The 55,875-nt window shown below is 73.0% G+C and carries 47 protein-coding genes, 3 tRNA genes and 1 pseudogene (2 of these 51 running past the window's edge); 22 read left to right on the plus strand and 29 right to left on the minus strand.

The genetic code is table 11. The features are described from left to right. A protein-coding gene (locus tag ACIQ5Y_RS16320) for an MFS transporter (RefSeq protein WP_403880213.1) crosses the window boundary here: on the minus strand, positions 1 to 165 show its beginning. Its footprint begins 1,284 nt before the window's first position; only the first 165 of its 1,449 coding nucleotides appear in the window; the start codon lies at positions 163 to 165; its stop codon lies off the left edge, out of view. 35 nt (positions 166 to 200) lie between these two features. On the opposite strand from ACIQ5Y_RS16320, the gene dusB reads away from it, so the two are divergent. The 3 genes from dusB to ACIQ5Y_RS16335 all read left to right on the plus strand — a co-directional run bounded on the left by dusB (position 201) and on the right by ACIQ5Y_RS16335 (position 5,853). Continuing rightward, positions 201 to 1,361 (plus strand): tRNA dihydrouridine synthase DusB, encoded by a 1,161-nt coding sequence (gene dusB, locus ACIQ5Y_RS16325; RefSeq protein WP_385133774.1) that lies wholly within the window; start codon positions 201 to 203, stop codon positions 1,359 to 1,361. Between the two features lie 364 nt (positions 1,362 to 1,725). Beyond that, entirely contained in the window at positions 1,726 to 4,434 is a 2,709-nt protein-coding gene (ppdK, locus tag ACIQ5Y_RS16330; protein WP_403880216.1) for a pyruvate, phosphate dikinase, read from the plus strand. Between the two features lie 387 nt (positions 4,435 to 4,821). Further along, positions 4,822 to 5,853, plus strand: a complete 1,032-nt coding sequence (locus ACIQ5Y_RS16335) for an ArsR/SmtB family transcription factor (RefSeq protein ID WP_403880218.1) — start codon at positions 4,822 to 4,824, stop codon at positions 5,851 to 5,853. A gap of 203 nt (positions 5,854 to 6,056) precedes the next feature. Here the strand turns inward: ACIQ5Y_RS16335 and ACIQ5Y_RS16340 are convergent, their stop codons facing one another. Continuing rightward, a complete protein-coding gene (locus tag ACIQ5Y_RS16340) occupies positions 6,057 to 7,217 on the minus strand; it encodes an alkaline phosphatase PhoX (protein ID WP_403880220.1) in 1,161 nt (386 codons plus the stop codon). Positions 7,218 to 7,441: 224 nt separating this feature from the next. Between ACIQ5Y_RS16340 and ACIQ5Y_RS16345 the strand changes: the two genes are divergently transcribed. Together ACIQ5Y_RS16345 and ACIQ5Y_RS16350 are read left to right on the plus strand one after the other, a co-directional pair. Continuing rightward, positions 7,442 to 7,909 (plus strand): group III truncated hemoglobin, encoded by a 468-nt coding sequence (locus ACIQ5Y_RS16345; protein WP_403880222.1) that lies wholly within the window; start codon positions 7,442 to 7,444, stop codon positions 7,907 to 7,909. A gap of 130 nt (positions 7,910 to 8,039) precedes the next feature. Next, complete coding sequence (locus tag ACIQ5Y_RS16350) at positions 8,040 to 8,450, plus strand: VOC family protein (RefSeq protein ID WP_403880224.1); 411 nt, start codon at positions 8,040 to 8,042, stop codon at positions 8,448 to 8,450. A gap of 9 nt (positions 8,451 to 8,459) precedes the next feature. On the opposite strand, the gene nirD is transcribed toward ACIQ5Y_RS16350, so the two are convergent. The 3 genes from nirD to ACIQ5Y_RS16365 are packed head-to-tail and all read right to left on the minus strand — an operon-like array spanning position 8,460 to position 12,713. Then, on the minus strand, positions 8,460 to 8,792 hold the full coding sequence (nirD, locus tag ACIQ5Y_RS16355) for a nitrite reductase small subunit NirD (RefSeq protein WP_403880226.1): 333 nt from the start codon (positions 8,790 to 8,792) through the stop codon (positions 8,460 to 8,462). After that, complete coding sequence (gene nirB, locus ACIQ5Y_RS16360; RefSeq protein WP_403880228.1) at positions 8,789 to 11,317, minus strand: nitrite reductase large subunit NirB; 2,529 nt, start codon at positions 11,315 to 11,317, stop codon at positions 8,789 to 8,791. The genes nirD and nirB overlap by 4 nt, the downstream gene beginning before the upstream one ends. A gap of 1 nt (position 11,318) precedes the next feature. Continuing rightward, a complete protein-coding gene (locus tag ACIQ5Y_RS16365; RefSeq protein WP_403880230.1) occupies positions 11,319 to 12,713 on the minus strand; it encodes an NAD(P)/FAD-dependent oxidoreductase in 1,395 nt (464 codons plus the stop codon). 157 nt (positions 12,714 to 12,870) lie between these two features. Here ACIQ5Y_RS16365 and ACIQ5Y_RS16370 point away from each other — a divergent pair, with 157 nt between their 5' ends. Together ACIQ5Y_RS16370 and ACIQ5Y_RS16375 are read left to right on the plus strand one after the other, a co-directional pair. Beyond that, entirely contained in the window at positions 12,871 to 14,166 is a 1,296-nt protein-coding gene (locus ACIQ5Y_RS16370; protein ID WP_403880231.1) for a ferric reductase-like transmembrane domain-containing protein, read from the plus strand. Between the two features lie 323 nt (positions 14,167 to 14,489). Beyond that, positions 14,490 to 15,266 carry a sulfite exporter TauE/SafE family protein gene (locus ACIQ5Y_RS16375; RefSeq protein ID WP_403880233.1) on the plus strand — a complete coding sequence of 259 codons (777 nt, stop codon included), beginning with the start codon at positions 14,490 to 14,492 and terminating at the stop codon, positions 15,264 to 15,266. Between the two features lie 38 nt (positions 15,267 to 15,304). Here ACIQ5Y_RS16375 and ACIQ5Y_RS16380 read toward each other — a convergent pair whose 3' ends face one another. The 4 genes from ACIQ5Y_RS16380 to ACIQ5Y_RS16395 form a co-directional block, all read right to left on the minus strand. Further along, a complete protein-coding gene (locus tag ACIQ5Y_RS16380; RefSeq protein ID WP_403880235.1) occupies positions 15,305 to 16,036 on the minus strand; it encodes a class F sortase in 732 nt (243 codons plus the stop codon). Between the two features lie 127 nt (positions 16,037 to 16,163). After that, positions 16,164 to 16,706: a hypothetical protein gene (locus tag ACIQ5Y_RS16385; protein ID WP_403880237.1), complete on the minus strand. Its 543-nt coding sequence runs from the start codon at positions 16,704 to 16,706 to the stop codon at positions 16,164 to 16,166. A 218-nt stretch (positions 16,707 to 16,924) separates the two neighbouring features. After that, positions 16,925 to 18,199 carry an ATP-binding protein gene (locus ACIQ5Y_RS16390; RefSeq protein ID WP_403880239.1) on the minus strand — a complete coding sequence of 425 codons (1,275 nt, stop codon included), beginning with the start codon at positions 18,197 to 18,199 and terminating at the stop codon, positions 16,925 to 16,927. Beyond that, the gene (locus ACIQ5Y_RS16395) at positions 18,196 to 18,876 is read right to left on the minus strand and encodes a hypothetical protein (RefSeq protein ID WP_403880241.1); all 681 of its coding nucleotides are present in this window, start codon (positions 18,874 to 18,876) and stop codon (positions 18,196 to 18,198) included. The genes ACIQ5Y_RS16390 and ACIQ5Y_RS16395 overlap by 4 nt, the downstream gene beginning before the upstream one ends. A 138-nt stretch (positions 18,877 to 19,014) precedes the next feature. Here ACIQ5Y_RS16395 and ACIQ5Y_RS16400 point away from each other — a divergent pair, with 138 nt between their 5' ends. Beyond that, positions 19,015 to 19,431 (plus strand): gamma-glutamylcyclotransferase family protein, encoded by a 417-nt coding sequence (locus ACIQ5Y_RS16400; RefSeq protein ID WP_403880243.1) that lies wholly within the window; start codon positions 19,015 to 19,017, stop codon positions 19,429 to 19,431. A gap of 515 nt (positions 19,432 to 19,946) precedes the next feature. Here the strand turns inward: ACIQ5Y_RS16400 and dnaG are convergent. The 4 genes and pseudogenes from dnaG to ACIQ5Y_RS16420 all read right to left on the minus strand — a co-directional run bounded on the left by dnaG (position 19,947) and on the right by ACIQ5Y_RS16420 (position 25,493). Next, a complete protein-coding gene (gene dnaG / locus ACIQ5Y_RS16405; protein WP_403880245.1) occupies positions 19,947 to 21,857 on the minus strand; it encodes a DNA primase in 1,911 nt (636 codons plus the stop codon). A gap of 34 nt (positions 21,858 to 21,891) precedes the next feature. Further along, positions 21,892 to 23,166, minus strand: coding sequence for an NAD(P)/FAD-dependent oxidoreductase (locus tag ACIQ5Y_RS16410; RefSeq protein ID WP_403880246.1), 1,275 nt, complete (start codon positions 23,164 to 23,166; stop codon positions 21,892 to 21,894). 93 nt (positions 23,167 to 23,259) lie between these two features. Continuing rightward, positions 23,260 to 24,585, minus strand: coding sequence for a deoxyguanosinetriphosphate triphosphohydrolase (locus ACIQ5Y_RS16415; protein ID WP_403880248.1), 1,326 nt, complete (start codon positions 24,583 to 24,585; stop codon positions 23,260 to 23,262). Between the two features lie 36 nt (positions 24,586 to 24,621). Then, a pseudogene (locus tag ACIQ5Y_RS16420) lies at positions 24,622 to 25,493 on the minus strand (sirohydrochlorin chelatase). Positions 25,494 to 25,684: 191 nt separating this feature from the next. Here ACIQ5Y_RS16420 and ACIQ5Y_RS16425 point away from each other — a divergent pair. The 3 genes from ACIQ5Y_RS16425 to ACIQ5Y_RS16435 all read left to right on the plus strand — a co-directional run bounded on the left by ACIQ5Y_RS16425 (position 25,685) and on the right by ACIQ5Y_RS16435 (position 29,433). Then, complete coding sequence (locus tag ACIQ5Y_RS16425; RefSeq protein ID WP_403880249.1) at positions 25,685 to 26,395, plus strand: vancomycin high temperature exclusion protein; 711 nt, start codon at positions 25,685 to 25,687, stop codon at positions 26,393 to 26,395. 64 nt (positions 26,396 to 26,459) lie between these two features. Next, a complete protein-coding gene (locus tag ACIQ5Y_RS16430) occupies positions 26,460 to 27,230 on the plus strand; it encodes a glucose 1-dehydrogenase (RefSeq protein WP_403880251.1) in 771 nt (256 codons plus the stop codon). Between the two features lie 121 nt (positions 27,231 to 27,351). Continuing rightward, on the plus strand, positions 27,352 to 29,433 hold the full coding sequence (locus ACIQ5Y_RS16435) for a molybdopterin oxidoreductase family protein (RefSeq protein ID WP_403880253.1): 2,082 nt from the start codon (positions 27,352 to 27,354) through the stop codon (positions 29,431 to 29,433). 6 nt (positions 29,434 to 29,439) lie between these two features. On the opposite strand, the gene ACIQ5Y_RS16440 is transcribed toward ACIQ5Y_RS16435, so the two are convergent. Further along, positions 29,440 to 30,414: a nucleotidyl transferase AbiEii/AbiGii toxin family protein gene (locus ACIQ5Y_RS16440; protein WP_403880255.1), complete on the minus strand. Its 975-nt coding sequence runs from the start codon at positions 30,412 to 30,414 to the stop codon at positions 29,440 to 29,442. After that, positions 30,414 to 31,013 (minus strand): hypothetical protein, encoded by a 600-nt coding sequence (locus ACIQ5Y_RS16445; RefSeq protein ID WP_403880257.1) that lies wholly within the window; start codon positions 31,011 to 31,013, stop codon positions 30,414 to 30,416. The genes ACIQ5Y_RS16440 and ACIQ5Y_RS16445 overlap by 1 nt, the downstream gene beginning before the upstream one ends. 92 nt (positions 31,014 to 31,105) lie before the next feature. Between ACIQ5Y_RS16445 and ACIQ5Y_RS16450 the strand changes: the two genes are divergently transcribed. Beyond that, entirely contained in the window at positions 31,106 to 32,281 is a 1,176-nt protein-coding gene (locus tag ACIQ5Y_RS16450; RefSeq protein WP_403880259.1) for an RNA polymerase sigma factor, read from the plus strand. A 63-nt stretch (positions 32,282 to 32,344) separates the two neighbouring features. Here ACIQ5Y_RS16450 and ACIQ5Y_RS16455 read toward each other — a convergent pair whose 3' ends face one another. The 4 genes from ACIQ5Y_RS16455 to ACIQ5Y_RS16470 all read right to left on the minus strand — a co-directional run bounded on the left by ACIQ5Y_RS16455 (position 32,345) and on the right by ACIQ5Y_RS16470 (position 38,010). Beyond that, positions 32,345 to 34,267, minus strand: coding sequence for an ABC transporter ATP-binding protein (locus tag ACIQ5Y_RS16455; RefSeq protein ID WP_403880261.1), 1,923 nt, complete (start codon positions 34,265 to 34,267; stop codon positions 32,345 to 32,347). Then, positions 34,264 to 35,997, minus strand: coding sequence for an ABC transporter ATP-binding protein (locus ACIQ5Y_RS16460; protein WP_403880263.1), 1,734 nt, complete (start codon positions 35,995 to 35,997; stop codon positions 34,264 to 34,266). Before ACIQ5Y_RS16460 ends, ACIQ5Y_RS16455 begins: the two co-directional genes overlap by 4 nt. A gap of 121 nt (positions 35,998 to 36,118) precedes the next feature. Further along, complete coding sequence (locus tag ACIQ5Y_RS16465; protein WP_403880265.1) at positions 36,119 to 37,591, minus strand: FGGY family carbohydrate kinase; 1,473 nt, start codon at positions 37,589 to 37,591, stop codon at positions 36,119 to 36,121. Between the two features lie 116 nt (positions 37,592 to 37,707). Next, complete coding sequence (locus ACIQ5Y_RS16470) at positions 37,708 to 38,010, minus strand: YtxH domain-containing protein (protein ID WP_403880267.1); 303 nt, start codon at positions 38,008 to 38,010, stop codon at positions 37,708 to 37,710. Positions 38,011 to 38,155: 145 nt separating this feature from the next. Here ACIQ5Y_RS16470 and ACIQ5Y_RS16475 point away from each other — a divergent pair. The 4 genes from ACIQ5Y_RS16475 (at position 38,156) to ACIQ5Y_RS16490 (ending at position 39,582) form a co-directional block, all read left to right on the plus strand. Then, positions 38,156 to 38,228 (plus strand) — tRNA-Asn (locus tag ACIQ5Y_RS16475). Between the two features lie 5 nt (positions 38,229 to 38,233). Beyond that, positions 38,234 to 38,306: transfer RNA gene (locus tag ACIQ5Y_RS16480), tRNA-Asn, on the plus strand. A gap of 188 nt (positions 38,307 to 38,494) precedes the next feature. Continuing rightward, positions 38,495 to 38,568, plus strand: a tRNA-Ile gene (locus ACIQ5Y_RS16485). Between the two features lie 327 nt (positions 38,569 to 38,895). Next, positions 38,896 to 39,582 (plus strand): GAP family protein, encoded by a 687-nt coding sequence (locus ACIQ5Y_RS16490; RefSeq protein ID WP_403880269.1) that lies wholly within the window; start codon positions 38,896 to 38,898, stop codon positions 39,580 to 39,582. Here ACIQ5Y_RS16490 and ACIQ5Y_RS16495 read toward each other — a convergent pair. The 3 genes from ACIQ5Y_RS16495 to ACIQ5Y_RS16505 form a co-directional block, all read right to left on the minus strand. After that, a complete protein-coding gene (locus ACIQ5Y_RS16495) occupies positions 39,572 to 40,645 on the minus strand; it encodes a hypothetical protein (RefSeq protein WP_403880271.1) in 1,074 nt (357 codons plus the stop codon). The two genes, ACIQ5Y_RS16490 and ACIQ5Y_RS16495, sit on opposite strands and share 11 nt — an antisense overlap. A gap of 111 nt (positions 40,646 to 40,756) precedes the next feature. Next, on the minus strand, positions 40,757 to 42,373 hold the full coding sequence (locus tag ACIQ5Y_RS16500) for an MFS transporter (RefSeq protein ID WP_403880273.1): 1,617 nt from the start codon (positions 42,371 to 42,373) through the stop codon (positions 40,757 to 40,759). A 155-nt stretch (positions 42,374 to 42,528) separates the two neighbouring features. Continuing rightward, positions 42,529 to 43,686: a glutamate--cysteine ligase gene (locus tag ACIQ5Y_RS16505; protein ID WP_403880275.1), complete on the minus strand. Its 1,158-nt coding sequence runs from the start codon at positions 43,684 to 43,686 to the stop codon at positions 42,529 to 42,531. 214 nt (positions 43,687 to 43,900) lie between these two features. On the opposite strand from ACIQ5Y_RS16505, the gene ACIQ5Y_RS16510 reads away from it, so the two are divergent. Next, on the plus strand, positions 43,901 to 45,169 hold the full coding sequence (locus ACIQ5Y_RS16510) for an MFS transporter (protein WP_403880277.1): 1,269 nt from the start codon (positions 43,901 to 43,903) through the stop codon (positions 45,167 to 45,169). A 405-nt stretch (positions 45,170 to 45,574) separates the two neighbouring features. Here the strand turns inward: ACIQ5Y_RS16510 and ACIQ5Y_RS16515 are convergent, their stop codons facing one another. After that, positions 45,575 to 45,937 (minus strand): cupin domain-containing protein, encoded by a 363-nt coding sequence (locus ACIQ5Y_RS16515; protein WP_403880279.1) that lies wholly within the window; start codon positions 45,935 to 45,937, stop codon positions 45,575 to 45,577. Between the two features lie 49 nt (positions 45,938 to 45,986). On the opposite strand from ACIQ5Y_RS16515, the gene ACIQ5Y_RS16520 reads away from it, so the two are divergent. Further along, the gene (locus ACIQ5Y_RS16520; RefSeq protein ID WP_403880281.1) at positions 45,987 to 46,799 is read left to right on the plus strand and encodes an AraC family ligand binding domain-containing protein; all 813 of its coding nucleotides are present in this window, start codon (positions 45,987 to 45,989) and stop codon (positions 46,797 to 46,799) included. Between the two features lie 123 nt (positions 46,800 to 46,922). After that, positions 46,923 to 47,996: an esterase-like activity of phytase family protein gene (locus ACIQ5Y_RS16525; RefSeq protein ID WP_403880283.1), complete on the plus strand. Its 1,074-nt coding sequence runs from the start codon at positions 46,923 to 46,925 to the stop codon at positions 47,994 to 47,996. On the opposite strand, the gene ACIQ5Y_RS16530 is transcribed toward ACIQ5Y_RS16525, so the two are convergent. The 3 genes from ACIQ5Y_RS16530 to ACIQ5Y_RS16540 form a co-directional block, all read right to left on the minus strand. Continuing rightward, complete coding sequence (locus ACIQ5Y_RS16530; RefSeq protein ID WP_403880285.1) at positions 47,993 to 49,351, minus strand: carboxyl transferase domain-containing protein; 1,359 nt, start codon at positions 49,349 to 49,351, stop codon at positions 47,993 to 47,995. The genes ACIQ5Y_RS16525 and ACIQ5Y_RS16530 overlap by 4 nt on opposite strands. A gap of 19 nt (positions 49,352 to 49,370) precedes the next feature. After that, the gene (locus ACIQ5Y_RS16535; protein ID WP_403880287.1) at positions 49,371 to 50,024 is read right to left on the minus strand and encodes a hypothetical protein; all 654 of its coding nucleotides are present in this window, start codon (positions 50,022 to 50,024) and stop codon (positions 49,371 to 49,373) included. A gap of 98 nt (positions 50,025 to 50,122) precedes the next feature. Continuing rightward, positions 50,123 to 50,839, minus strand: a complete 717-nt coding sequence (locus ACIQ5Y_RS16540; RefSeq protein WP_403880289.1) for a LysE family transporter — start codon at positions 50,837 to 50,839, stop codon at positions 50,123 to 50,125. 69 nt (positions 50,840 to 50,908) lie between these two features. On the opposite strand from ACIQ5Y_RS16540, the gene ACIQ5Y_RS16545 reads away from it, so the two are divergent. After that, positions 50,909 to 51,349 carry an Lrp/AsnC family transcriptional regulator gene (locus ACIQ5Y_RS16545; RefSeq protein ID WP_403880291.1) on the plus strand — a complete coding sequence of 147 codons (441 nt, stop codon included), beginning with the start codon at positions 50,909 to 50,911 and terminating at the stop codon, positions 51,347 to 51,349. A 133-nt stretch (positions 51,350 to 51,482) separates the two neighbouring features. On the opposite strand, the gene ACIQ5Y_RS16550 is transcribed toward ACIQ5Y_RS16545, so the two are convergent. Together ACIQ5Y_RS16550 and ACIQ5Y_RS16555 are read right to left on the minus strand one after the other, a co-directional pair. Next, positions 51,483 to 53,048: a GAF domain-containing protein gene (locus ACIQ5Y_RS16550; protein ID WP_403880293.1), complete on the minus strand. Its 1,566-nt coding sequence runs from the start codon at positions 53,046 to 53,048 to the stop codon at positions 51,483 to 51,485. Beyond that, positions 53,045 to 54,082 (minus strand): rod shape-determining protein, encoded by a 1,038-nt coding sequence (locus ACIQ5Y_RS16555; protein WP_384746244.1) that lies wholly within the window; start codon positions 54,080 to 54,082, stop codon positions 53,045 to 53,047. The genes ACIQ5Y_RS16550 and ACIQ5Y_RS16555 overlap by 4 nt, the downstream gene beginning before the upstream one ends. Positions 54,083 to 54,294: 212 nt before the next feature. On the opposite strand from ACIQ5Y_RS16555, the gene ACIQ5Y_RS16560 reads away from it, so the two are divergent. Then, the gene (locus ACIQ5Y_RS16560) at positions 54,295 to 55,005 is read left to right on the plus strand and encodes an esterase/lipase family protein (protein WP_403880295.1); all 711 of its coding nucleotides are present in this window, start codon (positions 54,295 to 54,297) and stop codon (positions 55,003 to 55,005) included. 15 nt (positions 55,006 to 55,020) lie between these two features. Here ACIQ5Y_RS16560 and ACIQ5Y_RS16565 read toward each other — a convergent pair whose 3' ends face one another. After that, positions 55,021 to 55,578: a hypothetical protein gene (locus ACIQ5Y_RS16565; RefSeq protein WP_403880333.1), complete on the minus strand. Its 558-nt coding sequence runs from the start codon at positions 55,576 to 55,578 to the stop codon at positions 55,021 to 55,023. 78 nt (positions 55,579 to 55,656) lie between these two features. On the opposite strand from ACIQ5Y_RS16565, the gene ACIQ5Y_RS16570 reads away from it, so the two are divergent. After that, on the plus strand, positions 55,657 to 55,875 hold the 5' end (the start) of the coding sequence (locus tag ACIQ5Y_RS16570; RefSeq protein ID WP_403880297.1) for a hypothetical protein. Its footprint extends 498 nt past the window's final position; the window shows 219 of its 717 coding nt (coding positions 1-219); its start codon is at positions 55,657 to 55,659; its stop codon lies beyond the right edge, outside the window.

Raw genomic sequence — 55,875 nt, forward strand, 5'->3', positions numbered from 1 at the left:
GTAGGCGTCGATGGTCCACTGCATGCCCGCGACCGACGCGTCCAGTTCCGTGCGCATGGTGGGGAGCGCGACGTTCAGGACGGTGTTGTCGAGGCTGACGATCAGCAGGCTCATGCAGCAGATCGCCAGGACGAGCGTGCGCTGCCGGGAACTCGTCTCGATCATGCGGCCGATGGTACGTCCGCACCCACGGCCCCGGCATGCGGGACAATGGGCGGATGACCACGCTCCCCCCGCCTCTCGCGATCGGCCCGCACACCGTGCAGCCCCCTGTGGTGCTCGCCCCCATGGCCGGCATCACCAATGCCCCGTTCCGTACCCTCTGCCGGGAGTTCTCGGGCGGCAAGGGGCTGTTCGTGAGCGAGATGATCACGACCCGCGCCCTGGTCGAGCGCAACGAGAAGACCATGCAGCTGATCCACTTCGACGAGACCGAGAAGCCGCGCTCGATTCAGCTGTACGGGGTCGACCCCGTGACGGTCGGCAAGGCGGTCCGCATGATCGTCGAAGAGGACCGCGCCGACCACATCGACCTGAACTTCGGCTGCCCCGTCCCGAAGGTGACCCGCAAGGGCGGCGGCTCGGCCCTGCCCTACAAGCGGAACCTGCTGCGCGCGATCCTGCGCGAGGCCGTCGCGGGCGCCGGCGACCTGCCGGTGACCATGAAGATGCGCAAGGGCATCACCGACGAGCACCTCACCTACCTCGACGCCGGCCGGATAGCCGTCGAGGAGGGGATCACCGCCATCGCCCTGCACGGTCGCACCACCGCCCAGCACTACGGCGGCACCGCCGACTGGGACGCCATCGCGCGGCTCAAGGAGCACGTGCCGGAGATCCCGGTCCTGGGCAACGGCGACATCTGGTGCGCCGAGGACGCGCTGCGCATGGTCCGCGAGACCGGCTGCGACGGCGTGGTCGTCGGCCGCGGCTGCCTGGGGCGGCCGTGGCTCTTCAACGACCTCGTGGCGGCCTTCGAGGGGCGTCCGGAGGACTTCCACAAGCCGACGCTGCGCGAGGTCGCGGCGACCATGCACCGCCACGCGCAGCTGCTGGGGGAGTGGATCGGGGACGAGACGCGCGGGGTGATCGACTTCCGTAAGCACGTGGCCTGGTACCTCAAGGGCTTCTCCGTGGGCTCCGAGATGCGGGGCAAGCTCGCGGTGACCTCTTCGCTGGCCGAATTGGACGCTCATCTGAGCGAGCTGGACCTGGACCAGGGCTGGCCCGAGAGCGCGGACGGCCCGCGCGGCAGGACGTCCGGAAACAACCGGGTTGTCCTGCCGGAAGGCTGGCTGAAGGACCCGTACGACTGCGCCGGTGTGAGCGAGGACGCCGAACTGGACACCTCCGGCGGCTGACAAATCGCCCTGCGTGGCGCGTGATATACGCCACGCATGGGTGGGGGTTTGCTCAGATGAGCGCGTAAGTCACGGGTAAGACTTTCAAAGGGTGGCACTGGGTGCCACCCTTTGTGCGTTCAAGACTTGAACGCAAATGTATCGATGATCGCTCATCCGAGCGGAATCACGGCCCAAACGGCCCTTCCCTCTTCGGCTTATGAAGGCTCTTCGTACTTTCTCATTACCCGTGAGTTACTTTCGATCTGCTGGCGCACGGGTGGTTACAGCCGTATGACGGCCAAGTGGACGTACCCATAAGCCTTCGATCTGGGTATGTTCCTGGCCGTCAGGGCAGCCACCGAGCCTCGAGGAGTCGAGACCCGTGTCGGAAAACAAAGATCAGAAGTTCGTCTACGACTTCACCGAGGGCAACCGCGACCTCAAGGACCTTCTCGGCGGCAAGGGAGCCAACCTCGCCGAGATGACCAACCTTGGCCTCCCGGTCCCTCCCGGCTTCACCATCACCACCGAGGCCTGCAAGGTCTACCTCGAGAGCGGATCGGCCCCGGCCGTGCTGCGCGACGAGGTCAGCGCCCACCTTGCGGCCCTCGAAGCGAAGATGGGCAAGAAGCTCGGCCAGTCGGACGACCCGCTGCTGGTCTCCGTGCGTTCCGGCGCCAAGTTCTCGATGCCCGGCATGATGGACACCGTCCTCAACATCGGCCTCTCCGACGAGTCCGTGACCGGCCTCGCCACCCAGGCCGGCAACGAGCGCTTCGCGTGGGACTCGTACCGCCGCCTGATCCAGATGTTCGGCAAGACCGTCCTCGGGGTCGAGGGCGAGCTCTTCGAGGACGCCCTCGACGAGGCCAAGGCCGCCAAGAAGGTCACCGTCGACACCGACCTCGACGCCGCCGACCTGAAGAAGCTGGTCAAGGTCTTCAAGAAGATCGTGGCGAAGGAAGCCGGCCGCGAGTTCCCGCAGGACGCCCGCGAGCAGCTGGACCTCGCCGTCGAGGCGGTCTTCAACTCGTGGAACACCGACCGCGCCAAGCTCTACCGCCGCCAGGAGCGCATCCCGAGCGACCTGGGCACCGCGGTCAACATCTGCTCCATGGTCTTCGGCAACCTCGGCCCGGACTCCGGCACCGGCGTCGCCTTCACCCGCGACCCGGCCAGCGGCCACGCGGGCGTCTACGGCGACTACCTGCAGAACGCCCAGGGCGAGGACGTCGTCGCGGGCATCCGCAACACCGTCCCGCTCGCGGACCTCGAGGCCATCGACAAGACCTCGTACGACCAGCTCATGACGATCATGACGACGCTGGAGACCCACTACAAGGATCTCTGCGACATCGAGTTCACCATCGAGCGCGGCCAGCTGTGGATGCTCCAGACCCGTGTCGGCAAGCGCACCGCCGGCGCCGCCTTCCGCATCGCCACCCAGCTCGTGGACCAGGGCCTGATCACCGAGGCCGAGGCGCTCCAGCGCGTCACCGGCCACCAGCTGGCCCAGCTGATGTTCCCGCGCTTCGACGGCGAGGCGAAGAGCACCCTGCTGGGCCGCGGCATCGCCGCCTCCCCGGGCGCGGCGGTCGGCAAGGCGGTCTTCGACTCCTACACGGCCGTCAAGTGGTCCCGCTCCGGCGAGAAGGTCATCCTGATCCGCCGCGAGACCAACCCCGACGACCTCGACGGCATGATCGCCTCCGAGGGCATCCTGACCTCGCGCGGCGGCAAGACCTCGCACGCCGCCGTCGTCGCCCGCGGCATGGGCAAGACCTGCGTCTGCGGCGCCGAGGAGCTCGACGTCGACACCAAGCGCCGCCGGATGACGGTCGGCGAGACGGTCATCGAAGAGGGCGACGTCGTCTCCATCGACGGCTCCACCGGCAAGGTCTACCTCGGTGAGGTACCCGTCGTACCCTCCCCGGTCGTCGAGTACTTCGAGGGCCGCATGCACGCCGGCGCCGACGACGCCGACGAGCTCGTCGCCGCCGTGCACCGGATCATGGCGTACGCCGACCGCGTCCGCCGCCTGCGGGTGCGCGCCAACGCCGACAACGCCGAGGACGCGCTGCGCGCCCGCCGCTTCGGCGCCCAGGGCATCGGCCTGTGCCGCACCGAGCACATGTTCCTCGGTGAGCGCCGCGAACTGGTGGAGCGACTGATCCTCGCGGACACCGACGGTGAGCGCGAGGAGGCACTCAGTGCCCTCCTGCCGCTGCAGAAGAAGGACTTCGTCGAGCTCTTCGAGGCGATGGACGGGCTGCCCGTCACCGTGCGCCTGCTCGACCCGCCGCTGCACGAGTTCCTGCCCGACATCACCGAGCTGTCGGTGCGTGTCGCCCTCGCCGAGTCCCGCCAGGACCACAACGAGAACGACCTGCGCCTGCTCCAGGCCGTGCACAAGCTGCACGAGCAGAACCCGATGCTGGGTCTGCGCGGCGTCCGCCTCGGCCTGGTCATCCCCGGCCTGTTCAAGATGCAGGTCCGGGCGATCGCCGAGGCGGCGGCCGAGCGCAAGAACGCCAAGGGCGACCCGCGCGCCGAGATCATGGTCCCGCTCGTCGGCACCGTCCAGGAGCTGGAGATCGTCCGCGAGGAGGCCGACACGGTCATCGCCGAGGTCGAGGCCGCCACCGGCACCGACCTCAAGCTGACCATCGGCACGATGATCGAGCTGCCGCGCGCCGCCCTGACGGCCGCCCAGATCGCCGAGGCCGCGCAGTTCTTCTCCTTCGGCACCAACGACCTGACCCAGACGGTGTGGGGCTTCTCCCGCGACGACGTCGAGGCCAGCTTCTTCACCGCCTACCTGGAGAAGGGCATCTTCGGGGTCTCGCCCTTCGAGACCATCGACAAGGACGGCGTCGGCTCGCTGGTGCGCCACGCGGTCAAGCAGGGCCGGGCCACCCGCCCCGACCTCAAGCTCGGCGTCTGCGGCGAGCACGGCGGTGACCCCGAGTCCGTCCACTTCTTCCACGAGGTCGGCCTCGACTACGTCTCCTGCTCGCCCTTCCGGATTCCGGTGGCGCGCCTGGAGGCCGGTCGTGCGGCCGCCGAGGCGAAGGGCAGCGACAGCCGCTGACCCCCGGCCCTGAGAAGGGCCCCGCAAGACGGCGCGTCTGCCCCCGGGTTCCCTGACCCCCGAGGGCAGACGCGCCCATTTTTTCTTGTTCAACAAATCTTTACGCCAGCAGGCGGTGGACGGATCCCCACCCGTCCACCGCCGCTGTCATTCTGCCGGGCACGTCGGCGCTTCCCGTGCGACCGACCGCCAGGCCCCGCAAAGCCCCCCACGGCCTTCGCGGAGCGTTTCGGTCGCATCGGAGTGTGCCCGGCGGAGTACAGGATTTCGGTTGTCACGCCTCTGCCGAAAGGGGTTTCAACTGTGGCCGAAAGGGCGTGGTGACCACGTGTGACTGCATGCATACTCATGGGGCGGGGGGATTGCGGTTGCACAGGTGGGGGTTCGGTGCTGCGTATCCATTTCACTGGAGTGGACCTGGCACGCGTACGGATGGCAGGGCGTCCCGATGCGTTGTGGGAAACGATTCTCAGCTTTCATCGGCTAAGAGACCGGCGAGATGTCCGGTTGTTCGGTGAATGGCGGACGGAATCGCGAATCAGGTTGAACAGTGAAACACGCACGCTCGGCATGCTTATACCGAGCAAGGGTTATTTCCCTGATTTCCTGACGCCCGTCGAGGGGCAGTACGGGTGGGACGTCGGGCTCGACGCCCTGCGCGGGATCCGTCCCGAGCGGATACGGCGGGAGCTGGAGCTGCTGGGTGGTGGCGCGGGCTCGGGCGCCGGCTCGGGGGCCGGGGCGGCGCTGCCGCCGAGGCTGCGGGAGTTCATGGACGACACCGCGAAGCACCTGCCGAGGCTGCTGGGCGAGCTGCGGGCCTACCACCGGGCGGCCGTGGAGCCGTACTGGACGCACATCCAGGCCCAGATCGAGGCCGAGCGGGCCGCGCGCGGCCGGGCCCTGCTGGACGGGGGCGCGGACGAGCTGCTGGCCTCGCTGCCGCCGATGCTGCGCTGGCGGGCTCCGGTGCTGGAGTGCGACTACCCCGTGGACCGGGACGTACGGCTGCGGGGGCGCGGGCTGCTGCTCCAGCCGTCCTTCTTCTGCCGCCGCACCGCGGTGACGCTGTACGACCCGCAGTTGCCGCCGGTCCTGGTCTACCCGGCCGCCGCGCAGCTCGCCTCGGCGCCGGCGGGGGGTGAGGCGGCGCGGCCGACGTTGGAGGAGCAGCGGGTACGCACCCTGGGCAAGCTCGTCGGGCACACCCGCTCGGTGGTGCTGCGGGCCATAGGGGACGGCGCCACCACCAGTGAGCTGGCCCGCCGGGCCGGGGTCTCGCTGGCCTCGGCGAGCCAGCACGCGTGCGTGATGCGGGAGGCGGGGCTGGTGACGACGCTGCGGCACGGCAACGCGGTGCTGCACACGGTGACCCCGTTGGGCGCCGCGCTGCTGAAGGGTGGGGCCGTGGCTTCGTGACGTGCCGCTGCCCCGGCGGGTGGGGGACCCGTCGGGGCAGCGGCCGGTGGTCGCCGTGCGGCGCCGTTGCGGGGGCGATGCCCCCGAGCCCCCGCGCCTCAAACGCCGGCGGGGCTGGGTTTGGCGCCGCTGCCGGGGTCGGCGGCGGGGCCGGGTTCGGCCGGGGAAACCGGAGATCGGGGCCCGGCCCCGGGGCTTGGGACCTAAACGCGGAACGGGCCCGTCACCTCGTACGTGATGCCGCCCGTCGAGCTGCCGCTCGTGCCGCGCTGGCTGGAGAAGTACAGGCGGGTGCCGTCGGGGGAGAAGGCGGGGCCCGTGATCTCCGAGGAGGACTGGCCGGTGACGCGGAGGAAGACCGCGACCACGTCGTCCGGGGTGATCAGGCAGATCTCCATGTTGCCGCCGTCCTCGGCGACGTACAGGTCGCCGTACGAGGACCCGGTGACGTTGTCCACGCCCGTCAGCGGGGCCGCGCCGCCGGGGACGAGCGAGTCGTCGTAGGCCAGCTCGTACGTGTTGTTCGCCAGGTTCAGCTGCCAGACCCGGTTGTCGCCCTTCGTGGTGAACCAGACCGTGTCGCCCGCGTAGTGGCAGCCCTCGCCGCCGTTGAACTTCTTCGCCCCCGAGACCTGGGTGCGGGTGGTGGTCGGGGAGCCGTCCGGGTCCGGGACGTTCTGCCAGGTGAAGGAGCCCGAGGTGGCGGTTCCGGCGACGAGCACCTGGAGCGTGCCGGAGGAGAGGTTGCCCCAGGTGGTGGGGATGAAGCGGTAGAAGCAGCCGCTGGTCTCGTCCTCGGTCAGGTAGATCACCTGGCGCACCGGGTCGGCGGCGGCCGCCTCGTGCTTGAAGCGGCCCATCGCCGGGCGCTGCACCGCCGCGTTCACCCCGTACGGGTCGGTCTCGTAGACGTATCCGAGGCTGACCTCCTCGCAGGACAGCCAGGTGTTCCACGGGGTCTTGCCGCCCGCGCAGTTCTGCCGGGTGTTGGAGAGGATCCGGTAGGAGCCGGTGATGGTGCCCGCGGAGTCGAACTTCACCGCGCTCGCGCCGCCCGACGGGTTGATCTCCGAGTTCGACACGTAGATCCAGCCCGTGCCGTCGGCGAAACACGCGCCGCCGTCGGGGGCGCTGTGCCACTTGTAGGAGGTGGGGCCGACGTTCTGGCCGGAGCGGGCGATCACGCGGCTGCTGAACCCGGCGGGCAGCATGATGCCGTTCGCGTCCGCCGCGCCGAGCGCTCCGTAGGGCCCGGCGCCGGGCTGGGCGGGCGCCGCGTGGGCGGCCCCGTGCATCAGCGTGCCGCCGAAGGCGGCAGCCGACGAGCCGATGACGGCGCCGCGCAGGAAGGTACGACGTTCCACGGTCACTCCTGGGGGAGTCGGGCCCCGCGCCCGGACGGATGCGGGGTCGCACGCGTCGAGGAACCTAGGAGCGCCGAGTTGCCGGAATTCCAATTCCGCATGACGCACGCGCGACCGCTGCGCGTTCAATCCGCCGGCAGGGCCGGCGGACACGGTCCGGACGCCTCCGGAGCCCGGGACTTTCTGCCCTGGGGAGGCCGGTCGTACGGGAGGATGGTGGTCTCATGGACCACTTCGCCGCCGACGCCGACATCTCGGGCCGCGCCGACCTCGATGTCGTGCTGCGCCGCTTCTACACGGCCGCCTTCGCCGACTCCCGGATCGGGCCCTTCTTCACCGAGATCGCGGGCACGGACCTGGAGCTCCACCTGCACCGCATCGCCGACTTCTGGGAACGCGCCCTGTTCCGCAGCACCGACTACCGGCGCAACGCCTTCGCCCCGCACGCCGCGCTGAACTCGGTGCGGGCGATGACCGCCGCGGACTTCGGCCGCTGGGTGCAGCTGTGGCACGCGACCGTCGACGGCCTGCACCGCGGGCCGAACGCGGAGCGGGCCAAGGCACAGGGCGAGCGGATCGCTCTGACCCTGCACAAGCGGCTCGCGGGCGGTGACGCGTCCACGGCGAGCGAGGACGGCATCGGCTTCATCCCGCTGGCCGCACTGGAGCTGCGCTCGGCGGCCATGGTCTGACCTGCGGTTTCTCACCGCCGGGAAGAAAGTTCGAAAAATTTCGCGCGGGAGCGATGAGTTTCCCCCGGGCCCCCGGTCTACCTCTCGAAAGCAGCGAGCAGAGCTCACGCGAGAGAGAAGAGAGACCGAGATGTCCCAGCCCCAGATGATCTTCGTCAACCTGCCGGTCAAGGACCTGGACGCCGCCAAGGACTTCTGGGCGAAGCTCGGCTACTCCACCAACCCGCAGTTCACCGACGAGAACGCGGCCTGTCTGGTCATCAGCGACACGATCTTCGCGATGCTGCTGACCGAGGCCCACTTCAAGACCTTCGCGACCAAGCCGATCGCCGACGCCGGGACCGTCACCGAGGTGATGGTGGCCCTCAGCGCCGAGAGCCGCGAGAAGGTCGACGAGATCGTCGACGCCGCCCTGGCGGCGGGCGGCACCGAACCCCGCCCGGCCATGGACATGGGCTTCATGTACGGCCGAGCCTTCGAGGACCTGGACCACCACGTCTGGGAGTTCGTGTGGATGGACCCGGCCGCCGTCCAGGGCTGAACCGGATCGCTACGAGGTCGCGGCGGTCCGTACCGGGTAGGTCCGGACCGCCACCTCCTCGTCGTCCAGGCAGCGCCCCGACTCCAGGTCGAAGCGCTGCTTGAGCAGCGGCGAGGCCACGAAGGGCCGGCCCGCCGCGGCTCCCAGCAGGCCCCGCGAGAGCACCTGCGCCCCGGTGAAGGGGTCCTGGTTGGCGATGGCGTACGTGCGCCCCGCGCGGTCCACGAACACCGCGGCCTGGCTCCCGTCGGGCAGCAGCGCCGCCACCCCGCGCCCGGGCGTGAGCGCGGACAGCTCGCACACCGTCAGCCAGCCCTCCGCCACCTGCAGTTCCACGGTCATCGGACTCCTCCGATCGTCAGGACGGCCAGGTCGGGCTTGACCTGGTCGCGCTCGGGCACGAACTTCACCGTCGGGTCCGGGGCGCCGGGCGCGTTGACGAAGGACACGAACCGGCGCAGCCGCTCCGGGTCCCGGAGCGTCTCGGCCCACTCGTCCCGGTAGTGCGCCACGTGATCGGCCATCAGGGCCTCCAACTCGTCGCACAGCCCGAGAGAGTCGTGCACGATCACGTCCCTCAGGTGGCCCAGACCCCCCTCCAGCCGCTCCAGCCAGGTGGAGGTCCGCTCCAGCCGGTCCGCGGTGCGGATGTAGAACATCAGGAACCGGTCGATGAGCCGGATCAGCTCTGCGTCCGACAGGTCCTGGGCGAGGAGATCGGCGTGGCGCGGGGTGGCACCGCCGTTGCCGCCGACGTACAGGTTCCATCCGGCGGCCGTCGCGATGACCCCGAAGTCCTTGCTCTGCGCCTCCGCGCACTCGCGGGCGCAGCCGGAGACCGCCGACTTCAGCTTGTGCGGGGCGCGCAGCCCCCGGTAGCGCAGCTCCAGGTCGATGGCCATCCGCACGCTGTCCTGCACCCCGTAACGGCACCAGGTCTGCCCCACGCAGGACTTCACCGTGCGCAGGGCCTTCCCGTACGCGTGTCCGGACTCGAAGCCGGCGTCCACGAGCCGGGCCCAGATCCGGGGGAGCTGGTCCACGCTCGCGCCGAAGAGGTCGATCCGCTGACCGCCGGTGATCTTCGTGTAGAGGCCGAAGTCGCGGGCCACCTCACCGATCACGATCAGCTTGTCGGGGGTGATCTCACCGCCCGGGATGCGGGGGACGACGGAGTAGGAGCCGTTGCGCTGCATGTTGGCGAGGAAGTGGTCGTTGGTGTCCTGGAGCGCGGCCTGCTCCCCGTCGAGGACGTAGCCGCTCGCGCCGAGGGTCGGGGCGAGCGAGGCGATGATCGAGCCGACGGCGGGCTTGCACACCTCGCAGCCCTCGCCGTTGCGAGCCTCCGGGCGGCCGTGCGCGTCCAGGATCTCCCGGTACGAGGTCAGGCGGCGGGTGCGGACGATCTCGTAGAGCTCGGCACGGGTGAAGGGGAAGCAGCCGCACAGTCCCTTGTCGGCGGCGGCCGGCAGCAGCTGCCCGATCACCTTGACGCAGCTGCCGCAGCCGGTGCCCGCCTTGGTGCACTTCTTGACCTCGGGGAGGGTGGCGCAGGCGGTGATGGCCTTCTTGGTGACGTTGTGGCAGGAGCAGATCACCGCGTGGTCGGGGAGCGAGGACGGACCGAGCGCGACGGGCGCGCCGACCCCGGCGGGCAGCACCAGCTGCTCGGGGGCGACGGGCGGCACGCTCCCGGTGAGCGGGCGCAGCAGCCCGTACGAGTCGGCGTCGCCGACCAGGACCCCGCCGAGCAGGACCCCGTCGGGGGAGACGACGAGCTTCTTGTAGACGCCGGAGCGGGAGTCGGACCAGACGACGTCCAGGCTGTCGGGGGCGCTGCCGTGGGCGTCGCCGAAGGAGGCCACGTCCACGCCGAGCAGCTTGAGCTTGGTGGAGAGGTCGGCGCCCGTGAACTGCTTCTCCCGGCCCAGCAGATCGTCGGCGGCGGTCTCGGCCATCTCGTAGCCGGGGGCGACCAGGCCGTAGACGCGGCCGTCGACGGCGAGGGCGCACTCGCCGATGGCGTAGACGTACGGGTCGGAGGTGCGGCAGCGGGCGTCGACCGAGATGCCGCCGCGCTCGCCGACGTCCAGACCGGCGTCGCGGGCCAGCTGGTCGCGGGGGCGGACGCCGGCGGAGAAGACGACGAGGTCGGTGTCGACGGTGGAGCCGTCCGACAGCCGCATCCCGCTGACGCGGCCGTCGTCGCCGGTCAGCACCTCCTGGGTGCCGACGCCGGTGTGGACGGTGAGGCCCATGCCCTCGATGGTGCGCAGCAGGGCCGCGCCGCCGCCCTCGTCGACCTGTACGGGCATCAGGCGCGGGGCGAACTCGACGACGCGGGTGGCGAGCCCGAGCCCCTGGAGGGCGCCGGCGGCCTCCAGCCCGAGGAGTCCGCCGCCGACGACCGCGCCGGCGGTCTTGTCCTTCGCGTACTCCTCGATGGCGAGGAGGTCCTCGATGGTGCGGTAGACGAAGCAGCCGGGCGCGTCCTTGCCGGGGACGGGCGGCACGAAGGGGAAGCTGCCGGTGGCCAGGACGAGGACGTCGTACGGGAACACCTCGCCGGAGCGGGAGGTGACGGTCCGGGCGGCCCGGTCGATGTGCTCGGCGGGGTCGTCGAGGTGCAGGGCGATGCCGTGCTCCGCCATGAAGCCGGGGGGCGTCAGGGACAGGTCCTCGGGGGTGCTGCCGGAGAAGTACGAGGTCAGGTGCACGCGGTCGTAGGCGGGCCGGGGCTCCTCGCAGAGCACGGTGATCCGGTGGGTGGCGGTGACCCCGCGCTCGGCGAGCGCCTCCAGGTAGCGCTGGCCGACCATGCCGTGCCCGATGAGCACGATCGTGGGCAAGGGCTCGGTCACGGTCATGTCAGTGGCCTCCGTCGTCGGTGAGCAGGTGGAACAGGTCGTGCGGTGTTTCGTCGCCCTCCCACGTGCGGGCGAGGGCCCCCACGGTCGAGAGCTCGCCGAGCAGGACCCCGCCGACGAGGCGGTCGCCGCGGACGACGACCTTGCGGTAGGTCCGGCGGGTGGCGTCGGCGAGGCGGACCACGTCGTCGCCGGGGCGGGGGGTGGTCTCGCCGAAGGCGGCGAGGTCGAGGGAGTCCTTCGCGCCGGGGAGGGTGAGGCGGGTGAGGGCGCGGGTGCCGGTGTAGGGGGTGGGGGCCCCGGTCAGGACCGACGCCAGGGCGTCGGCCTGCTCCAGTGCGGGGCCGGCCAGGCCGTACACCTGGCCGGAGTGCTCGGCGCAGTCGCCGATGGCGTGGATGCGGGGGTCGCTCGTACGGAGGTGGTCGTCGACCACGATCCCGGTGCGGGTTGTGAGGCCGGCGGCTTTGGCGAGTCCCGTACGGGGGCGGACGCCGCAGGCGAGCACGACGATGTCGGCCGCCATGCGGTACCCGTCGGCGAGCTCGACCCCGGTCACGCGGCGGTGTTCGTGTGCGGCTCCGCCGCCGGGGTTCCGCCCCGGACCCCGCGCCTCAAACGCCGGCGAGGCTGGGTTTTCGCCCGGCGGGGTTGGACAGTTGACCGGCGACATCAGCCCGAATCCAGCCCCTCCGGCGTTTGAGGAGCGGGGTCCGGGGCGGAGCCCCGGGAGCGGACCCGCGGACGAACCACCGGTCGTCGTCAGGCCGCGGACCCGGCACTCGGTGTGGATCTCCACGCCGAGTGCGACCAGGTGCGCACGGAGCAACGCCGACGCGTCCTGGTCCAGTTGGCGTTCCATCAGGCGCTCGCCCTGCTGCGCCAGGACCACCTGCGCGCCCCGCGCGGCCAGCGCACGGGCCGCCGAGACGCCCAGCAGGCCTCCGCCGATCACCACCGCCCGCACCCCGGGACCGACCGCCGCCGAGAGGGCCAGGCAGTCGTCCATCGTGCGGAACGCGTGCACCCCGTCCGGGAGGTCCCGGCCCTCCGGCTCGAACAGGCCCCGCAGCGGCGGGAGCACGGCGTTCGAGCCCGTCGCCAGTACCAGGGCGTCGTACGGCAACGCCGCGCCGTCGTCGCAGTGGACCGTCCGGTCGGCGCGGTCGACGCGGACCGCCCGCACCCCGCGCCGCAGCGCCGGTCCGACCGCCGGGAGGGCGGTCACCTCGGGTGCGTAGCGGCCCGCCAGGACCTCGGCGAGCAGCACCCGGTTGTACGGGACGTGGCTCTCCTCACCGAGGACGGTCACCGCCGCCGCACCGTTCAGCCGCGCGGCGAGTCGCAGGCCCGCGAGGCCGCCGCCGATCACCACCACACGCCGCTCCGATGTCATGGCACGAGCGTGCGGGGCCGCTGTTTCCCCTCCGCATCGCCCCTGTTACCCGGACGGAACGCCGACCTCAGCACGGGGATTAAGGGTCGGTGAGGCCTCCCTCAACGCCGCCTTAAGGATCAACCGCGCCGCCTCCGGGGCCCTTAGCGTGCTGCGCATGCGAGATGCGGCGGTGCGGGTCAGGGGCGGGATCGCGGCCGGGGCCGGGGTGGTGGCCCTGCTCTGGGCGGCGCAGGTTCGGCCCTCGGCCCGCCCCGACGCGCTGTTCGCGACCGCCGCGCACCTGACGGGGCTGCTCGCCGGGTACGGGGTGCTCGTGCTGCTGTTCCTGATGGCGCGGGTGCCCGCGGTGGAGCACGGGGTCGGCGCCGACCGGCTCGCGCGCTGGCACGCCTTCGGCGGCCGGCACGTGCTGCTGCTCTGCTTCGGGCACGGGCTGTTCGCCCTGCTCGGATACGCCGTGCACGAGGGGGTCGACGTGGTCTCCGCCGTCCGGGAACTGCTCGGCTACCGCGCGCTCGCCGCCGCCGCGGCCGGGGCCGTCCTCCTGGCCGCGGTCGGCGTGACCTCCGCCCGGGCGGTACGCCGCCGGGTCTCGCACGAAACCTGGCGCGGGGTCCACCTGTTCGTGTACCTCGCCGCCGCCCTGGCCTTCGCGCACCAGATCGCCGGGCCCGACCTCGCCCCGGTCGCCTGGTTCTGGGCCCTGGCCCACACCATGGTCGCGGTGTTGCTGGTCTGGTACCGCGCGGTGGTCCCCGTGCGGCAGGCCCTGCGGCACGGGCTGCGGGTCGCGGAGGTACGGGCGGAGGGGCCCGGGGTGGTCTCCGTCGTGGTACGCGGCGAGCACCTGGCGGAACTGCGCGCGGAGCCGGGGCAGTTCCTGCGCTGGCGGTTCCTGCAGCGGCGGCTGTGGCACACGGCCCTGCCGTTCTCGCTGTCCGCGCCGGTGTACGGGGACACGCTGCGGATCACCGTCAAGGGGCTCGGCGGCCACTCCCGGCGGATCCGCCGGCTGCGCCCCGGCACGCGGGTCCTGGCGACCGGGCCGTTCGGCGCGCTCACCGCCGCCCGCCGGACCAGGCCCAAGGTGCTGCTGATCGCGGGCGGGGTCGGCATCACCCCGATGCGGGCCCTGTTCGAGACCCTGCCCGGGGGCCCGGGGGACATCACCCTCCTCTACCGGGCGGGGGCCGAGGAACACCTCGTACTGCGCCGCGAACTGGAGGCCATCGCGGCCGAGCGGCAGGCGGGCCTGCACTACCTGCTGGGGCCGTCGGGCGCCGCCTACGATCCGCTGGCCCCGCAGGCGCTGGCCGCCCTCGTGCCGGACCTGGCCGAGCACGACGTGTACCTGTGCGGGCCGCCGGGGATGGCGGACGCGACCCGGGGCGCGCTGCTGCGGGCCGGGGTGCCGGCCGGACGCATCCATTCCGAGTGCTTCAGCTTCTGAGCCCCTTCCGATCAGAGAGGTGCCGTTCCGTGCGCCATCCGCTCCACGTCGCCGTGTCCGTGTCCGTGCCCGTCGCCGCGGCGCCGCAGGCCCGGCACCGCAAGCCGCGGCGGCCGGTCGTACCGGTCTCCCTGAGGCCCGGGCAGCGCCTGGCGGTCGGGCTGGGGCTGGCCGGCGTACTGGCCGCGACCGTGCTGACGGCGGTGCCGGCTCCGGCAGCGCCGGTGGCCCCGGACCGGGCCGCTGACCGGCCAAGCTCAACGTTTGCGCAAGTTTCCGGGGATTGATGGCCGCTGCACCGAACAGGTCCATAGGGTCGGGTCGTGCCTGACATATCAATGACCATGATCATCGTGCTGTGCGTGGCCGCCGCGGCGGCCGGCTGGATCGACGCGGTGGTGGGCGGCGGCGGCCTGCTGCTCCTGCCCGCCCTCCTCCTGGGGCTGCCGAACGCCCACCCGGCCACCGTCCTCGGCACCAACAAGGCGGTGGCCATCGTCGGCACCACGGGCGCGGCGATCACCTACGCGCGCAAGACTCCGGTGAACGTGAAGCTCGCCGTCAGGATCGGCCTGGCCGCGCTCGCCGGTTCGATGGGCGGCGCCGCGCTCGCCGGAGGAATCAGCAAGGACGCGCTCCGTCCGCTGATCATGGTCGTGCTGGTGGTCGTCGCCGGGTTCGTGATCTTCCGGCCCGGCTTCGGCGCCGCCCCGGCCGCCTCGCCCGTCAGTCGCCGCCGGGTCCTGCTGGCCATCGTGCTGGCGGGCCTGGGCATCGGCTTCTACGACGGCCTCATCGGCCCGGGCACGGGTACCTTCCTGGTGCTCGCGCTGACCGCGCTGCTCCACCTCGACCTGGTCACCGCCTCCGCGACCGCCAAGATCGTCAACTGCTGCACCAACGCCGGGGCGCTCGCGATGTTCGCGTACCAGGGCATGGTGCTCTGGCAGCTCGCCGCGCTGATGGCCGTGTTCAACCTGGCCGGCGGCATGATCGGCGCGCGCATGGCGCTCAAGAAGGGCAGCGGCTTCGTCCGCGCGGTGCTGCTGACCGTGGTCAGCGCCCTCGTGGTGAAGCTCGGCCTCGAACAGTGGGGTTAGGGCCCGCCCGGGGGGCCGGGTGGCCCTCCGGACCCGACTCAGTACGTCCCGGTGAGGTGGGCGAAGACGACCACGTTCCCGCGGTAGCCGGTACGCGGTGAGAAGCCGCCCCCGCAGGTGATCACGCGGAGCTCGGCGCGCCGCGAAGCCCCGTACACACGCTTGTCGGGGAAGGCTCCGGCGTCGTAGACCTCGACCGCGTGGACCGTGAACACGGCGGTACGGCCGTCCTCGCGCGGGACCTCGATGGAAGCCCCCCGGTGCAGCGCGCCCAGGTGGTAGAAGACGGCCGGCCCGGCCGCGTTGTCCACGTGCCCGGCGATGACGGCGGTGCCCGTGGCACCCGGGGTGGTGCCGTCGCGGTACCAGCCGGCCAGGTCGCGCCGGGCCGGCGGGGGCACCTCCAGGCTGCCGCCCGGCTCCAGGCCGAGCCCGGTCAGTGGTGCGTCGACCCGGATCGAGGGGATCCGGATGCGGGTGGGCGGGGAGCCGGGGAGCGGCGCGATGGTGGGGCCGGCGGGGCCGGCGGAACTCAGGGCGTCGGCGGGGGAGGGCAGCGGCGGCCCGATCGGCTCGCGGGAGCCGCTGGAGACGAGCCAGATGCCGATGCAGGCGGCGAGCGCGACGATGCCCCCGTGACGGGGGGCCGGGGAACGTACGGACCGCTTCGGCGGGCGGGCGCCCGCTCCGGGGCGGCTGCCGGCGGCGGGCCGGGGCTGTCGGTCGCGGCCCCGGCCGCCACCGGAACCGCCACCGAAATCGCCACCCATGCGTACCCCCTCGGCGTCCGTGGCGGGGTCAATGGCCGTCGCCCGCCCGCGAACGGGGGGACCTCGCGGAGCGGGCGACGGGGGACGGTACCGGTCGGACCGCGGCCGGAGCCGCGGTGGGCGTCCGTCAGCTCCGCGTGCCGCTCGCCCGGCGACGCAGGAGCCAGGTACCGCCGACGGCGGTCGCGGCCAGCACTGCCGCTCCCGCCGCGATCTTGGCGGGGTCGGTGGTGGTGGTCGTGCCACCGCCCACCCCGGTGTGGACGTGGCCCTGGGGGCCGCGTTCCGTGACGGCCAGGTCGCCGGTCGCGAACTTGCCGTCCGCGCAGGTCACCCCGATGCCGTAGCTCCCCGCCCGGGTGCCGCGGGCGACCTGGAACTGGCCCACGACCACCTCCTTGTGGGTGGTGGGGACCAGCTTGAACCGGCCGCCGCCCACCGTGGTCGCATCTCCCTCGGCGTGGCTGCCGGGGCCGCAGGCGGAGGTGTTCACGGTGACCGTGGCCCCGGGGGCGGCGGACTTGGGCCACACCTCCAGCGGCGCGAAGTCCCCCGGCGCGAAGGCCACCATGCCGATGTCCGAGGCCAGGGCCGCACCCGCCACCGGGCCGGTGAACGCGGCGGCGGTCAGCGCGGTCGCGGTCAGCGCGTGTGCGGTACGTCGGCGCATGGGGCTCTCCTGGAGACACGGGGTCGTGTCTCCGAGGTAACCCGGCTCTCCCGGCGGGCGCCTGCTGATGTCCCGTCAGATACGGTCCGGCTCGCCCCACCGCCCCGTGTTTGCGCACGTCAGAGTGGCCGTCGCGGCCATCCGTGTGTCCCCACCCCGTCCGGGTGAGGGCCGGAGGCAGGGCGCGGTGCCAGGTGCCCGCGGCCGGTGTCCGCCGCTCAGGCCGCCGGCAGCGTCACCGTGGCGATCGCGCCGCCGGGCTCCCCGTTCGCGAGCGTCACGCCGGCGCCGATCACCTGCGCCTGCCCGAGCGCGATGGTCAGGCCCAGCCCCGTGCCCTGCCCCCGTTCGGCCGCGCCCGTCAGGAACCGCTGCGGGCCCTCGCGCAACACCCGCTCCGGGAACCCGGGCCCCCGGTCCCGGACCGTGACCGTGGTCCCCGACACCGTCACCGTGACCGGGCCCCCGCCGTGCCGCCGGGCGTTGGCCAGCAGGTTCGTCAGGATGCGCTCCAGGCGTCGCACGTCGGTGCGCACGTACACCTCCTCCGCCGCGCCGACGACCTGCGCGGGCACCCCCGAGCGCCGCGTGACCGACTCCACGAGCGGGCCCAGCCGGTGCGCCTCCAACCGCGCCTCCTCCCGGTTCGCGTCGAGCCGGGCCACCTCCAGCAGGTCCTCCGTCAGGGTCCTGAGCGCCGCGACCCGGTCGCGGACCAGCTCCGTCGGCCGCCCCGGGGGCAACAGCTCGGCCGCCGTGTGCAGGCCCGTCAGCGGGGTCCGCAGCTCGTGCGCCACGTCCGCGGTGAACCGCTGCTCGGCCTCCAGCCGCTGCTGGAGGCTGGCCGCCATCGTGTCGACCGCCGAGGACAGTTCGGCGACCTCGTCACGGCTGCCCGGCAGCCCCGTGGGCCCGATCCGCGCGTCCAGTTCGCCCGCGCTGATCCGCCGGGCCGTCTCCGCCGCCGTGCGCAGCTCCCGGCTCAGGCGGCCGGCGACCAGCGCCCCGCCGGTCGCCGCGAGCGCCACGACCAGCACCCCGTACGCCACGAGCGCCCGGTCCAGGTCGGCGAGCTCGGCCCGGTCCGCCGCCAGCGACAGCCGTACGGACAGGACGTGTTCCCCGCCGACCGGCCGTGCGGCCCACACGGCGGGGTCAGCTCCGGACAGGTCGAGGTAGGTGCCGCGCTGCCCGTCGAGGGCCGTGGTCCGCAGCGGACGCGGGAGTTCCGGGGAGTCGATCCGGCCGTCGCTCTCGCCGCCCTTGTCGAAGTCGAGCCGCCCGGTGAGCTCGTACAGCTTCCGTACGCCGATCAGCTGGGCGGTGGCGCTCGCGCGCGCCGCGTCGCCGATCTGGCGGGTGCGGGCCTCGTGGATGAGGAGTCCGATGGCGGCCGCGACGAGCGAGCAGCCGACGGCGAGCAGCGCGGAGATCTTCCAGCGCAGGCCGAGCGCCCGCACCAGCCGCCGGCAGCGCACCAGGGCGGCCCTCAACGGGAGTCCTGAACCGAGCGGCTGGGGGCCGGGGACTCGGCGGCGCACTTGGGGCCGGACTTGCGGAAGGTCCGCTCGTCGTTGACCACCGTCATCCGGTCGCCGTCCCAGTGGTAGCGCACGGCCTGCTCGGAGCCGTCGTCGGCGGCGGTGCGGACGAGCAGGTCGGAGCCGATCGACTCGGCCGCCAGTTGTCGGCCGATCGTGAAGAGGGCGGAGACGATCTTCCCGCCGGACACCGTGTACACGCTCAGCGCCGAGCGGCCGGTCGGCATGTCGGCGGCGACGATCAGATCCGGCTGCCCGTCGCCCGTCAGGTCCCTGTACACGGGCGGACGGATACCGGCCCGGCCCGGCCCCCGGAGGTCCTCCGCCTTGCCGAGGTACGGCCGCATCCGCGGGTCCGCCGCGGCGACCTGCTTCGGGTCCACCCCGAGGAGTCCGCCCGTCCCCGGCGCGGGCGCGCTCCCCAGCGCCACCGGCGCGGGCTCCCGCCGGCCCACGGTGGCGCCGGGGGCCTCGGTCCAGGCCGGCCAGAGCGGCTCGGGGCGCGGCTGCATGGACACGGGCGGCGCGGGTGACGCCGTGCCGAGGCCGCCGGGGGCGGCGCAGCCGGTGACGAGGACCACGCAGAGGCCCAGCAGGGCGGCGGAGGGACGGCGGGAGGAAGGTGTCATGGCGGGCCGACGCTAGACGGCGGGGGTCACGGGCACCGGGAGGTTGTGTAACAGCGGTGCGTACGGTGGAGTGACGCGGGAAAGTCGGGACTTTCGGCCCGGCCCGAGGGCACCACGCCACACCCGAAGGAGAGCCCCGTGACATCGCTCCCGTTCTTCGTCTACGGGACCCTGCGGCCGGGGGAGGTCAACCACGACCTGTTCCTGCGCGGACGCACCGCCTCGGAGGAGCCCGCGCGTCTCCCGGACACGGCGCTCTACGACGGCCCCGGCTATCCGTACGCCGTCCAGCGGCGCGGCTCGGCCGTCGTGGGGGAGCTGATCACCGCGGCGCCGGGTGCGTACGGGGAGCTGCTGGCCGCGCTGGACCACCTGGAGGAGTACCGGGGCCCGGGGCTCCCGGGGAACGTGTACGACCGCATCGCCTGCGAGGCCGTGCGGCCGGACGGCACCGCGGTTCGGGCCTGGGTCTACGTGGCGGCCCCGCCGGTGGCCCGCCGGCTGGCGGAGTCGGGGACGGAGATACCGACGGGCGACTGGCGCCACCGCCGCTAGCCTCCGGCGGGCCGGGTGTGCCCCCGCAGGTGTCCCGCAGCCCCGCACTCCCGCGCCGGCGGGGTCGGGTGTGCGGTGGGGCGCCCCCGCAGGGCGTCGAACGCACCCCGTTTCCCCTCTTCACCTGCTCGAACCGTTCGACGCCCGAGGAGGTGCCCCGCCGCGCGCCCGACCCCGACGGCCCCTCGCGTGCGGGCCGCCCCGGGGTGCCGCTGCGCGGAGCGGTCCCCTACCCGCCCTTCCACCGTTCCCCGGGCTCCGCCCGGACCCCGCGCCTCAAACGCCGGCGAGGCTGGAATTGCCCGGAGCCCGGGCCTCCAGTGGCGGCGAGGCTGGAGGGTGCGGACCCCGCGCCTCAAACGCCGGTGGGGCTGGAATGGCCCGGACCCGCGCCTCAAACGCCGGTGAGGCTGGAAGACCCGGGCCCCGGGCCTCCAGTGGCGGCGAGGCCGGAAGGGGGCCTGAGGCGCCGGGCGGGTCGGGGGGTGTGGACGGCGAGTTGGTGGTGCGGCCTCTCAGAGGCCCTCGGCGCCCCGGTTGCGGAGGCGTTGGCCGTACTGCTGGAGGACCCACAGTTCCTCCTGGACCGCGGCCAGTTGCTCCGGCGGGGCCTGCTGGCCCAGCCGGGACAGGGTGCCCTGGACCTCGTGCACCCGGCGGTCCACCGCGCGCAGCCGTACCTGGACCAGCTGGACGCCCGCGTACATCTCGTCCACCGTCTTCGCGTGGATCGCCTCCACCGCCAGCTCGGTGACCAGCGCGCGCACGGTGTCGTTCGGCGCGGCCTCGCGGACCCGGGCCAGGTAGTCCTCGGCGCCGAGCGAGGCGCCGCCCGCGTCCTGGATGGCCTGGCGCACGGACGCGTAGGGGGGCGCGGTGAACTCGTCGATCCCGTAGGCGTCGAAGGCCGGCGAGACCAGCGCCGGGCGCTGCAACGCCAGCTTCAGCAGTTCGCGCTCGGTGCGGTGGGCGGGGCTGCGGAGGTTGAGGGCCGGGCCCGAGGGCTGCGGGGTCGCGGGCTCGGGGGCGGGGTCGAACGACCGGCGGGCGGTGGCGGCCCCCCGGCCCTGCTGGGGCTGGTTCCCGCGCTCCCGCGCCCAGCGCGCCAGCTGCGCCACCCGCTTGACCACGAACTGCTCGTCGCGGATGCCCAGCATGCCCGCAAGCTGGACCGCCGACTCGTGCTGGATGGCGATGTTCTTGATGTTGGCGACGACCGGAGCGGCCTCGTCCAGGGCGGCGGCCCGCCCCGCCGGGTTCTCCAGGTTGTGCCGGGCGACGATGTGGCGGAGCGCGAACTCGAACAGGGGGGTGCGGGAGTCCACGAGCCCGGAGACGGCGGCGTCGCCCTGTGCGAGCCGCAGGTCGCAGGGGTCCATCCCGCCCGGGGTGATCGCGATCGAGGTCTCGGCGGCGAACTTCTGGTCGTCCTCGAAGGCCCGCAGTGCGGCTTTCTGGCCCGCCGCGTCGCCGTCGAAGGTGAAGATCACCTCGGCGGTGGCGTTGTCCATCAGCAGCCGGCGCAGGATCTTGATGTGGTCCCCGCCGAAGGCCGTGCCACAGGTCGCGATCGCGGTGGTGACGCCGGCCAGGTGGCAGGCCATCACGTCCGTGTAGCCCTCGACGACCACCGCCCGCGAGGTCTTCGCGATCTCCTTCTTGGCGAGGTCGATGCCGTAGAGGACCTGGGACTTCTTGTAGATCGCGGTCTCGGGGGTGTTCAGGTACTTGGGGCCGTTGTCGTCGTCGCGCAGCTTGCGCGCGCCGAAGCCGACCACCTCGCCGCTGATGTCGCGGATCGGCCACATGAGCCGGCCGCGGAAGCGGTCGATGGGCTTGCCGCTGCGACTGTCCTGGGCGAGCCCGGAGGTGATGAGCTCCTTGTCGGTGAAGCCCTTGCCGCGCAGGAAGCGGGTCAGGTGGTCCCAGCCGGCCGGGCTGTAGCCCACGCTGAAGTGCGCGGCCGCGGCCTGGTCGAAGCCGCGCTCCGCCAGGAACTTGCGGCCGATCTCCGCCTCGGGGCCGCCCAGCTGGTCCACGTAGAACTGGGCGGCCGCCTTGTGGGCCTCGACGAGCCGGATGCGTTCGCCGCGGCCGCTGGTGCCGGCGGTGTAGCCGCCCTCCTCGTAGCGCAGGGTGATGCCCGCCTGGCCGGCGAGCCGCTCGACCGCCTCCGAGAAGGAGAGGTGGTCGATCTTCATGATGAAGTCGAGGGTGTCCCCGCCGGCCTGGCAGCCGAAGCAGTGGTAGAGCCCCTTGCTGGGGCTGACCTGGAAGGACGGGGACTTCTCGTCGTGGAAGGGGCAGAGGCCCTTGAGGTTGCCGCCGCCCGCGTTGCGCAACTGGAGGTAGTCGGAGACCACGGCGTCGATCGGGACCGCGTCCCGTACCGCCTTCACGTCGTCGTCATTGATCCGTCCTGCCACCCGTGAAGTCTACGGCCGGGCACGGGCAAACCCGTCAGGCCCCCTCGGCCGGAATCAGCGACTCCAGCGGAACCGACGGGTCCGCCAGGGCTTCGCGGTCCACCGGGGCCTTTGACCTGATCAGGGCCTGGATGTGTTCCGTGACGTCCCACACGTTCACGTTCATTCCGGCCAGTACGCGTCCCTCCGAGAGCCAGAACGCGATGAACTCCCGCTTGCCCGCGTCGCCGCGCACCAGCACCTGGTCGTAGCTGCCGGCCGGGGCGTGGCCCGAGTACTCCAGACCCACGTCGTACTGGTCGGAGAAGAAGTACGGCACCCGGTCGTAGGCGACCTCCTGGCCCAGCATCGCCCGCGCGGCCGCCGGGCCGCCGTTGAGGGCGTTGGCCCAGTGCTCCACCCGCAGCCGGGTCCCGAGCACCGGGTGGTGGGCGGCCGCCACGTCGCCGACCGCGTAGACGTCCGGGTCGGAGGTGCGCAGCGAGGCGTCCACGGCGATCCCGCCGCCGTGCTCCCGGTCGACCAAGGCCAGCCCGGAGGTCTCGGCGAGCGCGGTGCGCGGCGCCGCCCCGATCGCGGCGAGCACCGCGTGCGCCGGGTGCTCCTCCCCGTCGTCCGTACGGGCCGCCAGCACCATGCCGTCCTGGCCGATGATCTCCGTCAGCTTCGCCCCGAAGTGGAAACGCACCCCGTGCTCGGTGTGCAGGTCGTCGAAGAACTGGCCGATCTCCGGGCCGAGCACCGCGTGCAGCGGGGTGGCCAGCGGTTCGACCACCGTCACCTCGGCGCCGTAGGAGCGGGCCGCGGCCGCCACCTCCAGGCCGATCCAGCCCGCGCCCGCGATCAGCAGGTGGCCGTTGTCCCGGCCCAGGGAGGTCAGCGCCTTGCGCAGCAGGTCGGCGTGGGTGAGCCGGCGCAGGTGGTGGACCCCGGCCAGGCCGGTGCCCGGGATGTCCAGGCGGCGCGGTTCGGAGCCGGTGGCCAGCAGCAGCTTGTCGTAGTGCAGCAGGGTGCCGTCGCCCAGACGCACGGTCTTCGCATCGCGGTCCAGGTGCACCGCGGGCTGCCCCAGGTGCAGCTCGACGTCGGCGCTCGCGTACCAGGACTGCTCGTGAACGAAGACGCTGTCGCGTTCCTCCTTGCCGAGCAGGTAGCCCTTGGACAGCGGGGGCCGCTCGTAGGGGCGGTCGCGCTCGTCGCCGATGAGGATCACCCGGCCGGTGAACCCTTCCGACCTCAGCGTTTCGGCGGCCTTAGCCCCGGCCAGCCCCGCGCCGACGATGATGAACGTCTGGTGTGCGTCGACCACCTGATGCCTCCTCATAACCTCTCCGCCACATGCGACCACATGCGAGCGTCCCGCACTGAGCCTGCCGCGTGAAGGGGGAGTGGCCCGATCAACTCACCCTTCGGCGCGTCGCGTGCGTCGGGTGAGACGGGCGTGCAACGAGCGGGCGGACGCGTCGGTGAGGCACGCGATCTGGTCGATGACCGCCCGCTTCCTGGCCTTCTCGTCCGGCGCCGCGTCGAAGATCGCCCGGAACTGCGGGTCCAGTCCCTCGGGCGCGCGGGCCTGGAGCGCCTCCGCGAGTTCGGCCAGGACGATGCGTTGGTCGGCCCGGATCCGCTCCTGCTCGTCGCGCTGCATGACGTACAGGTCCGCGACCGCCTTCAGCACCGCGCACTCGTTGCGCGCGGCCCGGGGCACCACCAGTTCCGCGCCGTACCGGGTCAGCCGCCCGCTGCCGTACGCCTCCCGCGTGGCGCCCTCGGCGGCCAGGCAGAACCGGCCGATGAGCTGGCTCGTGGCGTCCTTCAGCCGGGCCTGCGCCACGGCCGAGCCGTCGTAGCCGTGCGGCCACCACTCCTGCTCCATCAGCCGGTCGAGGGCCTCGCGCAGCTCCTCCGGGGAGGTGTCGGCGGGGACGTAGCGGCCGATGGCCACCCGCCAGATCGCGGCGCGCTCGGGCTCGGCGAAGAGCAGGTTGGGGTCGAGGTGGCCGGCGTGCAGCCCGTCCTCGAAGTCGTGCACGGAGTACGCGACGTCGTCGGACCAGTCCATCACCTGGGCCTCGAAGCACTTGCGGTCCGCGGGCGCGCCGCGGCGCAGCCACTCGAAGACCGGCAGGTCGTCCTCGTACGCGCCGAACTTCACCGAGCCGGGGTCGGTGGGGTGGCCGCCGCGCGCCCAGGGGTACTTGGTGGCGGCGTCCAGGCAGGCCCGGGTGAGGTTGAGGCCGACGCTGACGGGCGCGCCGCTCCCCGGGTCGGCCGCGAACCGCTTGGGTTCCAGGCGGGTCAGCAGTCGCAGCGACTGCGCGTTGCCCTCGAAACCGCCGCAGTCCTTGGCGAATTCGTTCAGCGCCTCCTCGCCGTTGTGGCCGAAGGGCGGGTGGCCCATGTCGTGGGAGAGGCAGGCGGCCTCGACCAGATCGGGATCGCAGCCGAGCGCGGCCCCCAGCTCCCGGCCGACCTGGGCGCACTCCAGGGAGTGCGTCAGCCGGGTACGGGGGCTCGCGTCCCAGTCGTACGAACGGGTGCCCGGAGTGACCACCTGGGTCTTCCCGGCGAGTCGGCGCAACGCGGCCGAGTGCAGGACCCGCGCGCGGTCGCGCTGGAAGGCGGTCCGCCCGGGCCGTTTGTCGGGTTCCGCGGCCCAGCGTTCGGTGGCGGACGCGTCGTAGAGGTCGGTCGGGTCGTCTGCGGGGGCGTGCGCGGTGCCTTCCATGGATCGACGGTAACCGGAACGTCCGACAAACCGGGATCAGGCGGAGACGAGTTCCGGTCGAGGGGGGGTGACGGGCCGGGCGGCGGCCTCGTCGTAGCGGTGCAGCACCAGCCGCGCGAGGGCCGGGTGGTCGCCCAGCGGGGCTGCGGCCGGGCCCGGTGCGGCCGCCGCGCACTGGGTGGCGAACCGGCCGGGCGCGGCGAAGTACGAGGCCACGGCGACGCGGTGGTGGCCCCGGGCGGCCAGGGCCCGGACCGCGTCGGCCACGGTGGGCGCGGCGGCCGAGGCGTAGGCGGGCACCACCGGGGCTCCGCCGAGGCGTTCGGACAGCAGGGCGGCGGTGCGGCGGGTGTCGGCGGCCGAGTCCGGGTCGCGGGACCCGGCCGCGGCGAGCACCACGGCGGCCGCGGGGTGCGGGGTCCAGCCGGTCTCCGCGAGGCGTTCGTACAGGGCCTCGACGAGCAGCGGGTGCGGGCCGAGGGGGGCGGCGACGCGGGTGCGCAGGTGCGCGGCCCGGGCGGCCGCCGCGGGCAGGTCGCGCTTCACGTGGTGGCCGCGGCCGAGCAGCAGTGGCACCAGCACAGCCGCGCCGGACGCCTCGCGGAGCGTGTCGTCGAGCAGCGGCCGGTTCAGTTCGACGTGGCCGAGCCGGACGTCGAGGCGGGGCCGGAGCTCGCGGACCCGGTCGAGGAGGGCGAGGGCGGTGTGCAGGGCGCGCGGGTCACGGCTGCCGTGGGCCACGGCGACGAGGGTGGGTTGCTGCATGGGCGGGCTCCGTGGGGGCGGGCGCGGGGCGGTCGCAGGCCGCTGAGCTGCGTTCCGAGCTGCGCGGTGATCCGGGTCAGCAGCTCGGCCGTGCTGCCGAAGAGGAGGGGCGGGATGGCGGGAGGGTGCACCGGCTCCGTCATGGACCGATCCTGCGCGGCGGAGGTTGCCGATGCGTTGCGCCGGGGTGACGGTCGTTTTCCGCCTGCTCACCCGGTCGTTCGTACGAGTGAAAGGCGCCGTCGGCGGAACTGGGGGCCGGGGGGTGATCGTCAATCTGTGCGAACGGCGCGTGAGGCGTGGGCGCAGGGCGGGACGTACAGGGGGAGTGGTCATGGCGATCAAGGGCTGGCCGGCGAGGACGGTGAAGCGTCTGCGGCAGGGGCTGCCGCGTGGAGTGCGGGCGCGGCGGCGGGCCGTGCAGGCCGTGATGGCGGGCTGCGTGCTGGCACTGCTGCCCTCGGCGTGGACGCACGCGGCGGCCGCGGGCCGGCTGGGGACCACGGCGCAGGCTCCGGCCGGCGAGGTGGCCGTGGTGTTCGGGGCGGGGCTGTGGAACGGCAGGCCGACGCCCTATCTGGCCCGTCGGCTCGATGCGGCCGCCGAGTTGTACCGGGCCGGCAAGGTCAAGGTCGTCCTGGTCACCGGGGACAACAGCCGCACCGAGTACGACGAGCCGAGCGCGATGCGCACCTACCTCACCGGGCACGGGGTGCCGGCCGACCGGATCGTGGACGACTTCGCGGGCTTCGACACCTGGGACTCGTGCGTGCGGGCCAAGAAGATCTTCGGGGTGGACCGGGCGGTGCTGATCAGCCAGGGCTTCCACATACGTCGGGCCGTCGCCCTGTGCCAGACCGCAGGCGTGGACTCGTACGGGATCGGGGTGGACGACGAGCACGACTCCACCTGGTACTACGGCGGGACCCGCGAGGTCTTCGCGGCGGGCAAGGCGGCGCTGGACGCGGTCTTCGAGCCGGAGCCGCGGTTCCTGGGGCCGAAGGAGCGGGGGGTGTCGCAGGCCCTGGCCGCTCTGGCAGACTGACGAGGACATCGGTTATTCCGATTAGTCATATACCGATCAGTCTGATGTGATCAGAGGTGGAACCGTGGCTGTTGTGGATCTGAGCGGCAAGGTCGTCGTCATCACCGGTGGGGCCCGCGGCCTGGGCGCCGCGGCGGCGCAGGCCGTCGTGGACGGCGGCGGCAAGGTGCTGATCACCGACGTGCTGGAGGCGGAGGGCGCCGAGACGGCCGCCAAGCTCGGCGACGCGGCCCGCTTCATCCGGCACGACGTGACGAGCGAGGCCGACTGGGCGGCGGCGCTGGAGTACGCGGTCGCCGAGTTCGGCCGGATCGACGGTCTGGTCAACAACGCCGGGATCTCCACCGGCCAGTTCCTGGAGCACGAGAGCGTCGAGCACTTCCGCCGGGTGATCGAGATCAACCTGGTCGGCGTGTTCATCGGCATCAAGGCCGCGATCCCGCTGCTGCGCGCGGCCGGCGGCGGCTCCATCGTCAACATCTCCTCCGCCGCCGGCCTGACCGGACTCGCGCTGACCGCCGGGTACGGGGCCTCCAAGTGGGGCGTGCGCGGCCTGTCGAAGATCGGCGCGGTCGAGCTCGCCGAGGCGAAGATCCGGGTCAACTCCGTGCACCCCGGCATGACGCTGACCCCGATGACCGCGCCGATCGGCATCCAGGCGGGCGACGGCAACTACCCCGGGGCCCCGCTGGGCCGCGTCGGCGCCCCCGAGGAGATCGCGGCCGCGGTCGCCTTCCTGCTCTCGGACGCCGCCGGGTACATGACGGGCGCCGAGCTCGCGGTCGACGGCGGCTGGACGGCCGGCCTGACGGTGAAGTACCTGACCGGGCAGTGACCCCGGGGCGGGCCGCTCCCGGCGGCCTCACAGTGTGCGTGGGGCTGTGCTGAGGCAGAGCATGCGGGCTTGTAACGCGGGGTGGCCGCCGGCGTAACAGCGCCGACGCACGCTGGGCCGTATGCACACGCCGGACGCCGTCCCCGCAGCCACCGCCACGCACTGCCCGTACTGCGCCCTGCAGTGCGGCATGAACCTGCGTCCCGAGCCGGGTGGGGGCGTGGCGGTGGAGGAGCGGGCGGACTTCCCCGTCAATCGGGGTGCGCTCTGCGGCAAGGGCCGCACCGCCCCCGCCGTGCTCTCCTCCCGGGTGCGCCTGACCGAGCCGCTCGTCCGCACCCACGCCGGGCGGCTCGAACCGGCCACCTGGGGGGAGGCCCTCACCGCCGTCGCCGAGGGCCTCGCCCGCACGGGCCGGACGTACGGTCCCGACGCCGTGGGGGTCTTCGGCGGCGGCGGCCTCACCAACGAGAAGGCGTACGCGCTCGGCAAGTTCGCCCGCGTCGCCCTGCGCACCTCGCAGATCGACTACAACGGCCGCTTCTGCATGTCCTCGGCCGCCGCCGCGCACCAGCGGGCCTTCGGGCTCGACCGGGGGCTGCCCTTCCCGCTGGAGGACATCCCCCGCACCGGCTGCGTGATCCTCGTCGGCTCCAACCTCGCCGAGACCATGCCGCCCGCCCTGCGCTACCTCACCGAGCTCAAGGCGAACGGCGGCACCCTGATCGTCATCGACCCGCGCCGGACCCGGACCGCCGAGCAGGCCGACCTGCACCTCGCCCCCCGCCCCGGCACGGACCTCGCCCTCGCCCTGGGCCTGCTGCACCTCGTGGTCGCGGAGGGGCGTACGGACGAGGAGTTCATCGCCGCGCGCACCACCGGCTGGGAGGAGGCGCGGGCCGCCGCGATGGCGCACTGGCCGGAGCTGGTCGAACGCATCACGGGGGTGCCGGTTCCCAAGCTCCGCGAGGCTGTCGAGCTGTTCTGCGCCCCCGAATCCGCCATGGTCCTCACCGCCCGCGGCCCGGAGCAGCAGTCCAAGGGCACCGACACCGTCGGCGCCTGGATCAACCTGTGCCTGGCCACCGGCCGGGCCGGCCGCCCGCTGTCCGGGTACGGCTGCCTCACCGGCCAGGGCAACGGCCAGGGCGGCCGCGAGCACGGACAGAAGGCCGACCAGCTCCCCGGCTACCGCAAGCTGACCGACCCGGCGGCCCGCGAACACGTAGCCGGGGTCTGGGGCGTCGACCCCGCCGACCTCCCCGGCCCGGGCCGCAGCGCGTACGAACTCCTCGACGCCCTCGGCGCGGACGTGAAGGCCCTGCTCCTCATGGGCTCCAACCCGGTGGTCTCGGCCCCCCGCGCCGCCCACATCGAGGACCGCATCCGCTCCCTGGACTTCCTCGCCGTCGCCGACGTGGTGCTCTCCGAGACGGCCGCCCTCGCGGACGTGGTCCTCCCCGTCACCCAGTGGGCGGAGGAGACGGGCACCACCACCAACCTGGAAGGCCGCGTCCTGCTCCGGCGCCGTGCCCTCACCCCGCCGCCGGGGGTCCGCACCGACCTGTACGTCCTGCACGAACTCGCCGCCCGCCTCGGCGTGGAGAAGGGGTTCCCGACCGACCCCGAGGAGGTCTTCGACGAACTGCGCCGCGCCTCGGCGGGCGGCCCGGCGGACTACTCGGGCATCGACTACGCCCGCATCGAGGCAGAGCAGGGCGTCTTCTGGCCCTGCCCGGACGGGACTTCGGGGACGCCCCGCCTCTTCCTGGACCGGTTCGCCACCGAGGACGGCCGGGCCCGTTTCGCCCCCGTCGCCCACCGCGACGCGGCCGAGGTCCCCGACGCCGACTACCCCCTCCTGCTCACCACCGGGCGGGTGGTCGCCCAGTACCAGTCGGGTGCCCAGACGCGCCGCGTCGACGAGCTCAACGCGGCCGCCCCCGGCCCCTTCGTGGAACTCCACCCGCGCCTCGCCGCCCGCATCGGCGCCGTCGAGGGCGCCCCGCTGGCGGTCACCTCCCGCCGGGGCCGGGCGGTGGCCCCGGCCAGGATCACCGACGCCATCCGCGCGGACACGGTCTTCATGCCGTTCCACTGGCCCGGCGAGGGCCGAGCCAACACCCTGACCAACCCGGCGCTGGACCCCACGTCCCGGATGCCGGAGTTCAAGGTCTGCGCGGTCCGCGTGGAACCGGCGTAGCCGTGGCTATTCGGCGAAGGTCGGCCGCAGGGCCTCGACCAGGCGCGCGAGGAACGCCTCCGCGCCCGGCGCGGCCAGGTGCGGGTACTCCGCCTCGAAGTGCCGCCACTCGGGGCCGACATAGCCGTTCGGGCACAGGTGCTCGATGTGCTCCAGCATCAGTTCGCTGTTCGGGTAAGGCCATTCCCCGGCCTCCCGGAACACCTCCTGCACCAGGGCGTTCGGCAGCGCGTACCGCTCGGCCAGCAGTACCGCGTCGTACAGGTCCTTGCCCTGGGGATACGGGTCGGTGACGAGCCACAGCACCTTCCAGGCCAGGGACAGCGCGGGCGTGGCCGCCAGCACCGTCGCCCCGCAGGAGAGTTCGACGGCTTCCGGCGGCTGCGCGAGCTTCTCGTTGAACACGAAGTCCATCTGCACCTGCCCGGTCGGCAGGCCCGGTACGGACCACGGCACGACCATCCGCCGTCCCGGCACCCGTTCGTACGTCCAGATGTCCTCGCACACCGCTCCCGAGGCCTTGATCCCGGCGCGTCCGTCGGCCGCCGCGGCGATGCCGTCCAGCATGGCCCGCGTCCGCGCGTCGTCCATCGCCCACGTCGACGGCACCACGACGAAATCCAGGTCGCCCGGCTCCCGCGCCGCCTCCCCGAACCGGTCCGCGAGCAGCACGCTCCCGCGCAGCACGAGGGAGTCCGCCCACTCGGAATCGGAGAGGGCCACCAGGACGGCGTCCATCGCGGCCCGACGCGCCCGGACCCAGGCGACCGTCCGAGCCGGGTCGTCGAAGACCGGGTCACCGGCCCGGTAGGCCTGGAAGTGGTGGCGCAGCGAGGGGTCGAAGACCGCCCGCTGCCGCACGTCGTCTCCGGCCACCGGCCGCAGCGTCAGCGGCAGCGACCGCGCGGCCCGTGTCGCCTCGTCCAGCGGTTCCCGCGGCAGGTGCGGGCTCCTCAACAGCCATTCCGACCACGAACTCATCAGGGCGTCCCCTCCTCGATCCACCCGTCGTCCACCGACAGGTCGCTGTCGTACAGCACGAACTCCCGCTCCTCCGAGCGGATTTCGTACCCCGCGGCGCCGAGCGCGGCGACCAGCGCGTCGCACGCCGCGGTCGCCCCCGCGGCCGTGCCCCGCCACCGCTGGGTCACGAACCGCTCCTGAGCGCCGCCCGGCAGCGCGCGGCGGGCGTTCCACGACAGGTGGGCCCCGTGCGGAACCACCAGGGACTCCAGCTCCGCGTGGTCGTACGCGGCCGCCAGCAGCAGCTTCAGGTGGTGCTCGAAGTAGCCGCCGCCCGGGCCCGGGCGGTCCGTGGTCCAGGGGACCGTCTCCACCTTCACGCGGACCGGGTCGAAACCCGCCGCCCGCAGCCGCGGCACCAGGCTCTCGTGCCCCGTGCGGTCCCGCAGGGTCAGCATCGGCTGCGACACCATCCGGCCCCGGGCCAGCAGGATGTGGGTGACCTTCAGATCCCGCGCCCCCGCCCACGCGTCGAGCCGGGCCAGCGCCTCCGCATCCGCGCAGCGCACCGTGACGTGGGTTTCGTACTCGTACATGACGCAGATCCTCTCGGACATGCGTCCGATCCGCATCGGTATAAGGGCCAGGGGGTAACCATCGGTCACGCGCCGGACTCAGAAAGTGCTCGCACGCCCCTCGTGGGCGCGATGTGTCGTACCCCACACTGAGGTGCGGTGCCCCCGTCCTCGGAGCCCTGGAGGTCGCCCCCGTGCAGACCCGGACCCTGACCGTGAACGAGAGCGAGTCCTCGGAGGTCGAAGCCGTGGACGAAGAGCCCGACGCCGACGCCGACGCCGAAGCCGAGGCCGAAGCCGAGGCCGAAGTCGACCCCGGGCCCGAGGTGCTGGAGCTCATCGAGCAGCCGGTCCCGGCGCAGCGCAGGCGCGCCAACGCCGAGGGCGGGGGCGGATCGGGGCCTTCCGCCGACCTGTTCCGCCAGTACCTGCGGGAGATCGGCAGGATCCCGCTCCTCACCGCGGCCGAGGAGGTCGACCTCGCACGGCGCGTCGAAGCCGGCCTGTTCGCCGAGGAGAAGCTCGGCAACACCCCCGACCTCGACTCCCAGCTCGCCGTCGACCTCGACAAGCTCGTCGTCATGGGCCGGATGGCCAAACGCCGCCTCATCGAGTCGAACCTGAGGCTCGTGGTCTCCGTCGCCAAGCGGTACGTGGGCCGCGGGCTCACCATGCTCGACCTCGTGCAGGAGGGGAACCTCGGGCTCATCCGGGCCGTCGAGAAGTTCGACTACGCCCGCGGGTACAAGTTCTCCACCTACGCCACCTGGTGGATCCGGCAGGCGATGTCCCGGGCCCTCGCCGACCAGGCCCGGACCATCCGCGTGCCCGTCCACGTCGTCGAACTCATCAACCGCGTCATCCGCGTGCAGCGCCGCATGCTCCAGGAGCGCGGGTACGAGCCCACGGCCGAAGAGGTCGCCGTCCACCTGGAGCTGACCCCGGAGCGGGTCATGGAAGTGCTCCGCCTCGCGCAGGAGCCGGTCTCCCTGCACGCACCGGTCGGCGAGGAGGACGACGTCGCGCTCGGCGACCTCATCGAGGACGGCGACGCCGCCTCGCCCGTGGAGTCCGCCGCGTTCTTCCTGCTGCGCGAGCACCTCGAAGCGGTGCTCTCCACGCTGGGCGAGCGGGAGCGTAAGGTGGTCCAGCTCCGCTACGGGCTCGACGACGGCCGCCCGCGCACCCTGGAGGAGATCGGCCGGATCTTCGGCGTGACCCGCGAACGGATCCGCCAGATCGAGTCCAAGACCCTCAACAAGCTGCGCGACCACGCCTTCGCCGACCAGCTCCGCGGCTACCTGGACTGACGCCGCTACCCGGACCGAATGGACAGGGGCGCCCCGAAGGACGCCCCCATCCGTGCCGGGAGGTCAGTCGACCTCGGCCACCGCCTGCGCGAACTGCGCCGCGTACAGCCGGGCGTACGCGCCGCCCGAGGCCAGCAGCTCCTCGTGCGTGCCCTGCTCCACGATCGAGCCGCTCTCCATCACCAGGATCACGTCCGCGTCGCGGATCGTGGAGAGCCGGTGCGCGATCACGAAGGACGTACGCCCGTGCGCGAGCCGCGCCATCGCCTTCTGGATCAGCACCTCGGTACGGGTGTCGACGGAGCTCGTCGCCTCGTCGAGCACCAGGATCACCGGGTCCGACAGGAACGCCCGGGCGATGGTGATCAGCTGCTTCTCGCCCGCGCTGACGCCCGCGCCCTCGTCGTCCAGCACGGTGTCGTAGCCGTCCGGCAGGGTGCGGATGAACCGGTCGGCGTGGGCGGCCCGCGCCGCCTCCTCGATCTCGGCACGCGTCACCTGGCGCGAGGCCCCGTAGGCGATGTTCTCCGCGATGGTGCCGCCGAACAGCCAGGTGTCCTGGAGCACCATGCCGATGGAGCCGCGCAGTTCCTCGCGGGTCATCTTCGCGATGTCCACGCCGTCCAGGGCGATCTCCCCGCCCGTGACCTCGTAGAACCGCATCAGCAGATTGACCAGCGTGGTCTTGCCGGCGCCCGTCGGGCCGACGATCGCGACCGTGTGACCCGGCTCGACCGTCAGCGACAGGTTCTCGATCAGCGGCTTGTCCGGCTCGTAGCGGAAGGCCACCTTGTCGAGGGTGACCTGCCCGCGCAGCTCCTGCGGCCGCTCCGGAACCTCGGCGTCCGGCTCCTGCTCCTCGGCGTCCAGCAGCTCGTAGACCCGCTCCGCCGAGGCGACGCCGGACTGCACGAGGTTCGCCATCGACGCGACCTGCGACAGCGGCATCGAGAACTGCCGCGAGTACTGGATGAAGGCCTGCACGTCACCGATGGACAGGGTGCCCGAGGCCACCCGCAGACCGCCGACGACCGCGACCAGCACGTAGTTGATGTTCGATATGAAGAACATCACCGGCTGCATGAGACCGCTGACCAACTGCGCCTTGAACGAGGCCCGGTACAGCGCCTCGTTCTGCTCGGCGAAGATCTCCGCGGACTCCTTCTGCCGGCCGAAGACCTTCACCAGCGTGTGCCCCGAGTACATCTCCTCGACGTGGGCGTTGAGCGCGCCGGTCGTCTTCCACTGCGCCACGAACTGCGGCTGCGACTTCTTGCCGATCTTCGCCGCGACGAAGACCGAGACGGGCACGGTCACCAGCGCGACCAGCGCCAGCAGCGGCGAGATCCAGAACATCATCGCGAGGACGCCGACGATGGTCAGCAGCGAGTTCAGCAGCTGCCCCATCGTCTGCTGGAGCGTCTGCCCGATGTTGTCGATGTCGTTCGTGGCCCGGCTGAGCACCTCGCCGCGCTTCTGCCGGTCGAAGTACGAGAGCGGCAGCCGCGACAGCTTCGCCTGGAGCTCCTCGCGCATCCGGTACACGGTGCCGTTCATGACGTGGTTCGACAGTCGCGTCGCCACCAGCATCAGCAGACCGGCCAGGGTGAAGACCACCAGCGCCCAGACCGCCACGACACCGACCGCGCCGAAGTCGATGCCCTGGCCGGGGGTGAAGTCGGTGCCGGACAGCATGTCCGCCATCCCGTCCTGGCCCTTGGCGCGCATCCCGTCCAGCGCCTGCTGCTTGGTGATGCCGGCCGGCATCTGGCGACCGACGATCCCCGCGAACACCAGGTCGGTGGCCTCACCGAGGATCTTCGGGCCGACCACCGCGCAGCCGACGCTGCCGACGACGGCGGCGACCATGCCCCACAGCTTGACCCGGTCCTGGGCGAGCTGGCCCAGCAGCCGCTTGCCCGATCCCTTGAAGTCCAGGGACCGCTGGGCCGGTCCCATCATCATCCGTCCTCCGGGCCCGCTCATGCGGCCTCCGCCTCCGTCAGCTGGGAGAGCACGATCTCCCGGTACGTCTCATTGCCGGCCATCAGCTCGTGATGGCGCCCCTCGCCGACGACCTCGCCCTCGTCCAGCACGATGATCCGGTCGGCGTCACGGATCGTGGAGACCCGCTGGGCGACGATCACCACGGTCGCCTCCTCGGTCTCGCGGCCGAGCGCCGCGCGCAGCGCCGCGTCCGTCGCGTAGTCCAGGGCCGAGAACGAGTCGTCGAAGAGATAGATCTCCGGTCGCTGCACCAGCGTGCGCGCGATGGCCAGACGCTGGCGCTGGCCACCGGAGACATTGGTCCCGCCCTGGGTGATGGCGGCCTCCAGGCCGCCCTCCAGCTCGGAGACGAACTCCTTGGCCTGGGCCACTTCCAGGGCCCGCCACAGTTCCTCGTCGGTCGCGTCCGGGCGCCCGTAGCGCAGGTTGGAGGCCACCGTTCCGGAGAACAGGTACGGCTTCTGAGGCACCATCCCGACCGTCCTGGCGAGCAGCTGCGGGTCGAGCCGGCGCACGTCCTCGCCGTCCACGAGCACCTCGCCGCCGGTCGCGTCGAACAGCCGCGGCACCAGGCCCAGCAGGGTGGACTTGCCGCTGCCGGTGGAGCCGATCACCGCGGTGGTCTCGCCGGGGCGGGCCACCAGGTTCACGCCGCGCAGCACGGGCGCCTCGGCACCCGGGTAGCGGAAGTCGGCGCCGCGCAGTTCGAGCCGGCCGCGTGCGACGAGCTTGCGCACCGGGTCCGTCGGCGGGGCCACGCTCGACTCGGTGTCCAGGACCTCCTGGACGCGCTCGGCGCAGACCTCGGCACGCGGCACCATCATGAACATGAAGGTGGCCATCATCACGGCCATGACGATCTGCATCAGGTAGGCGAGGAAGGCCGTCAGCTGGCCGATCTCCATGCCGCCGCTGTCGACGCGCATCGCACCGAACCAGATGACCGCGACGCTGGAGATGTTCACGACCACGATCACGGTGGGGAACATGAGCGCCAGCAGCTTGCCGGCGGCCAGCGAGACCCCGGTGAGGTCCGCGTTGGCCTCCCGGAAACGGTCCTTCTCGTAGTCGTCGCGGACGAAGGCGCGGATCACCCGGTTGCCGGTGATCTGCTCGCGCAGCACCCGGTTCACGGTGTCGAGCCGCTCCTGCATCTTGCGGAACAGCGGCCGCGTCTTGAAGACGATCGCACCGACCGAGAGGCCGAGCACGGGGACCACGGCGAGCAGCACGCCCGACAGCTTCACGTCGAGGGAGAGCGCCATGAAGATGCCGCCGACGCACATGATCGGAGCCGAGACCATCAGCGTGAAGGTCATCAGCACCAGCATCTGGATCTGCTGGACGTCGTTCGTCGTACGGGTGATCAGCGACGGGGCGCCGAACTGGCCCAGCTCCCGCGCGGAGAAGCTCTGCACTCGGTCGAAGACGGAAGCACGGACGTCGCGGCCGACGGCGGCCGCGGTCCGGGCGCCGTAGTAGACGGCCCCGGCGTTGCAGACGAGCTGGACGAGCGAGACGCCGAGCATCAGCGCGCCGAAGCGCAGGATGTAGCCGGTGTCACCGTGGATGACACCGTTGTCGATGATGTCCGCGTTGAGTGTGGGCAGGTAGAGGCTCGCGCTGGTCTGCAGCAGTTGCAGCAGGACCAGCGCGGCGATCGGTTGCTTGTACGGACGGAGGTGGGTCCGCAGAAGTCGTATGAGCACGCGCAGGCTCCGGTCGGCATGATCGAGGGGTTCACCCCATATTGAGCCAACCGGCCCCCCGATCCCCAGCGGATTTCGCAAAGCCCGGTCAAAAGGCGTAGACCGCGCCGCGCCCGCCGCCCTACGCCTGCGGAGCCCCGGAACCCTGGAACGCGCCCGGGTGGATCTGCTCCCGCGTCGCGATGTACTGCTGGCGAACGGCCTGCCCGGCGGGGAGGTCCTCGCCCGGCTCGAACACCTGCGCCGCCGCGGCCGGCCAGACCGGCGGAGTGTGCGGGGCGAGGGTGCCCTGAGCCACACCGAGCGCCCACGCGGCCTGCCGCGCCGAGCCCAGCGCCGCGTAGTCGGCCGGCGCCGGTACGACGACCTGCGTCCCGAACAGCCCCGGGGCCGCGGCCTGTACGGCGGGCAGTTCGGCCGCGGCTCCCAGCAGGAACACCCGGCGGATCGCGGCCCCGCGCGAACGCAGCACGTCCAGCGCGTCCACCAGCCCGCACAGCATGCCCTCGAAGGCGGCCCGGGCCAGGTGCTCCGGCTTCATGGAGTCCCGGCGCAGCCCCGACAGGGTCCCCGCGGTGTGCGGCAGGTTCGGAGTCCGCTCACCCTCCAGATAGGGGAGCAGTACGAGGCCGTGCGCGCCCGGCGTCGACTTCAGGGCGAGCTCGCTCAGCCCCTCCAGGTCCGTGCCCAACAGCTCGGCGGTGCCGCGCAGGGCCCGTACGGCGTTGGAGGTGTTCACCACGGGCAGGTGCATGCCGGTGCCGTCGGCCAGCGAGGTGATCAGCCCGCCGGGCTCCGACAGCGCCTCGTGGTGCACCGCCATCACCGAACCGGAGGCGCCGAGCGAGACCACGGCGTCGCCGGGCCCCAGCCCGAGCCCCATGGCGGCGGCCATCGTCTCGCCCGTGCCCGCGGAGATCAGCAGCCCCTCGGGCGTGGTCCCGGCGGCGTCGGCCGGGCCGAGCACCTCGGGCAGCAGCGCCCGGTGGCCGAGCGCGAGCTCGACCAGGTCGGGCCGCCAGGCTCCGGTGGCCGGGGACCAGTAGCCGGTACCGGAGGCGCCGCCCCGGTCGGTGGTCCGCCGGGCCGGCCGGCCCAGCAGCTGCCACACCAGCCAGTCGTGCGGGGACATCAGCACGGCCACCCGCCGGGCCGCCTCGGGTTCGTTGCGGGCCAGCCAGGCCAGCTTCGCGAGGGGCTGCGCGGAGTGCGGGACCGAGCCCACGGCCTCGACCCAGGGCGCCCGGCCCCCGAAGGCGTCGATGAGGTCGGCGGCCGCGACCTGGCCGCGCTTGTCGTTGCCGACCAGGGCGGGACGTACGAGGGCGCCCTGCGCGTCGAGCGGCAGCAGACCGTGCTGCTGGGCGGAGACGCCGATGGCCTGGACCCCTTCGAGGAGCCCGCCGCCGGCGGCCTCGCCGAGGGAGAGCAGCCAGGCCTGGGGGTCGGTCTCGTAGGGGTTGGCTCCGTCGGCCTCTGGCGCGGGCTGCGGATGGGGCGCGTAGCCCTGGCGCAGGACGGCACCGGTTTCGGTGTCACAGACGACGATGCGAGTGAAGGCTGAAGAGCTGTCCAGCCCGGCGACTATCCCCATGCGGAGAATTCTGCCGCACATACGACCGGTACCGACCTCTCCGGAGTGGCCGGAAGTCCCGTGAGGTTCCCGGGACCTCACCGGCCCCGGGAACCTCACGGATCACTACGTACGACTCAGGTGTTGCTGGTGCCCCAGTCGTCCTCGAAGCCGGAGGCCCGGCGGTCCCGCAACCCCGGCACCCGAGCGGCCAGGGAGTCCGGCACCGCGTCGCCGACCTTCTCGCTCACCGCGGCGAAGGCCTTCCCGGCGTAGACGCGCCCGGTGTGCCCCGCGGTCTCGGCGGCATTGCGCACCGCCGGGTTCTGCGCGAATTCCCGCACGGACTTCTTCAGCTGCTCGTACCGCTCGCGCCCGGCCCGGGTCCCGAGCACGTAACCGAGGGCCAGTCCGGCCAGGAACGTCGCCTTGTACCGCATGCCTGCCACCCTTCGTCGTGTGGTGCCCGGCCTGCTGTCGATACCGATTGGCGGAGCACCCCCCTGCTTGCGCTAATCTATGACTCGCAACGGGCGCTCGCCCCCCGGCAAGGCCGGAGGTGGGCCGTTCGATGCACCGCAGCAATCCCCTGTAGCTCAATTGGCAGAGCAGCCGGCTGTTAACCGGCAGGTTACTGGTTCGAGTCCAGTCGGGGGAGCGCGATCCCCTGTAGCTCAATTGGCAGAGCATTCGGCTGTTAACCGGAGGGTTGCTGGTTCGAGTCCAGCCGGGGGAGCAAGCAAGAGAAGAAGAGGGCCCCCAGCGGGTCCTCTTCTTTTTTGCCCGGACCTGGAACCGGGCAGCCCTCAGGGCGGTCTCTCTGAACAGGCGAAGCCGATCATGCGAGGCATCCGAGGCAGGAGATCGTATGAGCGGCTATGCTGCGGCAGACGGCGCGCACAGATGTACGCGCCACGCCGTGAAGGGGCGGTAGCTCAGCCGGTTAGAGCAGCGGACTCATAATCCGTCGGCCGTGGGTTCGAGTCCCACCCGCCCCACTGCGAGCCGCAGGCGAAGAAACGTTCTCGCCTGCGGCTTCGGTGTTTTCAGGGGTTGTTGTGCCGGTGGGGCGGGCGCGGGGTCCGTGTGGTGCTCATCACCGCGGAGGCTCCTCGTACGGCCGGTCTGGACGGATCCCGCCTGCGTGGCGATCACCAGGTGATGGACCGAGGATGGGACTGCCGGGAGGGCCGTGCCCGCCGGGCTCGGGAACCGCGGTGACGTCGCGGGAGGCCGGTTCGAGCAGGCCGAGGGCAAGGGCAAGGCCGAGGTCCTCGCGGCGTAGGACCGGAGCGGCCGCGATGGTTGGTTGAAGGGGCGTTGCCATGGTGCTCGACCTGCTCCTCATCGGCCTGGTCATCACGCTGTACCCGTTGCCGATCCTGGCCTTCGTGCTGGTCGTGTCGGCGCCCCGCGGGGTGTGGAAGGGATTGGCGTTCATCCTCGCCTGGCTCGCCTGCCTCGTGGTCGTGATCGCCATCGTGCTGCTCCTCACCGATGGTGAACCGCCGCCGCCGCGGTCCCCGCCCTCCACCGCCGTGCTCGCGGTCAAGCTGCTCCTCGGACTGGGACTGATCGTGTACGGCGAGCGCAAGCGGCGTCGGCGGCGAGCGGCCGCGGCCGCGGCCGGCGGTGCTGCGGTGCAGGCGAAGCCGGCGCCTTCCAAGAACGCCATCACTTCGCGCACGGACCAGGCCACGGTCTGGTCCGCCGCCACGCTCGCCGTGCTCCTCCAGCCCTGGGGCATGGTCGGCCTCGCCGCGACCACCGTGGTGGAGGCGGACCTCTCCCACAGCGAGTCCTTCCTGGTGCTCCTGGCCTTCTGCGTGCTCGCCAGCGCCACCCTGCTGACCATGGAGCTGTACATGGTGTTCGCGCCGGAGCGGGCCCATCTCGCCCTGACGAACCTGCGCGACTGGCTGGACCGCCACAAGGAACCGGCGATCATCGTCTCGTGCCTGGCCCTCGGCCTGTGGATCGTGGGCAGGACCCTCTACGAGCTCACTTCCTGAGGCCGGGGCAGGCTGCGGCCGGATCGTCGTGGGTGAGGGCGCAGACCATCTGTGCGCCGCGGTCGTGGTCGGGGTAGGCGGCCAGGAGGTCGGCCTTGAAGTCGTTCCACTGGCGGGTGATCTCGGCGGTGGCTCCGGCCGTCGCGTGGCCGAAGTTGTCGTCGGTCCCGGAGCGGGCGGCCGCGGCGGTGTCCTTGTTCAGCACGCGGTTGTGCGGGACGCGGCCCTCGCAGCCGGGGGACCTGACGCCGGTGGAATCGACGTCGGGATAGCAGCCGGTGGCGAGGTCCGCCGGGATGCGCGCACGCGCGTCCGAGGTCCACTCGGCGTCCTCCATCGCGCTGTAGCGGCGGATGTCGAGGAAGGGCGCGGGGGCCGAACGCCCCAGCCCGGGCGGGTTGTCGAGGGATACGGGGCCGGGGGCGGGGCGGTCGGTCCAGTTTGAGTGCGAGTAGAAGTCCTCCAGCTGGTGCCAGCCGCGGCCCAGCTGTTCGAGGACGCCGCATTTGGCCCGGTCGGGCTTCCCGTCCCAGGTGCACGGGGATGACAGGTCGCTCTGGTCGGCGCGGACCTTGCCCTCGGCGTCGACGAGGCCGTCGGCGGCCCGGACCGCGCCCCGGAAGCGGGTGACGGAGGTGCGGATGCAGGCGAGGAGCTCGGTCGTGGCCTCGTCCCGGGTACGGGGGTAGGCGGGGGCGTAGCGGGGGGCGAGGTAGTCGGCGTTGTCGCAGTGCAGGGGGCCGATGTCGAAGTAGGGCGGGTGGTCGTTCGCGTTGATCGCCCCGTCGCGGGCATCGGCCATCGCGGTCAGCGTGACGGGCTCCCAGGGCAGCGCGGCGCGGGTGACGGCCTCGTGGTTGTCGCCGGTGAAGGCATGGGCGGGGCCGCCCGGCACGGCGGTCAGGGCCGCCGCGAGGAGGGCCGCCAGGGCCGCGGAGGCGGCCCGGGGCGCTCCGGGCCGTCGCCCGCGGAGGAGCGCTTCGACGGGTATCCGGATCCGTGCCCGGGGCGCGGCGTGCGCCGATGCCGGCGTACGGCTCCCCGGTGCCGGGAGGTCGGCCATGCCTCCATGCTGCGCGGACGGCCCGGCCCCCGCATGCGGGGGCCGGGGTCCGTCGTCACACTCCCGTCTGCCCCGCGACTGAGGGCGACGACGGGAGTGTGACGACAGACCCTACGGCTCGGGGGAGCGCGGCTGGGTCGTGGGGATCCGCTGGGTGAAGAACAGGGCGATGAGCGCGGCGAGGGCCAGGATGGCGAGCGCCGCGCGCAGGCCGTCGAGCCTGGCTTCTGCGTTCGCGTCCAGTGCCGCCTGGGACACTTCCGGGCTCGTCCCGGCCTCGTCGAGCGCGGTCTTCAGCTGGGCGTCGGACAGGAAGGGTGCGCCGCTCTCGAGCTGGACGGTCGCCTGGCTCGTCACGCTGTCCGGGACCGCCGGGTTCGCCTCGATGTTGGTCAGGAAGGAAGAGGTGAGGGCGGCGATCATGATCGATCCGGCGAGTGCCGTGCCGATCGAGGCGCCGAGGTTCGTGACGGAGTTCTGTACGCCGCCGACCTCCGCACTCTGCGCCTCCGGCACCGCGGACACCGTGACCGACCCGAGCTGGGACGCCAGCGCCCCCATGCCGAGCCCGATCAGCAGCAGGGGGATGGTGACGATCTCCGGGCCGGCGTCCAGGTCGAGCGCGACCATCAGGACCACCGCTCCCGCGAGCAGCGCGAGGATCCCGAGCCGCACCGCCCGCCGCGGTGAGACGTCCGGGAGGAAGTGCGGGATCAGGATCGCGGCCGCCAGCAGGCTCACCGAGAGCGGCAGCAGGCGTGCGCCGGTCGCCAGCGCCGACAGGCCCAGCGCGACGGACAGGTAGAGCGGGACGACGAAGAACACGCCCATCTGCACGAGGTACTGGAAGAAGAACATCGTCAGGCCGCCGGTGAGCTGCTTGTTCTCCAGCAGCCCGGGATCGACGAGGGGATCGCGGCTCCGGGCGACGACCGCGGCCTCCCAGCGCAGGAAGAGCCAGAGCAGCGCCAGCCCCGCCAGTACCAGCCACGTCGTCAGGGACACCCCGATCCACGCGGGCGCGTCGGGCTTCGGCCTGAACCAGCCCCATTCGTCGGACCGGAGCACCCCGTAGACGAGGACCCCGAGCCCGAGCGCGGAGAGGACGGCGCCGAAGAAGTCGATGCGCCGGCGTTCACCGGGCGGGGCGTCCGCGATGCGCCGCGCGAGCGCGAGGATGGCCAGCACGACCACGACCTCTCCGGCGAAGACCCACCGCCAGGAGAAGTACGTCGTCGCGACGCCGCCGATGAGCGGCCCGACGGCGATCGCGATCGCCCCCGCGGCCACGACGAGCCCGTAGGCGGCGGGGCGGCGTTCGACGGAGAAGTTGCCGGCGACGAGGGCCACGATCGCGGGCAGGATGAGCGACGCCCCGATCCCCTCCAGGAGCGCCCAGCCCAGCAGCAGCACGGTGAGGTTCGGCGCGAGCGAGGTGGTGAGGGAGCCGGCTCCGTAGATGCAGCAGCCGATCACGAACGCGCGTCTGCGGCCGATCAGCGCCCCGACCTTGCCTCCGGGGATCATGAACATCGCCATGACCAGGGTGTAGGCGGTGATCGCGCCCTGGATGCCCGTCACGCTCGTGCCGACGTCCTCGGCCACCGTGGCGATGGAGACGTTCATGACGGAGCTGTCGAGGGCCATCAGGAACTGCCCGGACGCGAGCGTCAACAGGACGATGCGTGACTTCGCCGAACTCTCGGCCGTGCCTGCCCGGGGTGACATGGATGCATGCTTCCAGCCGTCCACGGGCCCGCGGGGCCGACCCGCCGCGCGGTCAGCCGCACGGCCGCAGGTGTGGAACGCCCACACCTGCGGCCCGGGGATTCCCGCGGATCGCCGGTACCCGGCGGCCGGTGCCCGGCAGTTCGGCGGTCCGGCTAGAAGTTCTCCGTTTCGTCCGCCAGATGGCGCAGTACGTCGTTCAGGTCCTGGCGGCGGGCGAAGGCGGCGCGCTGGCGGTGGGCGCCCGAGCCGTCGCGCAGCAGGCCGCCCAGGGTCTTGGCCGCGTGGTCGAGGTCGCCCGACTCGGCCAGTTCCGGGGCGACCCGGTCCAGCAGGGCCTCCGCCAAGTCCGCCGCGGGGAGTTCCGCCCCCGTGTACGGGTCGAGGCCGAAGCCCTCCAGCCCGTCGTGCGCGGCCCGCCAGCGCGCGAGGCGCAGTACGTCGTCCCGTACGGGTGGATCGGGGCGCTCCTCCGCGATCTCGCGCAGGGCCGTCGCCACCAGGGCACGGGTCAGCTCGGCCTGCAGTACGGCTCCGTCGATGTCCGGGGACATGTCGGGCGCCCGGAGTTCGAGCGTCGGCCAGCGCCCCGAAGGGCGCAGGTCCCAATAGACCATCTTCGTGTCCAGGGCGGCCCCCGAGCCGAGCAGGGTCTGCACCGAGCGCCGGAAGTGGGCCGTGGACGTGAAGTGCGGGGGCGGTCCCGCCGAGGGCCAGCCCGACCAGGCCATCGCCCGCCAGCTGGCGTGACCGGTGTCACGGCCGCCCCAGAACGGCGAGTTGGCGGCCAGCGCGATCAGCGTCGGCAGCCAGGGTCTGACCCGGTTGGACACCGCGACGGCCGTGTCCTCGTCGAGGCTGCCGACGTGGACGTGGCGGCCACAGCTGACCAGTGTGTCGGTGAGCGCGCCGAAGCGGCGGTGCTGCTCGCGCTGGCGCGGTTCGTCGTCGGTGAGGTGGAGCGGCCCCTCCACGGCCACGACCGGCGAGGGCGCGGCCAGCAGCCGGCAGCCGTGGGCGCGGGCCGCGCGGCCGAGGGTGCGGCGCAGCGCGGCGAGCTCCGTACGCAGCGAATCCGCCGAGTGGGCGACCGGGGTGGAGATCTCCACCTGGTAGCGGGTGCCCTCCGGGTGCAGTTCGCCGGGCAGTCCGCCGGCGGTGGCGAGGACGAGCGGGGCGGCGGGGACCACCCGGAAGGTGCGGGCGTCGACGAGGAGGAACTCCTCCTCGACTCCGACGGTGAGGGGGACGGTGGTACGCACCGTGTTCTGCGCGGTGCCGGTGCTCGTGGTGCTGTTGCCAGGTTCGATCACTGCGCCTCCCTGGACATACGAGTCTTTTCATCATGAGCTGAACGAGAGGTGAGTAGCGCACGGCGATTCGGTCAAATGTCCGGTGATAGTGGCGGGTTAGCGGCAAGAATCCGCCCGCTCCGGGATCCCGGAGCCGGGTGGGGCGACTGTTGCCGGTGTGTGAACGCCGCAAAATCGGCTCGGAGGGGCGGCGGGCCGGTGGTTATCATCCGCTGTGCCCGATACGACCACGCCCACCCGCCCGCGCTCCCGGCAGCGAATATTCGCCGACCTGACCCCGCTGCGCACCTCCGTGCACTACCGGCGGCTGTGGGTCGGAGGCACGATCTCCTGGCTCGGGCAGGCGATGACCGCCCTCGCGATCTCGCTCCAGGTCTACGAGATCACCCGCTCCAGCTTCGCGGTCGGCCTCGTCGGGCTCTTCGCGCTCGTCCCGCTCGTCGTCTTCGGGCTCTACGGCGGCGCCATCGCCGACACCCTGGACCGGCGCAAGCTCGGCCTCTACAGCGCCCTCGGCTCCGCCGCGCTGTCCGTCGCGCTCGCCGCCGCCGCGCTGCTCGACTACCACCGGGTGTGGTTCCTGTACGCCGTCGTCGCGCTCCAGGCGGTGGCCGGGGCGCTCGCCGGACCGGCGCGGTCCGCCATGATCCCGAGGCTGCTGCCGGCCGAGCAGTTGCCCGCCGCCAACGCGCTGAACTCCGTGACCATGACCTCCGGGACGATGATCGGCCCGATGCTGGGCGGGCTGATCGTCGGCTGGTGGGGCTACCAGGCCGCGTACCTGATCGACGCCGTGACCTTCACCGCCGCGCTGTACGCGATGTGGCGGCTGCCCTCGATGAAGCCGGACCGGGCGGAGGGCGCGCGGGGGCGGGCCTCCGTCCTCGACGGCCTGCGGTTCCTGGGGACCCGGCCCAACATCCGGATGACCTTCTTCTCCGACATGGCCGCCATGGTGCTGGCGCAGCCGAAGGCGCTGTTCCCGGCCGTCGCCGGGCTCTGGTACGGGGGCGACGCGAAGACGGTCGGCCTGCTGGTGGCCGCGCCCGCCGTAGGGGCGCTGCTGGGCGGGCTGTTCTCGGGCTGGCAGGGGCGGATCCGCCGGCACGGGCTGGCGATCCTGCTGTCCGTGGCCGGGTGGGGGCTGGCCATCGCGGTCTTCGGGCTCACCCGGAACCTGTGGCTCGGGCTGTTCTTCCTGGCCCTGGCCGGGTGCGCCGACACCATCTCGATGGTGTTCCGCAGCACGATGATGCAGGCCGCCACCCCGGACGAGATGCGGGGCCGGTTGCAGGGCGTGTTCATCGTGGTCGTCGCGGGCGGGCCCCGGCTCGGGGACTTCCTCGCCGGGACCGCCGCCGATCTGACGTCCCCCGCCGTGGCGGTCACGGGCGGGGGCCTGGCGTGCGTGCTGGTGCTGGGGCTGCTGGCCCTGCGCTGGCGGGGCTTCGCACGCTACGACGCGCGTTCGCCCCAGGCCTAGCCGCTGGGACCGCTGGGCCGCCGGGACCCGCCGGGCAGGGGCCGCCTCTGCGCGGTGCGGGCCGGGGCGGGCGGTCGTGTCGTGCGGCGCCGTTGCGGGGGCTCCGCCCCCGGACCCCCGCGCCTCAAACGCCGGCGGGGCTGGATTTCGGCCGAGCCCTGCTCGGAGGTGCCGCCGGGCCGGCCGCGCACGGGGCGCTGCGCCGGGCGGTCGTGCCGTGCGGCGCCGTTGCGGGGGCTCCGTCCCCGGACCCCCGCGCCTCAAACGCCGGCGGGGCTGGATTTCGGCCGAGCCCTGCTCGGAGGTGCCGCCGGGCCCCGGCCGGCCCGGCGCGGTGGGGTCGTGGGCGTCGGCGTGCGGCTGTTCGCGGTGCGGTGCCCGGCCCGTTGTCCGGCGCCCGAGGCGTTACGCGTCCACCGGTTCGCAGGTGCGGGTGCCGCCCGCGGTGCCGGTGTTGGTGGTGCCGGACGGCTCGAACAGCAGGAGCTCGACCTCCTCGTCGGCGACCGGGCAGTGTTCCACCCCGCGCGGGACGACGTGGATCTCGCCGGGGCCGAGGACCACCTCCCCGTCGCGCAGCCGGATCGTCAGCGTGCCGCTGACCACCAGGAACAGCTCGTCGGTGTCCTCGTGGGCGTGCCAGACGAACTCGCCCCGCAACTTGGCGACCTTGACCTCGTAGTCGTTGACGCGGGCGATGCGGCGCGGGGCCCAGTGCTCGGTGAAGCCGGCGAGCTTCTCGGCGATGTTGACCTTCGGTGTCGTCATGCGGACAGCCTGCCGGGGTGGCCGCGCCGCGGTCTTGTACGTTCCTGACATGGCCCCCTTACGCCCGCGCAGCACCGTTTCCGCCTGGCGGCCACCGGTGAACGGCATCGCCGAGGTCTTCCACGCCCGCTTCACCGATCACGCGTACCCCGCCCACGTGCACGACACCTGGGCGCTGATGGTCCTGGACGGCGGGCGCGTCGACTTCGCCCTCGACCGGGAGCGGCACGGGGTCGGGGTCTCGGACCAAGTGGCCCTGCTGCCGCCCGGGGTGGTGCACGACGGGCGGACCGTGACCGAGGCCGGCTTCCGCAAGCGGGTGCTGTACCTGGACACCTCCGTGCTGCCGGAGCGGCTGACCGGGGCCGCCGTCGACGCCCCGCTGCTGTCCGATCCCGCGCTGCGGGAGCGTGTGCACGGGCTGCACCTGGCGCTGGCGGAGCGGGACCCGTTCGAGGCCCAGTCGCGGCTGGCCTTCGTACAGGAGCGGCTGAGGCGGTGGCTGACCGGGAGGGAGGTGCCCGCGGACGGGCCGCGGGGGGCGGGGCTCGCCGTACGGCTGCGGGAGTTGCTCGACGCCCGGGTGGTCGAGGGGATCACTCTGGAGGAGGCCTCGGCGGAGCTGGGGGGCGTCCATCCCACGCACCTGATCCGGAGCTTCCGCACGGCGTACGGGCTGCCGCCGCACGCCTACCTCACCGGGCGGCGGGTGGCGCTGGCGCGCGGGCTGCTGCTGGCGGGGATGGGGCCGGCCGCCGCGGCCGCGGCGGCCGGCTTCTACGACCAGGCACACCTGACGCGGCACTTCGGGCGGCACGTGGGGGTCGGTCCGGCCCGGTTCGCCCGATCCGGGAGGTTGTGAAGCGGAGTTGGCGGGTTCGTTGCCGTCGCGTTGCGGGGTCTTCCCATTTCTTTCTGTTCGGCATATGACAGTTCGGCAGTTCCAACCCGTGTGTCATCCCGTCGAACCAGGAGGAAGGCCTTCATGCGCCTTCGTACGCTCGCCACCACCGCGGTGGCCGCCGCCGCGCTCTGCGGCACGCTCGTGCCGCCCGCTTCCGCGGCGGCCCGGCCGGCCGGCGGGGGCGCCTGCTCCCCGTACCTCACCGTCGCGGGTTACTCCGACTCGCTGGACAAGAGCCTCCTCGACGGGAAGCTCGTCGGCGGGATCTCCGGCCTCGCCGTCGACAAGGACGGCACGGTGGCCGCCGTCTCCGACAAGTCGGCGCTCTACTCGCTGAAGGTGGGGCGCGGGGACACCCCGACGGCCACGGCGACCAGGCGGCTGCCGCTGACGGACGGCGCGGGGAAGGTGATCGACTCGGAGGGGATCGTCGTCGACCGGGACGGGTCGTACCTGATCACGGACGAGACCACGCCCGCCATCAGGCGCTACGACCGCGACGGGCGGGTGCTGGGCACGCTGCCGATCCCGGACGACTTCCGCCTCGCGCCGCAGGGCCGGGCCGCCGTCAACACGACCTTCGAGTCGCTCACCCTGCTGCCGGGGGGCCACACGCTGGTCGCGGGCGTCGAGGGCGGGCTGGCCGGGGACGGCAAGGACGCGCAGGGCCGGACCCTCCAGCGGATCCAGACCTGGGAGCGGCGCGGCGGGGAGTTCGTCCTGGGCCGCCAGTTCGCCTATCCGGTGGACGCGGGGCACGGACTCGTCGAGCTCGCGCCGACCCGCGACGGGCGGCTGATCGTGCTGGAGCGCGGCTTCACGAGGGAGTTCGCGATCACCGTGCGGCTGTACGTCGCCGATCCGCTGTTCGCGAGCGACACCTCGAAGGTGCCGACGCTGACGGAGGGGCCGGGGCTGAGGCTCGCCCGCAAGACCCCGATCGGGGACTTCAACGACTGCCCGACGCTGGGCGCCCCGTCGAAGCTGCCGCAGAACCACCCCCTCGTGGACAACGTCGAGGGCATGGTCGTGATGGACGCAGACGGCATCGACCGGGTCCGGCTGCTGCTGGCCAGTGACGACAACGAGTTCCCGCAGCAGATCACCCGCCTGTACACGGCGGACGTGAAGCTGCCGAAGCGCCGGCTGTTCTAGGACCCGGACCTGTCCGAGGGCGCGACGATGCCGCGTGCGACCCCCAGGGCCACCAGGTCCTGGGGGCGGATGCGGAGTTGGTCGGCCGTCGCGGGGGCGGCGGCCGGGGGGCGCTTGAGGATGGCCGCCGCCAGTTCCGGGGCGATCACCGAGAAGTAGCTGTCCGGGGTGACCCAGGTGTTCCCCGGCGCCGCCAGCGCGAGCGCGCCGCCCGAGCCGCCCTCGCCGATGAGCAGGGTGGTGACGGGGACGGTCGCGCCGGCCAGCGCCGCGAAGGTGTCCGCGATGGCGGGGCCCGCGCCCGCGTGTTCGGCGGCCGCGTCGTTGGCCGCGCCGGGGGTGTCCACCAGGGTGAGCACCGGGATGCCGAGCCGGTCGGCGAGGCGGATGACGCGGGCGGCCGTACGGTAGCCCGCCGGGCGGGTCGCGGTCCCGCACTGGGCGGCGTACGCGACGGCCCGCCCCTCGCGCAGCCCGAACCCGCACAGCATGCCGGGATCGGTGCCGCCGGCCCGGTCCCCGGAGAGCGGCAGGCGCAGCTCGAAGTACGCGTCCAGGTACGCCCCGGCGCGCGGGCGGTCGGGGTGCCGGGCCTGCCGGACGGCCTCCCAGCCGCTGTGCGGGGGCTCCGCGGCGGCCAGTGCGCGAGGGGGTTCGACGGGTCCGGCGGGCCGGGGCGCGGTCAGTACGCGCAGCCAGTCGGCGAGGGCGCCGGGCAGCTCGGGCGCGGGCACCACGGCGTCCACGTGCCCGGCGGCGTACTGCCCCTCGGCGGAGTAGGCCGCCGGATCGGCGTCCGCGGGGCGCACCCGGGAGCCGGCGAAGCCGACCTGGGCCCCCGGGAGCGCGAGGACCACGTCGGCCCCGGCGCCCAGGGTGGCCCAGCCGCCGCCGGTGGTGGGGTCGCGGAGCACGGCGAGCTGGGGGAGCCCGGCCGCCCGGGTCAGCACGCACTGGCGGGCCACGCGTTGGAGCTGGGTCAGCGCGAGCATGCCCTCCTGCATCCGGGAGCCGCCGGTGGCGATGAGGGAGACGAGGGGGAGGCGGTGCTCCCGGGCGTACGTGTAGGCGGCTTCGAGCCGGTCTCCGGTGCGCTCGCCGAGGGACCCTCCGAGGAAGCCGAACTCGAAGGAGATCAGGGCCGCTTCCCGCCCGCCGATGCGGGCGGTGCCGGTGACGACGGACTCCTGCTCCCCGGTCCGCGAGGTGGCGCGGGCGCGGGAGTCGTCGTAGCCCTCCCAGGCGAGGGGGCCGTCCGGCCCCGACTCCCGCCGGGGAGCGGGGAGTTCGGCGAAGCTGCCGGGGTCGGTCACGGAGGCGATGGCCGCGCGGGCCGAGAGGCGGGTCGTCGTCACGGGGTCACCCTAGGCGGTGTCACGCCGGCCGGCCCGGGAGATGAGGGGTGCTCAGGGGTCGCAGCGGGGGGAGGCCCCGGGGAAGGAGCGCGATGGCGAAGAGGAGGCCCCCGAGAGGCATCAGGTCGAGGCTCACGGCCATCGTGGCCGTGCCCAGCACCACCAGGGCGGGACGCCAGGCGCCGACGCGCCGCCGGACGGCGAGCTGGACCATGAGCCAGACGAGGCCGACGTAGAAGAGCGTCGGGCCGACGGTGTAGACGGCCGGCAGCACCCCGGGGTGGCTCTGGACCTCCTCGAAGAGCCGCTCCATCCCCGGCCGGTCGGCGGCGCGCAGGCCGACGACCAGGTCGATGGCGGCCTGGACGACGACCGCCAGGGTGCCGGCGAGACCGAACAGGGCCGCGGCCCCGGCGCTCGCCCGGCCCGCGGCGGTCGCGGGCGCGGTCATCCGGCGCAGTGCGGGGAAGACCAGGGCGAACTGCAGGACCCCCACCAGCAGGGCGATGTGGCCCGTGGTCCAGGCGGGGCCCGGACCGTGGCCGGGGTCGCCGAGCCGGATGGCACCGTAGGCCAGGATGCACAGGGGCGCGGAGACGAAGGCGGCCCGGGTGAGGGCGGCCGGCCGGCGGGGTTCGCGGGGTTCGCGTTGTTGCAGGGGTCGAGTGGTCATGTACCGATCATTTCCGCCCGGGGTGCGGGGGCGTATCCGGCATCACCCCGAGATGACCCCGAGCGGCCCCTGACCCCGCCCCGCCGGCTCCCCGGCGTTCACCCCGGGGTCGGCAGCGGGAAGGCGATCTTGATGGCGTAGGCGGCGACCAGACCGTACCCGAGGCGGAAGGTCCAGACGCGGGCGGTGTCGGAGATGCGGGCCCCCGCGAGGGCGCCGACGGCGACCAGAGCCTGCTGCCAGAGGAGCGAGGCGGCGCCGACCCCGACCAGGAACGCGGCTCCGGCCGCTCCGGTGGCGAGGCTCGCGCCCTGCGCGGTGGTGAGGGCGGCGAAGTAGAGGGCGGTGGTGGGGTTGACGGCGGTGAGCCCGACGTACCGGGCGAAGGCCTTGGCCGGCCGGGCGGGGCCGGAGGGTGCGGGCGGGGCCGGACGACCGGGGCTCCGCCCCGGACCCCGCTCCTCAAACGCCGGAGGGGTTGGAGTCGCCGGGCCCCGGGGCTCGGCCGCCGGTGGGGTCGGAGCCGTCCAGCCGGTGCGTAGGCCGTGGGCGGCGATGCCGAGGAGGATGAGCGCCGAGGCCAGGCGGACCCATGCCTCGACCGGGGCGATGTGGGAGGCCACCCAGGGGCCCAGGCCGGTGGCGAGGGCCGCGTAGGCGAGGTCCACCGCCGCGATTCCCGCGGCCGCGGCCATCGCCGTGCGGCGGTGGCGCATCGCCTCCTGGAGCAGCAGCACGCTCATCGCGCCCATCGGCATCGCCACGCCGAGGCCCGCCGCCGCGCCGCCCAGGGTGGGGGAGAGGAGTTCGGTCATGCCGAGAGGTTCGGGGGGCGGGGCGCGGGGACGCGGGCGAATACCGGGCCCGACTGCGAGAATCGCGGCATGGACCGCCTCGACAGGGAAATCCTCGGCATCCTGCAGGAGGATGCGCGGATCTCGTACCGGGACCTCGGCACCCGTGTCGGCCTCAGCGCCAACGCCACCGCCGACCGGGTGCGCCGGATGCGCCGTGACGGGGTGATCCGCGGGTTCACCGTCGTCGTGGACCCGGCCGCCGACACCCGGGGCGGGCTCGTCGTCTTCATCGACCTCACGCTGCGCCAGGACACCACCAACGAGGAGTTCGAGCAGCGGGTCGCCAAACTGCCCGGGATCACGGAGGTGGTGCACGTGACGGGGGAGTACGACTACCTCGTACGGGCCCGCGCCGCCGATCCGGCCGCGCTGGACGGGCTGCTGCGGCGGCTCAAAAGGGACGCGGGGGTGGCGCAGTCGAGCACCCGGATCGCGCTGCGCGCGGCCACGCGCCCGTCGCGGACGTAGCCCCCGGTGCGGGGCGGTGTGCGCCGCTGCGCGGAGCCGTTCCCCACCCCGCCCCTTCCCGAACCGGGCTCCGCCCCGGACTCCGCTCCTCAAGCGCCGGAGGGGCTGGGCTTTGCGCACCCGGGAGAGAGACCTACAGCGCGCTCTCCCACGTCGCCGTCGTGCCCCGGGCACCGGATTCCGTGCGGCCGTCGTCCGACACGGTGAGCCTGACCCGGGACGGGGTCGCGTCGATCTCCACGTCGATGGAGGTGGCCTCCGAGCGCCGGTGCGCCGCCGCCAGGGCGCCGCGCAGCGCGGACAGCAGGTCGGCCGCCACCGGGTCCGGGAGCAGCGCGTCCACCGCACCCGCGAAGTGCACCGACGGCTGGAAGCCGAGCAGGACCGCCGCCCCTCCCGTCTCGCGCAGGACCCGGCCCCGGAAGGTCGTCGGGGCGTCGGTCGGTGGCTGCTGGAGGGCGAAGATGGCCGTCCGGACCTCCTGGATGGTGGAGTCCAGTTCGTCGACGGCGCGGCTCAGCTCCTCGCCGACCGTGTCCCCGCTCGGCGCGTTCGAGGAACGCCGCCGGGTGGATTCCAGCATCATCTCCGTCGCGAACAGCCGCTGGACCACCAGGTCGTGCAGGTCCCGCGCGATCCGGTCGCGGTCCTCGTAGACGGCCAGCTGCTCACGGTCGTGCTGGGCGTCCGCCAGTACGAGGGCCAGTGCGGCCTGCGAGGCGAACTGCGAGGCCAGCAGCCGGTCCACGGCGTCGTACGGAGGGCCGCCGCGGGCGCGCGGCAGGGCGAGGGTGCCGATCAGCTGGCCGCCGCTCTGGAGCGGCAGCATCATGCTGGGGCCGAAGCGCTCCCGTACGTGCGTGGTCATCCGGGGGTCGGTCGCCGAGTCCTCTATGAAGACCGGCTCGCCGCCCAGGAGTTGCGTCAGGACCGGGCTGCCGGGGGCGATCGCCGTGCCGACCAGGTCTCCGGGGTCCCCGTGCGTGGAGGCGGCCACGATCTCCATGCCGCCCTCGGGGGTCGGCTGGAGCACCACGCCGGCCGCGGCGTCCGCGAGCAGCCGGGCCCGTTCGGCCACGCACATCAGGGCGTCCGCCGCGGGCCGGCCGGCCAGCAGGGTGGTGGTGACGGCGGCGGCGCCCTCGATCCAGCGCTCCCGGCGGCGCGCGGTCTCGTACAGCCGGGCGTTGCCGATCGCTATCCCGGCCTGGGAGGCCAGGACGCGCAGCAGGGCGATGTCCTCGTCGGTGAACGCGCCGCCGCCGCGCTTCTCGGTCAGGTAGAGGTTGCCGAAGACCTCCGTGTGCACCCGGATCGGGACGCCCAGGAAGCCGCGCATCGGCGGGTGGCCCGGCGGGAAGCCGGCCGCGCGGGGGTCTTCCGTGAGGTCGTCCAGCAGGAGCGGGCGCGGGTCGGTGACGAGCGCGCCGAGCACCCCGGAGCGGCCGTCCGGAAGGTGCGGGATCGCGGCCCGCTGGGCCTCGGTCATCCCGGCCGTGAACAGCGCGGTCAGCCGGACGCGCTCGGGGTCGACGACCCCGAGCGCCGCGTACCGCGCGGAGCACAGCTCGGCCGCCGAGTCCACTATGTGCTGGAGGGTGGTGCGCAGCTCAAGCTCGGAGCCGACGCTGAGCACCGCCTCCAGCAGCACCGGGAGGCTCGCCGCCTCGTCCTCGGGCTGCTGCCCGACGTCGGTCATCCGGCCAGTGGGTTGAGAACCATGGGGGCGATCTTCCCTTCGAGCATCGCGCCGAGACCGAGCACGGCGCACACGTCCGGCCGTTCCGCGATGGCCACGGGCATTCCGGTGGCGTCCCGCAGCATCTGGTCCAGCCCGGGCAGCAGGGCGCTGCCACCCACCATCATGATCCCCCGGTCCGTCAGGTCGGCGACCAGGTCCGGCGGGCAGTCCCGGAGCACCTTGCCGATGCCGTCGAGCACGGCGGTCAGCGGGGTGCGGATGACGTCGCGCACGGCCGCGGTGTCCACGTGGACGGAGCGGGCCAGCCCGGTGGCCACGTCGCGGCCGTGGATCAGGGTGGAGGCCGGTCCGTCGCCGGTGATCCCGGCGCCGTGCAGGGCCAGCTGGAGCGGTCGGACCGCCTGGCTGGGCAGCATCAGCTCGTGCGCGTGGCGCAGGTGCTGGACGACGGCGTGGTCGATGGCCTCGCCGCCGACGGGGACCCGTACGGCGGTGACGATGGAGCCGAGGGAGAGGACTGCCACCTGGGTGGCCGCGGCCCCGCACACCATGATCATCGTCGCGGTCGGCTGCTCCACGGGCAGTCCGCAGCCGACGGCCGCCGCGATCAGGGTGTCGACGAGCTCGACGCGCCGGGCGCCGAGCCCGACGAGGGTCTCCACGGCGGCCCGCTGGGCCAGCGGGTCCGCGTCGTGCGGCGTGCAGGCGGCGGCCCGCAGTCGCGGCTTGCGGCGCAGGGCGCGGCGCAGTTTCTCGCCGAGCAGGTGGCGCAGCATGCGTTGGGCCATCTCGATGTCGACGACGGTGCCGCCGGAGACGGGACGCACGACCCGGATGTAGTCGGGTGTGCGGCCGGTCATCCGCTCGGCGAAGGTCCCCACGGCGATGAGTGCGCCGGTCCGCGTGTTCACCGCGGCGCAGCTGGGCTCGTCGACCACGAGGCCGGCGCCCTTGACGTACACGCGGGTCCTGGCCGCCCCCAGGTCGACGGCGACGTGGCAGCGGCGCAACTGCTCAAGACTGACGGTCACGGCAGATCCTCCCGAGAGCGCTGACGCAAGAAGACCGACGGAACTGCCGGTCGCTTTTCATATCATCTCGGGCATTTCGGACTTACCGCCCGTTGAGCTGCTCCGGCCGGGGGGTGTGTCGAGGCTGCAAGGGGGTGGATTTCTGTACCGACAGGCAGCACCATGCCCGCACCGCACGCGCTACTCACGCGTAACAAGGTAAAGGGGACCCGATGCTGACGACCCGCCAGAGGATGCCGGCGCTCCTGGCGCTCTGCTTCGCGCTGCTCGCGCCCCCGGCGGCCCATGCCGCCGACCGGGCCGGGGCCGGGACCCCTGACCGGGCGTCATCGCACCGTCCGGTGGTCTTCGTGCACGGCTACAACGCGGACCCGGGCGTCTGGGGAGCCCTCCGCGAGGACCTGCGCGCCGCCGGGTACGCCGACTCGGAGCTCTTCTCCTTCGGCTACGACACCCACCAGTCGGTCAACGAGGTCCTCTCCGGCCGGCTCGCCGCCTACGTCGAGGACGTCCGCAGGCAGACCGGCGCCGCCAAGGTCGACGTGGTCGCGCACTCCTTCGGCTCGCTGGTGAGCCGCTGGTACGTGAAGTTCGGCGGCGGCGGGGCCACCGTGGACCACTGGGTCTCCCTGGCCGGCCCCAACCACGGCACCTCCACCGCGTGGGCCTGCGCCCTGTGGGACCAGGCCTGCCGGGACATGACCCCCGGGTCGTACGTGATGAAGAACCTGAACGGCGGGGACGAGACCCCGGGCGCCGTGAAGTACGCGACCTTCTGGTCGAACTGCGACGAGGTCGTCAACCCGGACTCCAGCGTCCCCCTCGCCGGAGCCGCCAACACGCCGGTCGGCTGCCTGAAGCACAACGACCTGCTCGGCGACGACGCCACCTCGGCCGGCGTACGGGCCTTCCTGGCCTCCTGATCCACCGGACACCCCCTAATCGGCAGGGGTCGAGACGCGCTGGAGCAGGCCGTAGGTGAACTCCGCCACGCACGGCCCGCCCGGCACCTCGAAGGCCAGGCGCCAGCGCGTCGGCGCGGTGCCCTCCATCGGCCGCACCGGGGCGAAGGCCCGCGCCACCTCGTCCACCGTCGCCGACCAGGGCCGCAGGTCCGCCGCCGTCTCCAGTACGGGTCCACGCGCGCCCGGGGCCCGTACCAGCCACTCGTTCCACACCGCCCCGTCCGGCGCGGCCAGCACCTCGAAACGCAGGTCGGGCCAGAGCGGCACCGGCCACAGCAGGGCCTCGCACTCCAGGTCGCCGATCGTGCGACGTTCGGCGGACTCGGGCGGGCCCAGCACCGAGCGGTAGCGGGCCAGGGCGCCGCGGGAGCGGGGCGAGCGGACCATCGCCTGCCAGCGTTTGTTGGCCTCGCGCTGGTCCGCGAGGGAGGCGCCGAGCCGGCGGCGGGCCTCGTCCGCGAGCTCCGGCTGGAAGTCCGCCATCCGCCTGAGCAGCACCAATTGGAAGGCGGCGGGCCCGAAGAAGGTCATGGAGGACACGATTCCACACAGGATCCTTACGTTCTCGGGATCCGGATGTAGCCGATCACCACGTAGCCTGCGGGCGCTATGAGCTATTGCCCTGCCTGTCGGAGGCACCTCAACGGCGCACTGGCGTGCGCCGGCTGCGGGACCCCGGCCGAGTACCTGACCGCAGCCCCGCCCGCTGCCGGGAGCCCCGGGGCGCCCGGATACGCGGTGCCGCCGGTGCCCGAGGCGCCGACCGCGCTGGCCGACGTGTTCGCGGACTCGCTCGTCACGCTGTCCGTCCCGAACGAGCGCAGGGCC

The sequence above is a fragment of the Streptomyces sp. NPDC096339 genome, assembly GCF_044762985.1.
In the GTDB taxonomy this organism is placed as follows: Bacteria; Actinomycetota; Actinomycetes; order Streptomycetales; family Streptomycetaceae; genus Streptomyces.

Excerpts from the sequence above, each read along its gene's own strand:
- dusB (WP_385133774.1), top strand. The coding sequence starts at position 201 with ATGCGGGACAATGGGCGGATGACCACGCTCCCCCCGCCTCTCGCGATC.
- ACIQ5Y_RS16345 (WP_403880222.1), top strand. The coding sequence starts at position 7,442 with ATGGACCACTTCGCCGCCGACGCCGACATCTCGGGCCGCGCCGACCTC.
- ACIQ5Y_RS16350 (WP_403880224.1), top strand. The coding sequence starts at position 8,040 with ATGTCCCAGCCCCAGATGATCTTCGTCAACCTGCCGGTCAAGGACCTG.
- nirD (WP_403880226.1), bottom strand. The coding sequence starts at position 8,792 with ATGACCGTGGAACTGCAGGTGGCGGAGGGCTGGCTGACGGTGTGCGAG.
- nirB (WP_403880228.1), bottom strand. The coding sequence starts at position 11,317 with ATGACCGTGACCGAGCCCTTGCCCACGATCGTGCTCATCGGGCACGGC.
- ACIQ5Y_RS16365 (WP_403880230.1), bottom strand. The coding sequence starts at position 12,713 with ATGACATCGGAGCGGCGTGTGGTGGTGATCGGCGGCGGCCTCGCGGGC.
- ACIQ5Y_RS16370 (WP_403880231.1), top strand. The coding sequence starts at position 12,871 with ATGCGAGATGCGGCGGTGCGGGTCAGGGGCGGGATCGCGGCCGGGGCC.
- ACIQ5Y_RS16380 (WP_403880235.1), bottom strand. The coding sequence starts at position 16,036 with ATGGGTGGCGATTTCGGTGGCGGTTCCGGTGGCGGCCGGGGCCGCGAC.
- ACIQ5Y_RS16385 (WP_403880237.1), bottom strand. The coding sequence starts at position 16,706 with ATGCGCCGACGTACCGCACACGCGCTGACCGCGACCGCGCTGACCGCC.
- ACIQ5Y_RS16395 (WP_403880241.1), bottom strand. The coding sequence starts at position 18,876 with ATGACACCTTCCTCCCGCCGTCCCTCCGCCGCCCTGCTGGGCCTCTGC.
- ACIQ5Y_RS16415 (WP_403880248.1), bottom strand. The coding sequence starts at position 24,585 with ATGGAAGGCACCGCGCACGCCCCCGCAGACGACCCGACCGACCTCTAC.
- ACIQ5Y_RS16425 (WP_403880249.1), top strand. The coding sequence starts at position 25,685 with ATGGCGATCAAGGGCTGGCCGGCGAGGACGGTGAAGCGTCTGCGGCAG.
- ACIQ5Y_RS16435 (WP_403880253.1), top strand. The coding sequence starts at position 27,352 with ATGCACACGCCGGACGCCGTCCCCGCAGCCACCGCCACGCACTGCCCG.
- ACIQ5Y_RS16440 (WP_403880255.1), bottom strand. The coding sequence starts at position 30,414 with ATGAGTTCGTGGTCGGAATGGCTGTTGAGGAGCCCGCACCTGCCGCGG.
- ACIQ5Y_RS16445 (WP_403880257.1), bottom strand. The coding sequence starts at position 31,013 with ATGTCCGAGAGGATCTGCGTCATGTACGAGTACGAAACCCACGTCACG.
- ACIQ5Y_RS16455 (WP_403880261.1), bottom strand. The coding sequence starts at position 34,267 with ATGAGCGGGCCCGGAGGACGGATGATGATGGGACCGGCCCAGCGGTCC.
- ACIQ5Y_RS16465 (WP_403880265.1), bottom strand. The coding sequence starts at position 37,591 with ATGGGGATAGTCGCCGGGCTGGACAGCTCTTCAGCCTTCACTCGCATC.
- ACIQ5Y_RS16470 (WP_403880267.1), bottom strand. The coding sequence starts at position 38,010 with ATGCGGTACAAGGCGACGTTCCTGGCCGGACTGGCCCTCGGTTACGTG.
- ACIQ5Y_RS16490 (WP_403880269.1), top strand. The coding sequence starts at position 38,896 with ATGGTGCTCGACCTGCTCCTCATCGGCCTGGTCATCACGCTGTACCCG.
- ACIQ5Y_RS16495 (WP_403880271.1), bottom strand. The coding sequence starts at position 40,645 with ATGGCCGACCTCCCGGCACCGGGGAGCCGTACGCCGGCATCGGCGCAC.
- ACIQ5Y_RS16500 (WP_403880273.1), bottom strand. The coding sequence starts at position 42,373 with ATGTCACCCCGGGCAGGCACGGCCGAGAGTTCGGCGAAGTCACGCATC.
- ACIQ5Y_RS16515 (WP_403880279.1), bottom strand. The coding sequence starts at position 45,937 with ATGACGACACCGAAGGTCAACATCGCCGAGAAGCTCGCCGGCTTCACC.
- ACIQ5Y_RS16520 (WP_403880281.1), top strand. The coding sequence starts at position 45,987 with ATGGCCCCCTTACGCCCGCGCAGCACCGTTTCCGCCTGGCGGCCACCG.
- ACIQ5Y_RS16525 (WP_403880283.1), top strand. The coding sequence starts at position 46,923 with ATGCGCCTTCGTACGCTCGCCACCACCGCGGTGGCCGCCGCCGCGCTC.
- ACIQ5Y_RS16535 (WP_403880287.1), bottom strand. The coding sequence starts at position 50,024 with ATGACCACTCGACCCCTGCAACAACGCGAACCCCGCGAACCCCGCCGG.
- ACIQ5Y_RS16540 (WP_403880289.1), bottom strand. The coding sequence starts at position 50,839 with ATGACCGAACTCCTCTCCCCCACCCTGGGCGGCGCGGCGGCGGGCCTC.
- ACIQ5Y_RS16545 (WP_403880291.1), top strand. The coding sequence starts at position 50,909 with ATGGACCGCCTCGACAGGGAAATCCTCGGCATCCTGCAGGAGGATGCG.
- ACIQ5Y_RS16550 (WP_403880293.1), bottom strand. The coding sequence starts at position 53,048 with ATGACCGACGTCGGGCAGCAGCCCGAGGACGAGGCGGCGAGCCTCCCG.
- ACIQ5Y_RS16560 (WP_403880295.1), top strand. The coding sequence starts at position 54,295 with ATGCTGACGACCCGCCAGAGGATGCCGGCGCTCCTGGCGCTCTGCTTC.
- ACIQ5Y_RS16565 (WP_403880333.1), bottom strand. The coding sequence starts at position 55,578 with ATGACCTTCTTCGGGCCCGCCGCCTTCCAATTGGTGCTGCTCAGGCGG.